We start from the raw sequence: 52,927 nt of genomic DNA, 5'->3' as shown, positions 1-52,927 counted from the left end.
CCTGGCGCCGGGATTACAACGAGAGCCGTCCTCACTCTGCTCTCAAAGAGTTGGCACCAGCTGAATTCGCCCGTCAGTTGGTGCCTTTGCCGGGTTCAACCAGACCCGAAACGCCGGAAAACTCGCTCTAGATCTGATCCGGAAATCCCAAGCGGATCACGCGCTGGCCTTCGCGTTCCGCACCTGTATGTCAGTGAGAGGCATTGTTGGTATTTTTGTTGGTATCTGCTGATACCAACAAAAATACCAACACTTTCTCCGGCTGTCACTGAGCAAACTTGGTTGACGGTAGGAGCTAGATGGCCGCCAGACGGGCCTGAGCGGGGAGTTTCTTGTGAATCTTGGGGGAGGTTTGGGGCTTGGCTGGTCCCCCCGACAGGAATCGAACCTGTATCTAGCGCTTAGGAGGCGCTTGTTCTATCCATTGAACTACGGGGAGGATAGCGCTGGCGATGCGTTGCGCACCGTTCGCGATGAGCCGGGTGTTGCCTGACGCGTCGGGACACGCCATTTTAACCAATACCCCGCCGCCACATGGTCGCGGGTCTCGGTTTCACCGTCCGGCTCGTGTGGACGGGCCGTTCAGGTACGCACATCCACGCGGGCACGAAGTATAGCAAACGCAATCGCCCCGCCAACCCCCGCCGCTACCGCGCCCCGCGCCCCGACGGACCGCATCGCGCCCTCCGTCCCTAGAAATCGACCACCACGAAGTCGCTCTTGCCCACATCGCACAACGGGCAGCGCCAGTCGTCCGGGATGTCCGCGAAGCGCGTGCCGGCGGCGAGTCCTTCATCCGGCAGACCTTCTTCCTCGTGGTAGATCCAGCCGCAAATCAGGCAGACCCAGCTCTTGTATTCGATGACTTCACTCATGTCGTGCTCTTGATCATTCGTTAATGCCGCGCGGCCGGAACGCGCGCGGCCGCCCGATCGGCGAAAGGCGCAATGGTACCGGAATTTGAAGAAATTCCCGCTTATACACGGACATGTACGTATCTCGAACAGACGGCGTTTTCCGCGCGCGCGGTGTATGCTTCGTGGGCCGTTTTTCATGTCCGAAGGAGAAAACGATGCTCAACAAGAAATGGATTGCCGGTGTGGTCTGCGCCGCCGCGCTGGTCGCGTCCGCCGCGGCGCGGGCTGAAGCCCGAGTGTTTTTCGTCGCCCCGCAGGACGGCGCGACCGTGTCGAACCCGGTTCACGTGAAGTTCGGTCTGGAAGGCATGGAGATCCGCCAGGCCGGCGACATGACGCCGGACACGGGCCACCACCACCTGCTGATCGACGGCAGACCGGTGCCCAAGGGCGACGTGATCCCCGCGTCCGAGCGCTCGCTGCACTTCGGCAAGGGCCAGACCGAGACCGACGTGAAACTGCCGCCCGGCCAGCACACGCTCACGCTGCAGTTCGGCGACGGCATGCATCGTTCCTATGGTCCCGAAATGAGCCAGACGATCACCGTCAACGTCCAGTAAGCGGCCCTGCGCGCACGGCCGCGGTAGCGGTCCGTGCGCAATCCGCCGGCGTACCGGCCCGCCCGGTCTTTTGCGTTCGGCCATCCGGCCAGCGCGGCGCGACGCTCCGCCCCCGGTACAATGAGCGCTTCCGATTCCTCTTCGCCGTCTCCCCCATGTCGCTTTATTCCATTACCGGCGCGCAGCTCGCGTTCGGTCACGTCGCGTTGCTCGATCACGCGGATTTCTCGCTCGAAGCCGGCGAGCGCGTCGGCCTGATCGGCCGCAACGGCGCCGGCAAGTCCTCGCTGCTCAAGATCGTCGCCGAACTGGCCAGGCCCGATGACGGCCTCGTCACGCGGCAGCAGGACCTGGTGAGCGTCTACGTGCCGCAGGAGCCGGAGTTCGATGCGGGGCAGTCGGTGTTCGACGCGGTCGCCTCCGGTCTCACGCATGCCCGCGAGCTGCACGACGAATACGATGCGATCGCGCATCGTCTCGCCGACACGCCCGAGGGCGGCGAGCACGATGCGCTGCTCGCGCGGATGAACGCGCTGCAGTCGTCGCTCGACGCGACGGACGCGTGGAACTGGCGCACCCGCGTCGCCACCACGCTCGCGCAGATCGGCCTCGACGGCGACGCGCAGGTCGACGCGCTGTCGGGCGGCATGCAGAAGCGCGTGGCGCTCGCCCGCGCGCTCGTCGTGCAGCCCGACGTGCTGCTGCTCGACGAACCGACCAACCATCTCGATTTCGACGGCATCCGCTGGCTCGAGGAGCTGCTGGTTTCCCAGCGCGCCGGCCTGCTGTTCATCACCCACGATCGCGCGTTCCTCGACCGCGTGGCGACGCGCATCGTCGAACTCGATCGCGGCCGCCTGCTGTCGTACCCCGGCAATTTCTCCGCCTATCAGATCCGCAAGGCGCAGCAGCTCGAAGTGGAACGGGTCGAGAACGACAAGTTCGACAAGCTGCTCGCGCAGGAAGAAGTGTGGATCCGCAAGGGCGTCGAGGCGCGCCGCACCCGCAGCGTCGGCCGGATCGCCCGCCTGGAGCAGATGCGCCACGATCGCGCCGAGCGCCGCAACGTGCAGGGCAACGTGAGGCTCGACGTCGCGCAGGGCGAGAAGTCGGGCAAGATCGTCGCCGAACTCACCGACGTGACGAAGCGCTACGGCGAACGCGCGGTGGTCGACGGGTTCTCGGCCACGGTGATGCGCGGCGACAAGATCGGCTTCGTCGGCGCGAACGGCGCCGGCAAGACCACGCTGCTCAAGCTGATCCTCGGCGAGATCAAGCCGGACGAAGGCACGGTACGCACCGGCACCAACCTGCAGGTCGCGTACTTCGACCAGATGCGCGCGCAGCTCGACCAGGAGCGCAGCCTCGCCGATACGATCAGTCCCGGCAGCGAATGGGTCGAGATCGGCGGCGTGAAGAAGCACGTGATGAGCTATCTCGGCGATTTCCTGTTCGCGCCCGAACGCGCCCGCTCGCCCGTCAAGTCGCTGTCGGGCGGCGAGCGCAACCGGCTGCTGCTCGCGCGGCTGTTCGCCCGGCCGGCCAACGTGCTGGTGCTCGACGAACCCACCAACGATCTCGATATCCCCACGCTCGAACTGCTCGAAGAGCTGCTGACCGACTATGACGGCACCGTGCTGCTCGTCAGCCACGATCGCGCGTTTCTCGACAACGTCGTCACGTCCGTGATCGCGTCGGAGGGCGGCGGCCGGTGGCGCGAGTACGTCGGCGGCTTCTCCGACTGGCAGATCCAGCGCGAGCGCTCGCAGCAGCTGCAGCAGGAGGCCGCGAGGCGCACCGCGCGGGACGCCGCGCCGGCGAAGGACGACGCGGCGAAGGCCGCGGCCGGCCGCAATGCGCAGCGCACCGTGAAGCTGTCGTTCAACGAGCAGCGCGAGCTGGATGCGCTGCCCGAGCGGATCGCGGCGCTCGAAGCCGAGCAGAAGACCATCGGCGCGCAGCTGGAGGACGGCGCGATCTTCGCGAAGGACGCGCAGGAAGGCACCCGCCTGACCGAGCGCTTCGCCGCGATCGACGACGAACTGCTCGAAGCGCTCGAACGCTGGGAGCAGCTCGAGGCGAAGCGCAAACCGTCGTAAAGCTCCCGTTCATGCGGGTGTCCCGGCGGAACCAGTAAAATACGCCCCGTTCGGGCGGCCCGCCCGGAGCGGCCGCTCCGGCGGTCTCCGGCGCGCGGTGCGCGGCGGGCGTCGCCCACTTTCGAAGCAATCTAAGCTCGCCATTGTTTCGATTCGCTTTTTTATCGAATTCAACGTTTTGTCCACGATGTTATCCACACGAGCTGTGGATAACCTCCCGAGGAATGACGAACCTAAGCGCCTATGTCCACGAAAAAGCCCAGCGCGGCCTATAGCGAAGCATCGATCAAGGTGCTGAAGGGCCTCGAGCCCGTGAAGCAGCGGCCCGGTATGTATACGCGTACCGAGAATCCGCTGCACATCATTCAGGAAGTGATCGACAACGCGTCCGACGAGGCGTTGGGCGGTTACGGCAAGCAGATCACGGTGACGCTGCATGCCGACCAGTCGGTGTCCGTCGAGGACGACGGGCGCGGCATTCCGTTCGGGATGCACCCGGAAGAGGGCGTGCCCGTCGTCGAGATCGTGTTCACGCGCCTGCACGCCGGCGGCAAGTTCGACAAGGCCGCGGGCGGCGCGTACACGTTCTCGGGCGGCCTGCACGGCGTCGGCGTGTCGGTCACCAACGCGCTCGCGACGCGCCTCGACGTGACGGTCTGGCGCGACGGCAAGGTCGCGCAGCTCGGCTTCTCCGGGGGCGACGTCGTGACGCCGCTCGCCACGCAGCCCGTGGCCCGCGGCGAGAAGAAATCCGGCACCCGCGTGACGGTCTGGCCGGATCCGAAGTATTTCGACTCGCCGAACCTGCCGCTCGGCGAGCTGCAGCGCCTGCTGCGCTCGAAGGCGGTGCTGCTGCCGGGCGTCGAGGTCGCGCTGATCAACGAGAAGACCGGCGAGCGGCAGACCTGGAAGTACGAGGACGGCCTGCGCGGCTACCTGCTCGAAGGGATGAACGGCGGCGAACTGCTGATCCCATTGTTCGAGGGCGAGCGCTTCGCCGATTCCCGCTCGGGCGACGACACGTTCGCCGAGGGCGAGGGCGCGTCGTGGGTGGTCGCGTGGAGCGAGGAAGGCTCGCTCACGCGCGAGTCCTACGTGAACCTGATCCCGACGCCGGCGGGCGGCACGCACGAGTCCGGTCTGCGCGACGGCCTGTTCCAGGCGGTCAAGAGCTTCGTCGAGCTGCACAACCTGCAGCCGAAGGGCGTGAAGCTGCTCGCGGAAGACGTGTTCGCGCGGGTGTCGTTCGTGCTGTCGGCGAAGGTGCTCGACCCGCAGTTCCAAGGTCAGATCAAGGAACGCCTGAACAGCCGCGACGCGGTGAAGCTGGTGTCGTCGTTCACGCGTCCGGCGCTCGAGCTGTGGCTCAACCAGCACGTCGAGCACGGCAAGAAGCTCGCGGAGCTGGTCATCAAGCAGGCGCAGGCGCGTACCCGCGCCGGCCAGAAGGTCGAGAAGCGCAAGAGCTCGGGCGTCGCGGTGCTGCCCGGCAAGCTCACCGATTGCGAAACCGAGGACATCGCGCGCAACGAGCTGTTCCTGGTCGAGGGCGACTCGGCGGGCGGTTCGGCGAAGATGGGCCGCGACAAGGAGTACCAGGCGATCCTGCCGCTGCGCGGCAAGGTGCTCAACACCTGGGAGACCGAGCGCGACCGGCTGTTCGCGAACAACGAGGTGCACGACATCTCGGTGGCGATCGGCGTCGATCCGCATAGTCCCGACGACAGCGTCGATCTGTCGAACCTGCGCTACGGCAAGATCTGCATCCTGTCGGACGCGGACGTCGACGGCTCGCACATCCAGGTGTTGCTGCTCACGCTGTTCTTCAAGCATTTCCCGCAGCTGATCGAGCGCGGCCACGTGTACGTCGCGCGGCCGCCGCTGTTCCGGGTCGACGCGCCCGCGCGCGGCAAGAAGCCCGCCCAGAAGCTTTACGCGCTCGACGAAGGCGAGCGGATCGCGATCTTCGACAAGCTGATGAAGGAAGGCGTGCGCGAGAGCCAACTGAGCGTGAGCCGCTTCAAGGGCCTCGGCGAAATGAGCGCCGAACAGCTGTGGGACACGACGATGAACCCCGACACCCGGCGCCTGATGCCCGTCAAGCTCGGCGATCTCGACTACGAGCGCACGGTCGAGCGCATGACGATGCTGATGGGCAAGGGCGAGGCCGCCGCGCGCCGCAGCTGGCTCGAGGAAAAGGGCAACGAAGTCGAAGCGGATATCTGAGCGCGGCCGGGCCGCGGCCCGGCGACGCCCTCATGCCACATACGGATACGAAATCTAGATGGACGACAACACTCCCGATCTTTTTACCGAGCCGGCGGCGCCCGAAGGCGATTTCCTGACGCTCGGCCACTATGCGGAACACGCATACCTCGAGTACGCGGTGAGCGTCGTGAAGGGCCGCGCGCTGCCGCACGTCTGCGACGGCCAGAAGCCCGTGCAGCGCCGGATCCTCTACGCGATGAACGAGATGGGTCTCGGCAACAACGCGAAGCCGGTGAAATCGGCGCGCGTGGTGGGCGACGTGCTCGGCAAGTACCACCCGCACGGCGACCAGTCCGCGTACGACGCGCTGGTGCGGCTCGCGCAGGATTTCTCGATGCGCTATCCGCTGATCGACGGGCAGGGCAACTTCGGTTCGCGCGACGGCGACGGCGCCGCCGCGATGCGATACACCGAAGCGCGCCTGACCCCGATCGCACAGCTGCTGCTCGACGAGATCGACCAGGGTACGGTCGACTTCATGCCGAACTACGACGGCTCGTTCGAGGAGCCGAAGCTGCTGCCGGGCCGGCTGCCGTTCGTGCTGCTGAACGGCGCGTCGGGGATCGCGGTGGGCCTCGCGACCGAAATCCCGTCGCACAACCTGCGTGAAGTGGCGGCCGCGGCGGTCGCGCTGATCCGCAATCCGAAGCTGTCGCCGGCCGAACTGATGCAGTTCGTGCCCGGTCCGGACTTCCCCGGCGGCGGCCAGATCATCTCGAGCGACGCGGAGATCGCCGCCGCGTACCAGGCCGGGCGCGGCAGCCTCAAGGTGCGCGCGCGCTGGAAGATCGAGGAGATGGCGCGCGGCCAGTGGCAGCTCGTCGTCACCGAATTGCCGCCGAACACGTCGGGACAGAAGGTGCTCGAGGAAATCGAGGAGCTGACCAACCCGAAGCTCAAGCTCGGCAAGAAGGCGCTGTCTCAGGAACAGCTCAACACCAAGAAGGCGATGCTCGACCTGCTCGATGCCGTGCGCGACGAATCCGGCAAGGACGCGCCGGTGCGGCTCGTGTTCGAACCGAAGTCGCGCGCGATCGACCAGACCGAGTTCATCCACTCGCTGCTCGCGCACACGAGCCTCGAATCGAACGCCACGCTGAACCTGGTGATGATCGGCGCCGACGGCCGGCCGGGCCAGAAGGGCCTGTTCAGCATCCTCGACGAATGGGTGAAGTTCCGCCAGCTCACCGTCACGCGCCGCTGCCGCCATCGGCTCGGCAAGGTGAACGACCGGATTCACATCCTCGAAGGCCGGATGATCGTCTTCCTGAACATCGACGAGGTGATCCGGATCATCCGAGAGTCGGACGAGCCGAAATCCGCGTTGATGGACGCATTCGGTCTCAGCGAGCGGCAGGCGGAGGACATTCTCGAAATCCGGCTGCGCCAGTTGGCACGGCTCGAGAAGATCAAGATCGAGAAGGAACTGGAAGAGCTGCGCGCCGAAAAGGCGAAGCTCGAGGAATTACTCGAGAACGACACCGCGATGAAGCGGTTGATGATCAAGGAGATCGAGACCGACGCGAAGCAGTTCGGCGACGAGCGCCGCACGCTGATCCAGCAGGAGAAGCGCGCGACTTTCGAAGCGCGCGTCGTGGACGAGCCGGTCACGGTGGTGGTGTCGCAAAAGGGCTGGGTGCGCGCGCTGAAGGGCCACGGGCTCGATCCGGCGAGCTTCTCGTTCAAGGCGGGCGACGGCCTGTACGCGGCGTTCCAGTGCCGCACCCCGGACACGCTGATCGCTTGGGGCAGCAGCGGCCGCGTGTATTCGGTCGCGGTGCAATTGCTGCCGGGCGGGCGCGGCGACGGCGTGCCGGTCACGTCGCTGATCGAGCTGGAGTCGGGCTCGCACCTGCTGCATTACTACGCGGCGCCGGCGGACCAGCCGCTGCTGCTGGCGTCGAGCAACGGCTTCGGCTTCATCGCGAAGGTGGGCGACATGGTGAGCCGCGTGAAGGCCGGCAAGGCGTTCATGACGATCGACGCGGGCGCGGCGCCGCTCGCGCCGATGCCGGTGCTGCCGGATGCGTCGCAGGTCGCTTGCCTGTCGAGCGGCGGCCGTCTGCTCGCGTTCGGCATGGACGAGATGAAGACGCTGTCGGGCGGCGGGCGCGGTGTGATCCTGATGGCGCTCGACGACAAGGAAACGCTCGTGCAGGCGCTGGCGATCGGCCGCCCGGGCGTCGTGCTGATGGGCACCGGGCGCGGCGGCAAGGCGCAGGAGGAGGTGTTCGCGGGCGCCGCCCTCGAGCCGCACGTCGGCAAGCGGGCGCGCAAGGGCCGTGCGCCGGATACCCGGCTGAAGATCGCCGGCCTGCGTCCGAATCTCGGCTGACGCGGCCGAGCCGCCCGCTATCGAAAAGCCGCGTGTGCGCAGTCGCGCACACGCGGCTTTTTGTTGTCTGGACTACTCAGCGTGCGCGCGCCGCGCGAAAATGCGGTGGCATGATGCCGATTGCCGCCGGGCGGGCTGAACCGCCGCGCGTCGCGGCTGTCGAACGCGCACCATGTCCGCGCGCGCCGTTGCGTGCGCATCGATGCTTTCAAAACAAACAGGATCTCCCCATCATGTCCCACGCTGTCGCCGTCGCCTTGTTCCTTCATCTGATCGGGGTCGCCGTGTGGGTGGGCGGCATGGTGTTCGCGCATTTCTGCCTGCGTCCCGCGCTGTCGGACCTGTCGCCGCAGTTGCGTCTGCCGCTGATCGAAGCGGTGTTCGGGCGGTTCTTCAACTGGGTCGCGGCGTCGGTGATCGCGATCCTGGTGACGGGCGGCTTCCTGCTGGTGAGCTTCGGCGGCGCGCATGCGACGTGGCCGCTGCATGCGATGGCGGGGCTTGGCGTCGTGATGATGCTGATCTTCGGCCACATCCGCTTCGCGCTGTTCCCGCGCATCCGCCGCGCGGTACAGGCGCAGAACTGGCCGGACGGCGCGCGCGCCGTCAACGCGATGCGTCTGCTGGTGATCGTGAATCTCGTGCTCGGCGTCGTGACCGTGGGCGCGGCCGTGCTGTCGCGCGGGTTCTGAGCGCGGGTCCGGCCCGGCGTCGTTTTCGTCTTCCCGGCCGCGTTCACGCGGCCAGCATCTGCTCCAGCAGCCATGAGCCGGCCGGCCCGAGCGGCCGGCTGCGCGACCACACCGCATCCACCGGCACGCGCCGCGGCCAGCCGCGCGCATTGAGCTCGACCAGCCGCTCGCGCGCGAAGTGGTCGACCATCCAGCGCGGCAGCTCCGCCCAGCCGAAGCCCGCGACCGCCATTTCCAGCAGCATCAGATAGCTCGGCGCCGACCAGAAGCGCCGCCCCGCGACGAGGCCTGTCTCGATGCGCGCGCCGCGCGGCGCGACATAGGTGTTGAGCCGCAACTCGCGCGCATCGTGCAGCGCGGCGAGCGGCACTTCGGCTTCGCCGTGCGCGGCGAACGGATGCTCGACGCCGACGAACAGCCCGATCTCCGACTGCTCCGCGACCGTCGCGGCGCCGATATCGGGCGGGTAGGTGCTGCGCGCGGCCATCAGCCCGAGCTGCGCGCGGCCTTGCTGGATCAGGTCGACCACGTCGTCGTGCTCGGCGATCTGGCATTCGAGCTCGAGTGTCGGGAAGCGCTTGTCGAGCGCGGCGAGCGTCTCCTCGTAACGGGTCGACTGGTAGGTGTCCGACACGACGAGCGTGAGGTGCGTTTCCTCGCCGCCCGCGAGCCGCGCGGCGAGCTGGTCGATCGCTTCGCCCGCCTCCAGTACGCGCAGCACTTCGGGCAGCAGCGCGCGGGCGGCGCCCGTCAAGGTCGGCTGACGGGTCGAGCGGTCGAACAGCGTGACGCCCAGATCGATTTCCAGATTGGCGATCGCCTCGCTGACGGTCGACTGTCGCTTGCCGAGCTTGCGTGCGGCGGCGGAGAACGAGCCGAGCGCGGCGGCCTCGGCAAACGCGAGCAGCGCTTCGGGAGAATGTCGCATGAGAGCGGGCTCCAGATGTATATCGGAAAAACCGATGATATCAAATTGGTTAAGACCGGTTAATCCGATGAAAATAGCGCCATTGCATTCATCAATGGAGCTGTTCATGACGATTCAACGGAAAACCTTCACGGAGCGGCTTGTTCATGCGCTGACGTTCGAACTGACGGCAATCGCGCTCTGCGCCCCGGTCCTGAGCTGGGTATTGGGCATGTCGCTGGTTCACGTCGGCGCGCTCACGGCCGTGGTCTCGCTGGTCGCGATGGCCTGGAACGTTGCGTTCAACGCGCTGTTCGACCGCTTCGAACGTCATTTTGGCCTCGTGCGCAACCTGATGCTCCGGATCGTTCACGCGATCGCGTTCGAGCTCGGTCTGATCGCGCTGGTGCTGCCGCTTGCCGCGTGGTGGCTGGAAATCAGCCTGCTTCAGGCCTTCGTGCTGGATCTCGGCATCCTGCTGTTCTTCCTGCCGTACACGTTTTTCTTCAACCTCGCTTACGACCGCCTGCGTGCGCGTCGGATCGCGCAAAGGGCGCTGGCCTGATGACCGCGCGCCTCGCGCGCCGCCAGTCCCATCCTCTCCCGAAGCCGGCGCCATGCCGGCTTCGTCACATTCGGCGCCGGCGTCATGCGGATGCCGCGAGCCGTTCGGCGAACGAATAGCGCCGCATGGTCCGCTGGAAGCCGTCGAGGAACGCGCGTTCGGCGGCTTCAGCCTGCGGTCGCGATGCCGCAGCAGAAAGATCTCGACATCCACCCGCCCGTCGTCGGGCGGCAGCCGTCGGAGCCGCTGCTGCAGCAGGTCGTCGCGCACGATGTGCTCGGGCAGGCAGCCGATCCCGTAGCCCGCGTAGATCAGCCGGCGCACTTCGTCGAGGCTCGGCGAGGATGCGACGACGCGCCCGGTGCAACCCTTCCGGCCGCGGAACACGGTGAGCGGCGACAGGCTGTCGCCGAGCTGGTCGCTCGTGAACGATACGCAATTCTTCGCGAGCAGGTCGGTCATCGTCAGAGGCGACCGGCCGAACAGCCGGTGATGCCGGCCGCAGACGATCGCGTAGCGCTGGCGCAGGAACGGCGTGCGTTCGAGCTTGTCGACCGGGCCGCGGCACAGGCTCAGGCCCGCTGTCGCGGTCTTCTGCAGCAGCGACGAGAGGATGTCCGACGAGCGCATCACGTCGATCTGCAGATCGACCCGCGGATATTGCCGGTGGAACTCGGCTTCGACCTCTACCGGGACGATCCGCAGTCGCAGGTGGCGCTGACGACCGAAGGTTTCGGCCGGCTGAGCGAACGGATCGGCGCGCTCGCGCTGCCGACCGTGATCGTGCAGGAGGGCGGCTATCACATCGACAGCCTCGACGCGAATGCGCAGGCGTTTTTCCGGGGATTCGGCGGCGCGCGCCGCTGAGTCCGGCGCGCGGGCGGGCGCGGCGAAAGGAACCGTTTCCCTTGCCTGTCGCGAGGCGCCGCGATGTCAGTGGGCGGCGAGCAGCAGCCAGCCGCCGCACGCGGCCGCTACCGTGCCGTACACCGCATAGACGGGGATCTTGAAACGCGCGAAGCACAGGCACGCGAACGCGCCGGTCACCCAGTACGCGGGTTCGGCGGGTACCTTCGCGACGATGCGCACCACCGCGATCAGCAGGAACGCGGTGGTGGCGGCGCGCAGCATCTTCATGCCGTGCTCGAAGCGCGGATTGCGCTTCAGGCGATGGACGTGGCGCTGCGCGAACACGACGAGGCAGCCCGACGGCAGGAACAGCGCGACGGTTGCGAGCAGCGCGCCGCGCCAGCCGTCCGTCAGGTAGCCGAGGAACGGCACGACATTCAGCAGCGGCCCCGGCGACACCGGCGACAGCGCGAACGCGAGCGTGAAATCGTGATCGGTGATGCCGCTGGTCGGGGTGACGAACAGCGTCTTGAGCACCGGTAGCGCGGAGAAACCGCCGCCGAACAGCGTCATGCCCGCGCCGGCGAGCCGGGGCCACAGCAGCCGCGCCTCGTATTCGCCGGGCAGCGGCAGCGCGAACAGCGCGATCAGCAGCGCGAGCGCGGCGAGCAACTGGCGATCGCGTACCGGCAGCGCGACGCGCAGCCGCTCGTTTCGATGCGTGCCGCTGAACCAGCCGGCCGCGAACGCGGCGGACAGGATGACCACGAACGCGGCCGGGCTATGCACGACGGCAAGCAGCACGGTCGCCAGCGCGGCGATGCCGCGTTCGAACGGCCCGCGCGCGAGCGAGCGGATCTGCTTGACCCAGGTCACGCCGATCAGTGCGGCCAGCACCATGCTGAAGTGATAGAGCACGACGGGGACGGCCAGCGCGCGGACGAACGGCGTTCGATAGAAGATCGCGAACAGCGTCATCAGCACGAAGAAGGGCAGCACGCTCGCGATGCCGGCGATCCAGGCGCCGGTGCGACCGCGCAGGATCTGGCCGACCTGCACGGCGACGTTGCAGCCGACCGGGCCGGGCACCATCCAGGCGAGCGCGATCAGGTCCGCGAAGGCGCGGGCGTCGATCCGCCGCTCGCGATCGACGTAATGGTGCTCGAGTTGCGCCATCATCGCGAGGCCGCCCCACGACAACGCGGAAACGGCGGCCACGACCTTGAACAGCGCCCACAGCGACTCTTGCTCGCCGCGCTCGGCGGCTTCCAGGCTCATCATGATGGCGTTTTGGCTCTCTCGGCGATGCGCGCACGGCCGGCCCGCATCGATCTTAATATTGTGCGACGCGCCAAGTGTGAGGTGTATGAGCAAAAACGCTATGAAAACCCTGTTCTCGACAGGTGAAAAGGGAGGAGTGCGATGTTTAGTCGCTGTTTGACGGATGTTTAGTCGAGTCGGCCACATGACGGCGCTCGGCGCGCGGGCCGTGCTCGACGCCGCAGATGCCGAAGCGCGCCAGCAGGGCCGGAATGCCGTCGGCGGGCACCGGGCGGGAGAACAGGAAGCCTTGCGCCTCGATCTGGCCGAGCGCGGCCAGCCACGCGATCTGCTCGTCGGTCTCGGTGCCTTCGACGACCACCGTCAGCCCGAGCGAGCGCGCGAGATGCACGATCGACGCGACCATCACGCAGACGCTGCGGTCGCCCGGAATCGCCTGCACGAACGAGCGGTCGACCTTCAGCGTGTCGACCGAGAAGCGGTGCAGGTACGACAGCGACGAGTAGCCGGTGCCGAAGTCGTCGAGCGCGATCCGGATGCCGAGCTTCTTGAGCGCGATGATCTTCTCCGACACCAATTCCGGATATTCCATCATCGCGGTTTCGGTGATCTCGATCTCGAGGCGGCGCGCTTCGATGCCGGTTTCCTGCAGCGTGCGCGAGATCGTGTCGATCAGGTCGCCGCGCCAGAACTGCACCGGGGAAATGTTGACGGCGAGCGTCAGCGTATCGTGGCCGTCGCGCTGCCAGCGCGCGAGTTGCTCGCACGCGGTGCGGATCACGAAATCGCCGATGGGAACAATCAGGCCGGTCGATTCGGCTATCGAAATAAACTCGTTCGCCGAGATCACGCCGTGCTCCGGGTGATCCCAGCGCGCGAGCGCCTCGAAGCCGGTGATGCAGCGGTGCGTGAGGTCGATCTTGGGCTGGTACGCGAGGAACAGCTGCCCGTCGGCGAGCGCGACGCGCAGCTGCTGCTCCCAGCGCATCAGGTGGTCCGCGCGGTGCGACAGGTGCGGCGCATAGAACTGGTAGCAGTTCTTGCCCGCGTCCTTCGCGCTGTACATGGCGAGATCGGCCTTCTTCAGCAGGTCGATCTCGCTCTCGTTGGCGACCGAGTGCAGCGCGATGCCGATGCTGGCGTGCAGAACGAACGAACTGCCGCGCACGTCGAACGGTTCGCCGAACATCTTGATGACGGCTTCGGCTAGGCGCACCGCGCGCCGCTCGACGTCGTCGCCCTTCACGACCACGACGAACTCGTCGCCGCCGATCCGCGCGAGCGTGCCTTCGTCCGCGACCGCGTCGGAGAGCCGCGCGGCGGTCATCTGCAGCACGATGTCGCCGGCGTTGTGGCCGAGCGTGTCGTTGACGGTCTTGAAGTTGTCGAGATCGATGAACAACAGCCCGAGCCGCGACAGGCTCGACGGCAGCGCGACGTCGTTGCGCAGTCCGCGCAGCGTCGCGTAGCGGTTCGCGAGGCCGGTCAGCAGGTCGTACTCGGCGAGCTGCGTCATTTCGCGCTCGCGGCCGAGCAGCTTGCCGATCAGCCCCGTCGCGACGCCGAAGAACGCCAGCATCGCGAGCGTGATGAAGCTCGTCATCAGCAGATAGACGTTGCGCGTGTGGTTGTAGTCGGCGAACTCCTCCGCCTGCGACAGGCCGACCAGTACGCCGAGCGGATAGCCTTCGAGGTGCCGGTACGACACGATGCGGGTGACGCCGTCGATCGGGTCGACGTAGGTGCCCGACACGCGTTCGGCGACCGGATACACGCCCGACGCGGAGAACGCGCCCGGTGCGTTCTCGAGAGAGCCGGTGCGGCGCGCGAGCACCGCGCCGGTGTCGGACACGACGCCGATCACGCCGTCCTTGCCGATCGCCGCGTTGTTGTAGAAGTCGCTCGTGAAATAGCTCGGGTCTTCCGAGACCACCACGATCCCGGCGAACGAGCCGTCGGGGTGGTTCAGGCGCCGCGTCATCTGCAGGGTCCAGTGGCCCGACACGCGGCCGAGCACCGGTTTGCTGATGTACAGCCGGTCGTCGTTATGCTGTTCGTGAACCCTGAAATGCTCGCGGTCCGACAGATCGATCCGGCGCGGGTTCAGTTCCGACGTGTTCGCCATCAGCTCGCCGCGCGCATCGACGAGCGACACCTGGATCAGCGTGTCGCTCGGCACGACGCCTTTTTCGACCGTGCTCGCCAGGTTGAAATGCTCGGGCGACTTCTCGAATTCGTATTTCACGAAACGCGTGATCTGGTCGACCTGATGGATCGCCTTGACGGTATGCTGCTCGAGCGCGGTCGACAGGATCGCGGCCGACGCGGTGGCCTCGCGGTACGCGCTTTCCTTCTCGACCGACAGGCGCGCAATGATCACCGCCCACAACAGGGCGAGCGCGAGCGTACCCAGCAGCGGGATGGCGAACAGTGCGCGCCGGCGTGATTTGCGCGACGCACGAGGCGAGCGCGCGGCATGCGAGGCGTGTGACCGAGACGAACTCATCGGACGGATGGGATCCTTGCACGCGGGACGTCCTGCCGGATGTCCGGGTAAATGGGCCGCGAAAGGCGACGGATAAGGCCCGATATTACTGAATGGTCCGAATTTAAGATAGCGCGGTCGAACGGCGCGGGACCGGATCGCCCGCGCCGGCGGAACCGGTGCGGCGGACCGGTTCCACACGGCGCAGCCATGCGGGGCGCGGGTCCGGCGGGGTCAGGCGAGCCGGAAACGGCCGTCGACGACCGTGACCGAGGCGCCGCCGATCCAGGTTTTCCCGATGGCGTCGTCGTAGTGCACGCGGATCCGGCCGTCGCGTCCGATCGCCGTGCCCTGGCGGGCCGTATACGCGGGACCGGGCCGGCGGCCCTGCTGCGTGAGAAGGCCGGCGATCGCGGCGTTCGCGCTGCCGGTGGCGGGGTCCTCGCCGTGTCCGAACCCGTCGCCCGTCATCAGGCAGCGGACTTCGAAGGTGGCGGGGCCGTCGGCCGGATGCGGACCGTACGCGGCGAGGCCGCTCGCGCCGACCGATCGCACGATAGACGCCAGCGCCGCCGGGTCCGGCGCGAGCGCCAGACAGTCGGCCGCCGATGCGAGCCGCACGACGAGCCACGGCGCACCGTTGTCGATGCCGTGCGGCGCCGCGCCGAAATCGATCGCGCCGGTGCGCAGCGCGGCGGCGAGCGCCGGGTAGTCGCGTTCGGGCAGCGGCGTGACTCGGGCGGGCGGGGCGGCGAACGCCCAGCCGCCGTCGCGTTCGACCAGTTCGACGAGCCCCGCGCCGCATTGCTGGATCAGCCGGCCCGGCGTGCGCGGCGCGGCGCCGCTGTCGAGGTACGCGTGCGCGCTGCCGAGCGTCGGGTGGCCGGCGAACGGCAACTCGCCGCCCGGCGTGAAGATCCGGACCCGATAGTCGGCGGCGGGATCGGTCGGCGTGCACAGGAAGGCGGTTTCCGACAGGTTGGTCCAGCGGGCGACGGCCCGCATGCCGGCGTCGCCGAGCGCATCGGCGTCGAACACGACGGCGAGCGGATTGCCCTTGAACGGCACCGACGTGAACACGTCGACCTGCTTGAAGCGAACGAAACGATCGGTCATGGCGGCGCGGGCGCGGCGTGGGCGCCGCTTACGCGACTTCGGCGATCAGCTCGATCTCGACGCACGCGCCGAGCGGGATCTGCGCGACGCCGAACGCCGAGCGCGCATGCTTGCCGGCGTCGCCGAACACTTCGGCGATCAGCTCCGACGCGCCGTTGGTGACGAGATGCTGTTCGGTGAATTCGAGCGTCGAGTTGACGAGGCTCATCACCTTGACGATGCGCTTGACCTGGTTGAGGTCGCCCGTGTGTGCGTGCAGCGTCGCGAGCAGATCGATCGCGACGAGGCGCGCGGCGGCCTTGCCTTCCTCCGTCGTGACGTTCGCGCCGAGCTTGCCGACCCACACCTTGCCGTCCTTCTTGGCGATGTGGCCCGACAGATAGACGGTGTTGCCGCTTTGCGCGCTCATCACGTAGGCGGCGGCCGGTGCGCCGGCGGTGGGGAGTTCGATGCCGAGTGCCTTGAGTTGGTCGTAGACGTTTGCCATCAGGGGGAGTCCTCGCGGGAAGCTGGAGTCAAAGGATGCCGGCAGCGGCGCTGCCGGGCAGGGGATGGGGCGCGCACCCGGGCGGGCGCGCGCCGGCAGGCCGAATCAGAGTCGTTCGCGGAGCAGCTTGCCGAGCCGGGCGACGCCTTCCTCGATCTTTTCGGGCGGCACTGTGACGAACGACAGCCGCAGCGTATTCGTCGGCGCCTCGTTCGCGAAGAACGGCGCGCCCGGCACGAAGGCGACGTTGTCGGCCACGGCCGCTTCGAGCAGCTGCATGGTGTCGATGCTGCCCGGCACCGTCACCCAGATGAACATGCCGCCTTCCGGGCGGTTCCAGCTCACGCCGTCGGGCATGTGGCGCTCGAGCGACGCGAGCATCGCGTCGCACTGTGCGCTGTAGAGCTCGCGGATCGTCGGGATATGGGTGTCGAGGAAGCCGTCGCGGATCACTTCGTATGCGATGCGCTGGGTGAGCGACGGGGTGTGCAGATCGGTGGCCTGCTTGGCCTGCACGAGCTTGAAGTGCAGTTCCTCGGGCGCGATGATGTAGCCGATCCGCAAGCCCGGCGCGAGCACCTTCGAGAACGTGCCGAGATGCACCACGTGGTCGGGCGCCATCGACAGCATCGTCGGCAGCGGCTCGCCCGCATAGTTGAGTGCGCCGTACGGATCGTCCTCCAGCACCGGGAACGGGCTCGTCTGCGCGAACGCGGCGAGCGCGCGGCGGCGCTCGACCGGCAGGCGCCGGCCGGTCGGGTTCTGGAAATTCGGCTGCGCGTAGAGCAGGCGCGCGCCCTTCGTCAGCTCGGGGACGAGCTGATCGGGCAGCAGGCCGTTTTCGTCGGTCTGCACCTGCACGTAGCGCGGCTCGTAGAGCGAGAACGACTGCAGCGCGCCCAGGTAGGTGGGGGTCTCGACCAGCACCGGGCTGTCCGGATCGATCAGCACCTTGCCGAGCAGGTCGAGCGCCTGCTGGGAGCCGGTCGTGACGAGCACCTGCGACACGCGTACCCGATAGCGTTCGGCGATCCATTCGCGCAGCGGGACGAACCCTTCCGTCGCGCTGTACTGGAGCGCGGCGCCGGGCGAATCGCGCAGCACGCGGTCGGAGGCTTCGCGCATCCGTTCGGCCGGGAACGTGGCCGGCGACGGCAGGCCGCCCGCGAACGAAATGACTTCGGGCCGTTCCGTCACTTTCAGGATTTCTCGGATCGCCGAGCTCGTGAGCTTGATGGCGCGTTGGGAAAGCTGCCACTGGGGCGGGTGCAGATCGCTCGGTTTCATAGTCTCCTCGGTCAGTAGTCGTGGGTTCGGTCAGGCAATATCAGCATTATCGCTCGGCAGCTCAGCTCGCGCGAGCGGGTTGAGGGGCGGTGCCGACGGCGGCCTTGCGGCCGGCCATCACGGTGGCGATCACGGCGGCGGCGAACAGCCAGGTCGACGGTGCGACGCTTTCGCCGAAGAAGAGCGCCGAAAACGCGATCGTGAAGAAGATCTGCAGCAGTTGCACCTGCCCGACCCGCGCGGTGCCGCCCATCGCGAGGCCCGCGTACCAGGCGAAGAAGCCGATGAACTGCGAGAACAGCGTCACGTAGCCGAACGCGAACCAGGTCCGCAGCGGCACCGGGCCGGGGTGGGCGAGATGGTGCGCCCACGCGAGCCAGCCGACCGGCACCGCGAGGAACGGCGCCGACACGACGAGCGCCCAGCAGATCACCTGCCAGCCGCCGATCTGGCGCGCGAGGCGGGCGCCTTCCGCGTAGCCGAGCGCGCCGATGCCGACCGCGACCAGCATCAGCAGGTCGCCCGCCTGCAGCGAACCGCCGCCGTCGCGCAGCGCGAACGCGATCACCAGCGCGCTGCCCGCCACGGCGCTCACCCAGAACGCCTTCGACGGGCGCTCGTGCGACAGCCACGCGGCGTACAGCGCGACGAACAGCGGCTGCAGGCCGTTGACGACCGCGCCATGCGCGGCCGGAACCGATTTCATCGCCCACGCGGAAAACACCGGATAGGCGATGATCACGCCCGCCGACACGATCGCGAGGCTTTTCATCTGCGCGCGACTGGGCAGCCGTTCGCGGCGCCACCAGAGCAGCGCGGCGGCCGGGATCGCGGCGAGCAGCGCGCGCCCGAGCCCGTTCAGCAGCGGATGAAAGGTTTCGACGACGATGCGCGTCATCGGCAGCGTCAGGCTGAAAATCATCACGCCGATCAGGCCGAGCAGCATGCCCCGAGTTTCGCGCGAATTCATGACCGTGGTGTCTCCTTGAGTATGGGGGCCGGGCTCAGCGCAGCGTGCGCGGACCGTTCGGCGTATCGAATTCGGCGACGAGCGCGGGCTCGCCCGCGCCGTCCGTCAAGGCGAGCAGCGGGTCGATGCCGAGCCAGCGCAGCTGCTCGAGCACCGTATCGGCCCGCGGGTGCTCGCCCCGCAGCGCGGTCAGCGCGATGCCGTCGTGCGGCAGCGTGTCGGCCGGGCGGCGTGTCGTGTCCCACTGGATCAGCGACGGCACGAGCCCGTCGCCCGCGTGCTGCCACTCGGGCCACCCCCCGTCGTCGGGAACGGTCAGGCCCCAGGAAAAATCGCCGCGCGTCATCGCGACCACGGGCGGGATCCGGTCCGGATACTGCCGGCGCCACAGCGCGAGTTGCCGGGGACGTTCGACCCGCGCGACCCAGTGGGCCAGCCACGGGCCGCGTTCGAGCCGGGCGCGGGTTGCCGGCGCGTCGAGCGCGAACAGGCGCGGGCGGGGCGTTTCGTCGCCGGCGGGCGGCGGCGCGTGCGGGTCGATCGCGATGACCTCGAGATACGCGCCGCCCCATAGGCCGAACAGCCGGTTATGGGTTCGCATCAGCGGATGCGCGCCGCCGCCGGACGGCTGCGCGCCAAGCGTATCGGCGACGTAGGCGACGCCTTCGTCGAGCGTGCGCGCGGCAATGACGAGGTGATCGAGCTGGAGCGGATGAGCGGCCATGGGCAAGCGACGGATTGGGGGCGGCGACGCCCGCGACGCGGACGGCCAGCGGTACGGCCCGAAACCGCTGCGCCCGGGCCGGCCGGTACGGCGCGGTTGCCGGGAGAGAATAAGGGGATCCGTGGAGCGGGCCGGTACGGCGGCCGGCGTCCAAAAACTGTAATCGTGCTCACCTGCACAGTAACGGTACAATCGGCGCGATACTCTTCGGTACAGTTGGAGGCCGCCATGTCTACCGTTCCGCTCGACCAGATCCCCGCCCCGCACGACACCGCCACGCTGACGCTGGTCGACCAGCTGGTCCAGTGGGCGCGCCGCCGGATCGACGAGCGGGTGTTCCGGCCGGGCATGCGGATGCCGTCGATCCGCAAGCTCGCGATCGACAAGAGCGTGTCGCGTTTCACCGTGGTCGAAGCCTATGAGCGCCTGGTCGCGCAGGGCTACCTCGATTCGCGGCGGGGCTCGGGTTTCTACGTGCGCGAGCGCTCGCTGGGCGCGCCGTCCGGCGATCCGGCCGCGCGCGGCCGCGCCGAGGCGGGCGCGGTTCACAACACGATCGACGTCGTCTGGCTGTTGCGCAACATGCTCCATACCGTCAGCCCGGAAAAGGGGCCGGGTCTAGGCTACCTGCCGGGCCGCTGGCTCGACGGCGAGCTGCTCACGAGCGCGCTGCGCGCGCTGGGCCGGCAGGCAGGCGCGCAGATGCTGGGCTTCGGTACCGCGCAAGGCTTTCTGCCGCTGCGCCAGCAGCTGCAGACGCGTCTCGCCGAGATGGAGATCGGCGCGTCCCCGGACCAGATCGTGCTGGTGTCCGGCATCACGCAGGCGATCGACCTGATCGCGCGGATCTACGTCCGGCCGGGCGATGCGGTGATCGTCGGCGATCCGGCCTGGTTCCAGATGTTCGGCCGCTTCGCGTCGCAGGGCGCGCAGCTGATCGGCATGCCCTACACGCCCGACGGCCCGGATCTCGACGCGCTCGAAACGCTGGTGCAGATGTGGCGGCCGAAGATGCTGGTCATCAATTCGGTGCTGCAGAACCCGACCGGCACCTCGCTGTCGGCCGCGCAGGCGTTCCGGATCCTGAAGCTCGCGGAGGCGTACGACTTCCTGGTCGTCGAGGATGACGTGTACGGCGACCTGTGCCCGCCGAGCTATCCGGCGACCCGCCTCGCGAGCCTCGACCAGCTGAAGCGGGTGATCTTCCTCGGCAGTTTCTCGAAGACGCTCGCGGCCAACCTGCGGGTCGGCTACGCCGCGTGCGCGCCGGAGATCGCGAAGGCGATCACCGACCAGAAGATGCTGGTCGGCATGACGACGCCGGAGCTGAACGAGCGCGTGCTGTACAAGGTGTTGACGGAGGGCCATTACCGGCGCCATGTCGAGCGGCTGCGCGCCCGGCTCGACGGCGTGCGCGACAAAACCGCGCGGATGCTCGAACGCTCGGGCATGCAGCTGTTCACGATGCCGGCGGCGGGGATGTTTCTGTGGGCCGACACCGGCGTCGATTCCGACGCGCTGGCCGCCGCCGCGCACGAGCAGGGCTTTCTGCTGACGCCGGGGAGCCTGTTCTCCCCGCAGCAGTCGCCGTCGAGCTGGACGCGCTTCAACGTCGCGAACTGCGGCGATCCGGCGCTGGCCCCGTTCCTCGCGCGCTATCTCGACGCGATGACGCGGCGCGCGGCGGAAGTCGATTGACCGACGCGGGCCGCCGCCGCGCGCGGCCTTGATCCGGATGCGGGACGGCGCCGGTACGGCACGCCGGCGCGCCGGCATCGGTGAGAAAATCGCCCGGACGTCCCCCCGGCCTCTTGAAGATCGCGCGGGTGGCCCTATTTAGGGCGCAGCCAAATGCCGCCGCAGGCGGGTTTTCAGCATTCATTGATCGTCATGAAGGGTAAATAGATGACTCAGCAAACCATGAGCTTTCAGGCCGAGGTCAAGCAGCTCCTCCACCTGATGATCCATTCGCTGTACAGCAACAAGGAAATCTTTCTGCGCGAACTCGTGTCGAACGCGTCCGACGCCGCTGACAAGCTCCGTTTCGAGGCCCTCGAAAACACCGCCCTCTACGAAGCCGATCCGAACCTGCGGATTCGCATCGGCTTCGACAAGGCCGCCCGCACGCTCACCATCGACGACAACGGCATCGGCATGAGCCGCGACGAAGCGATCGCGAACCTCGGCACGATCGCCCGCTCGGGCACCAAGGAATTCTTCTCGAAGCTCTCGGGCGACCAGCAGAAGGATGCGGCGCTGATCGGCCAGTTCGGCGTCGGCTTCTACTCGGGCTTCATCGTCGCCGACCGGATCACCGTCGAAACCCGCCGCGCGGGCCTGCCCGCGTCGGAAGGCGTGCGCTGGGAAAGCGCCGGCGAAGGCGATTTCGCGATCGACACGATCGAGCGCGCCGCGCGCGGCACCACGATCACGCTGCACCTGCGCGAAGGCGAGGACGAGCTGCTGTCGGCGCACCGCCTCAAGTCGATCGTGCAGAAGTACTCGGACCACGTCGCGCTGCCGATCCTGATGAAGCAGGAGGAGTGGGACGCCGAGAAGGGCGAGATGGTCGAGAAGGACGACGACGAGACCGTCAACCAGGCGAGCGCGCTGTGGACCCGTTCGAAGAGCGAGATCAGCGACGAACAGTACCAGCAGTTCTACCAGCACCTCGCGCACGATCACCAGAATCCGCTCGCGTGGACCCACAACCGCGTCGAGGGCCGCAGCGAATATACGCAGCTGCTGTACGTGCCGTCGCAGGCGCCGTTCGACATGTGGAACCGCGACCATCGCGGCGGCCTCAAGCTGTACGTGAAGCGCGTGTTCATCATGGACGACGCCGAGCAGCTGCTGCCGCAATACCTGCGTTTCGTGAAGGGGGTGGTCGATTCGGCCGACCTGCCGCTCAACGTGTCGCGCGAGATCCTGCAGGAAAGCCGCGACGTGAAGGCGATCCGCGAAGGCGTGACCAAGCGCGTGCTGTCGATGCTCGAAGAGCTGGCGAACGCGGAAGACGACGCGGGCAAGGAGAAGTACCGGACGTTCTGGAGCGCGTTCGGCCAGGTGCTGAAGGAAGGCATCGGCGAGGATCACGCGAACCGCGAGCGGATCGCGAAGCTGGTGCGCTTCGCGTCGACGCACGGCGAGACCGACGCGCAGGACGTGTCGCTCGCCGGCTACGTCGCGCGCATGAAACCGGAGCAGACCCGGATCTACTACGTGACGGCGGACGCGTGGCAGGCCGCGAAGCACAGCCCGCACCTGGAAGTGTTCCGCAAGAAGGGCGTCGAGGTGCTGCTGCTGACCGACCGGGTCGACGAATGGATGCTGTCGTTCCTGCAGGAGTTCGACGGCAAGCCGCTCGCGAGCGTTGCGCGCGGCGATCTCGATCTCGGCGCGCTCGACGATGCGGAGAAGAAAGCGCAGGAGGAAACCGGCGAGGCGCTCAAGCCGCTGGTCGACAGGATGAAGGCGGCGCTCGACGGCAAGGCGAAGGACGTGCGGGTCACGTTCCGTCTGACCGATTCGCCGTCGTGCCTGGTCGCCGACGACAACGACATGAGCGGCTACCTGCAGCGGATGCTGAAGGCCGCCGGCCAGAACGCGCCGTCGTTCCAGCCGATCCTCGAAGTCAATCCGGAGCATCCGCTCGTCAAGCAGCTGAACGCCGACGGCGCCGATTTCGCGGACTGGTGCCATCTGCTGTTCGATCAGGCGCTGCTCGCGGAAGGCGGCGTGCTGGAAGATCCGGCGAGCTTCGTCAAGCGGACCAATACGCTGCTGCTGTCGCGCGCGGCGTGAGCACGCGGATGCGCTTCGATGCGGCCGTCGGGGGGTGGCGCGACACGCCGCGCCCCGGCTGCTCCGTCGCGCAGAAGGACTGGCTCACGCGCGGCGGCTCTCTGACCGCGCATCTCGCGCGGCTCGGCGCGGTGGCGGTGCGCGTGACGCGCGAAATCGTCGCGGTGCCGTGGAGCGACGAGCATACGGCGCTCGCCCGCCATCCGCGCACGCCGGTATGGGTGCGCGAGGTGGTGCTCGCGGTCGACGGCACGCCGTTCGTCGCGGCGCACAGCATCGCGCCGCTCGCCGCCAGCAAGGGCGTGTGGCAGGCGATGCGGCGGCTGCGCACGCGGCCGCTCGCCGAACTGCTGTACCGCGATCCGCAGGTGACGCGCTCCGCGCTCGTCAGCCGCCGCGTGATCGCGGGCCATCCGCTGTTCGCGCTGGCCGCGCACGCGCTGACCGACGGCCGGCCCGCGCCGCATGCGTTCGTCGCGCGCCGCTCGGTGTTCGAGCGGCACGGCGAACCGCTGATGGTGACGGAGTGCATGCTGCCCGCGCTGTGGCGGCATCTCGACGCGCACGGCGACGCTTCCGCGTCGGCACCCGGCGAGCCTGGAGGCGCGTGATGCTGCGCGGTTTTCCCCCGGTCGCGGCGGCCGACACGCACACGCTGATACTCGGCAGTTTTCCCGGCGAAGCGTCGCTGGCCGCCGCGCAGTATTACGCGCATCCGCGCAACCAGTTCTGGCGGCTCGTCGGCACCGTGGTCGGCGAGCCGCTGCACGCGCTGCCCTACGACGCGCGGCTCGGCCGCGTTCTCGCCTACGGCATCGGCGTCTGGGACGTGCTGGCCGCATGCCGTCGCGAAGGCAGCCTCGATACGGCGATCCGCGCAGCGCAGCCGAACGATTTCGCGTCGCTGCGCGCGCATGCGCCGCAACTCAGGAAGGTGTGCTTCAACGGCAAGGCCGCCGGCCGCTTCGAGCCGGTGATTCGCGCGGCGGGCTACGACACGCTCGTGCTGCCGTCGTCGAGCCCCGCGAATGCTATGCTCTCGTTCGACCAAAAATTGCGCCTGTGGCGCGAGATTCTCCTATGACCCGATTGATCAAGCGCGCGTCCGCCGAGGCACGCGCGTTCAACCGCGAAAAACCGTCGTCGTTCAACGGTTCCGCGAAACTCAAATCCCCCCGCGTCAAGCGCCGTGCCGAACTGGCTGACGAAGCCGATCTGCCGGTCCTCGATGCGCCGCGAAAGCCGCGCTTCGCGCCCGTTACGTTCTCCGAAGAGCGGGGCGTGCGCTATCTGCATTTCGGCACCGAGTGGGTGCAGGGCGCGATGCGCCTGTCGAAGCCGCATCACATCGAACTCGAATACGCGCAGCAGATGATGGCGTGGCTCCTGTTCCTGGAAACGCCGCGGCGCGTCGTCCAGCTGGGGCTCGGCACCGGTGCGATCACGAAGTTCGCGCACCGCTTCCTGCCGCGCGCGCACGTCGAGGCGGTCGAGCTGAATCCGGCCGTGATCGTCGCGGCGCGCACGATGTTCGAACTGCCGCCCGACGACGCGCGCCTGACCGTGCACGAAGCCGACGCATGGGACTTCGTCAACGATCCGGTCAATCGCGGCACCATCGGCGCGCTGCAGATCGACCTGTACGACGCGACCGCGCGCGGCCCGGTGCTCGACAGCGTCGCGTTCTACCGCGCGGTGCGCGGCTGCCTCGCGGACGCGGGCATCGCGACCATCAACCTGTTCGGCGACCATCCGAGCTTCGTGCGCAACATGAAGCACTTGAACGCGGCGTTCGACCAGCGCGTGATCGCGCTGCCCGAAGTGCACGACGGCAACCGGATCGCGCTCGCGTTCTCCGGCCCCGCGCTCGACATCGCGTTCGCCCGCCTCGAAGCCCGCGCGAAGCTCATCGAGGCCGATCTGCGCCTGCCGGCCCGCAGCTGGGTGAAAGCATTGAAAGCTTCGGTCGCCGCGGGCGCCGACGTCTTCGCGATCTGAGCGCTTCGCGCCTGCCCTGTCCGGCCGCTTGCGCGGCCGGACAGGGCGTCCCGCTTCGGGTTCGCCCCTGTTTGACCGTGCTCCTCCGGCTTTTATACTGACCCAAGCCCTGGGGAGCCGCCGCCGGCCCGTCCCGCCTCTCCTCTCGTGCCGCCGTACCCGTGCAGAACATCAATAACCGGGAATGATGAGGAGACGTCATGGCTCACGACGCCGACGCCAACCGGGCCGCGAAACGCTGGCTCTGGCTGCTGGTCCTGCCGCTGATCGCGATGGTCTGGGTGCCGTCGTACAGCAAGATCGAACCGCAATGGTTCGGTTTTCCGTTTTTCTACTGGTATCAGCTGCTGTGGGTGTTCATTAGCGCGATCATCACGGCGCTCGTCTACTTCAAGACCAAGAACTGCTGGAAAGCCGGCGGCGCGAAGGGGGACGGGCAATGAATCTCACCGCCACCTTCGTCTTCGTGCTGTTTTTCGTCGGCGTGACGATCCTCGGCTTTCTCGCCGCGCACTGGCGGCGAGGCGATCTCGCCCATCTCGACGAATGGGGTCTCGGCGGCCGCCGTTTCGGCACGGTCGTGACCTGGTTCCTGCTCGGCGGCGATCTCTATACCGCCTATACGTTCGTCGCGGTGCCCGCGCTCGTGTTCGGCGCCGGTGCGATGGGCTTCTTCGCGCTGCCGTACACGATCCTCATCTATCCGTTCGCGTTCGTCGTCTTTCCGAAGCTGTGGAGCATCGCGAAGCGGCACGGCTACGTGACCTCGGCGGACTTCGTCAACGCCCGCTACGGCAGCCGCGCGCTCGCGCTGGCGATCGCCGTGACGGGCATCGTCGCGACGATGCCGTACATCGCGCTGCAGCTTGTCGGCATCGAGGTGGTGATCGGCGGGCTCGGCTTCGACACCCGGGGCTTCGCCGGCGACCTGCCGCTCATCATCGCGTTCGCGATCCTGGCCGCGTACACGTATACGTCGGGCCTGCGCGCGCCGGCGATGATCGCGATCGTCAAGGACATCCTGATCTACATCACCATCGCGGCGGCGATCATCGTGATTCCCGCGCAGCTCGGCGGCTTCGGCCACATCTTCAGCGCGGTGCCGCCCGCGAAGCTGCTGCTGAAGGCGCCCGACGTGTCGAGCATGAACGGCTACAGCGCGTATGCGACGCTCGCGGTGGGGTCCGCGCTCGCGCTGTTCCTGTATCCGCACTCGGTGACGGCGATCCTGTCGTCGTCGTCGGGCAACACCATCCGCCGCAACATGGCGATGCTGCCCGCGTACTCGTTCGTGCTCGGCCTGCTCGCGCTGCTCGGCTACATGGCGCTGGCGTCGGGGGTGAAGGACATGCCGGAATTCGCGCCGTACTTCAAGGCCTACGGCGCGAACTTCGCGGTGCCCGCGCTGTTCCTGCATTTCTTCCCGTCGTGGTTCGTCGGCGTCGCGTTCGCCGCGATCGGCATCGGCGCGCTGGTGCCGGCGGCGATCATGTCGATCGCGGCCGCGAACCTGTACACGCGCAACATCCACCGCGAGTTCATCAACCGCAACATGACCCCCGAGCAGGAGACCAACGTCGCGAAGCTCGTGTCGCTGATCGTGAAGGTGGGCGCGGTGGCGTTCATCCTCGGCCTGCCGCTGACCTACGCGATCCAGCTGCAGCTGCTGGGCGGGATCTGGATCATCCAGACGCTGCCCGCGATCGTGCTCGGCCTGTACACCCGGGTGCTGGACTATCGCGGCCTGCTCGCGGGATGGGCCGCGGGGATCGTCTGCGGCACCTGGATGGCGATTTCGCTGAAGCTCGCCGGCTCGATCTTCACGATCCATCTGTTCGGCTACGCGATTCCGGGCTATGCGGCGATCTGGTCGCTGATCGTGAATCTGGTGGTGTCGGTGCTCGTCAGCGTGCTGGTGCGTGTGATCGGGATGAAGCATGCGGAGGACCGCACGCGGCCGGAGGACTATCTGGACGTGGTCGAAGGCTGAGCCGCTCGGCCACCGTCACCGTCCGCAACGCCCGCAACGCCCGCAACCCAGGTTGCGGGCGTTTTCATTTGCGTGCCGCGCGGGCTCGGGGATCGTCGCGACGGCCCGAACGCCATCCTTCAAGTGATTCTAGGGGCCGCCGCCGACATCGAGAATCGGTGAAAGACCGGTTTGGTGCGCCGCCGCGAAACATCAATAATGCGCCCCGTCCAGCAGTGTCTGGCATTCATTTCAACCGATTCGAGCGACGGGAATACGACGATGAAGATGTGGATCGTGATGTTGGGTTTGGGTTGCATGCCGCTTGCCGGGTGCGTTGCGGCGTATTACCGGTGAGGGCGGCATGAGCAGGATCCTGATGTGTGTACCGGTACTGACGTTGCTGCCGCTGCTGTCCGGCTGCGTGAATCTCTACTATCGCTGATGCGGGGGCGATCGATGAGGCAGGCGGCGGGCGCGGCCGTGCTGTTGATGGGGCTGGCGGGATGCGTGTCGGTGTACGGCCCGGGCGGCGCCTCGCCCGGCCAACGCGGCGCCGCGCCGCCGCAGGCGGAAAGCGGCGCGGGGGGCGGGGCGGCCGGCCGCCTCGTGATCGGCAATCGGCAATACGACGAAGTGTGGCGGCAGGTCGGCCAGTTTTATGCGGATCGCCGCTTGGCCGCGCGCGTGACCGACCGGCCGACGGGGCTCGTCGCCGCGGCCTACGACGATGCGCCGAACGCGGGCAATTTCCTCGACTGTCCGGATCTCGCGCAGACCTCGAACGTGACGCGCACGCTCAAGGTGATCGCACGGCTCGACGACGCCGCGCAGGGTGTCGCGGTGTCGATCGACGTGACCGGGACAGCGGGGGTGTCAGCTGGCGGCAAGAACAAGGTCGCGCGCGTCGCATGCCGTTCGAACGGCACGCTGGAGCGTGCGCTGTCCGAAGCGTTGCGCAAATGAGGCGACGCCGGAACGCCCGCGCCGTCGCGGCGGCCATGGGCGTTCCGGCTTGGGCGAGTATCAGCCGCGCATGGCGGGATCGGCGACGTTGATCATCCAATGGATGCCCATTCGATCCTTCAGCATGCCGAAACCCAGGGCCCAGAAGGTTTTCTGGAACGGCATCGCGGCCGCGCCGCCGTCCGCGAGGAGCGCGTCGAACAGTCTCTGGCCCTCCTCGACGGTGCTCGGATCGAGCGACAGCGAATAGCCCTGGTGCGCGCTTTGCGACTCGTTGCAGTCGCCGTCGGAGCACATCAGGACCGAATCGCCGATCGTGAAGCTCGCATGCATGACCTTGTCCGCCAGTTCCGGACGGGACGGCTGGTCGGGATTGGGCGGCGCATCCTTGAAGCGCATCAGAAACTGGACCTTCGCGCCGAGCGCCTGCTCGTAGAACTTGAGCGCTTCGTCGCATCGCCCGTTGAAAATCAGATACGGTTGGACTTGCATCTTCGTCTCCTTGATTGGGGGCGAGCGCGCCGGGAAGCGGCCGGACGCGCCCGTGACGTNTCGTAGAACTTGAGCGCTTCGTCGCATCGCCCGTTGAAAATCAGATACGGTTGGACTTGCATCTTCGTCTCCTTGATTGGGGGCGAGCGCGCCGGGAAGCGGCCGGACGCGCCCGTGACGTGGATTGTAGTGCGGCGGCGCGTCGGAATGATGTCGAAACGGCGCGTTAACGCGAAACGGCCGCGGCATCTGCCGCGGCCGTTCGTCGAGCGCCGGCGCCGTGCGTATTAGCGCAGCGCTTCAATCATTTTTTCGAGCTTGAGCGCGTCGGCCGAGAACAGCCGGATGCCTTCCGCCAGCTTTTCCGTGGCCATCGGATCGTCGTTCAGCTGGAAGCGGAACGACGATTCGTCGATCGCGACGCGCGCGGCGGGCGCATCGGTCAGCGCATCCGGGGACAGCTTGCGCGTCACGGTGTCGTTGCTGTCCTGCAGCTTCTGCAGCAGATCGGGGCTGATCGTCAGCAGGTCGCAGCCGGCCAGTTCGGTGATCTGGCTCAGCGTACGGAAGCTCGCGCCCATCACTTCGGTCGAATAGCCGAAAGTCTTGTAGTAGGTGTAGATGCGGCGTACCGACTGCACGCCCGGATCGTTCGCGCCGCCGTTCTTCACGTCGTCCCACTCGGCGCCGGCGCTCTTCTTGTACCAGTCGTAGATGCGGCCGACGAACGGCGAGATGAGCTGCGCGCCCGCCTCCGCGCAGGCCGCCGCCTGCACGAGCGAGAACAGCAGCGTCATGTTGCACTTGATGCCTTCCTTCTGCAGCACTTCGGCGGCGCGGATGCCTTCCCAAGTCGACGCGAGCTTGATCAGGATGCGTTCGCGGCCGATGCCGGCCGCTTCGTACAGCTTGATGATTTCGCGGCCCTTCGCGATCGAGCGCTCGGCATCGAACGACAGGCGCGCGTCGACTTCGGTCGACACGCGGCCCGGGATCAGCTTGAGGATCTCGGTGCCGAACGCGATCAGCAGCCGGTCGATGATGAAATCGGTCGGTTTGCCCGCGTGGTCGCGCACGGTTTGCTCGAGGATCGGCTTGTACGCGTCCTTCTGGACGGCCTTCAGGATCAGCGACGGATTGGTGGTCGCATCCCGTGGCTGGTACTGCGCGAGCTGCTGGAAATCGCCCGTATCGGCGACGACGGTCGTGTACTGCTTCAGCTGGTCGAGTGCGGTAGTCATGGCGAATCGTGATGAAGGCGCTGCGCGCCGGGTTCGACGAAGGTGCCGCGCCGAACGTGCGCGGCGGCGAAGCGGGGCGGCCGCCGCGGGCGCGCGGCGGCCGGACCCTCTATTCTAGGCCGGATTCCGCCGGGCGGCTGCGCGGCGGCCTCAGGCCGTGCGGCGCGCGTTCAGGATCACCTGAGTGGCGATGCCCGCGACCAGGCCCCAGAACGCCGAGCCGATCGACAGCAAGGTCAGGCCCGACGCCGTCACCATGAAGGTCACGAGCGCCGCTTCGCGCTGCCTGAGGTCCTGCATCGCGTTCGCGAGTCCGCTCATGATCGAGCCGAACAGCGCGAGCGCCGCGACGGACACGACGAGCGCTTTCGGCAGCGCGGCGAACAGTGCGGCGATGGTCGCGCCGAACACGCCCGCGAGCAGATAGAACACGCCGCACCAGACGGCGGCCGTGTAGCGCTTCGCGTGCTGCTCGTGCGCCTCGGGGCCGGTGCAGATCGCGGCGGTGATCGCGGCGAGATTGACGCCGTGCGAGCCGAACGGCGCGAGCGCGAGCGATGCGAGGCCGGTCGTCGCGATGAGCGGCGCCGACGGCGTCCGGTAGCCGTCGGCGCGCAGCACGGCGATGCCCGGCACGTTCTGCGATGCCATCGCGACCACGAACAGCGGAATGCCGATGCTGACGATCGCCGCGAGCGAGAACGACGGCCGCGTGAACACCGGCTGCGCGAGCGCGACGTGAAAGCGGCTGAAATCGAGCAGGCCGAGCATCCCGGCCATCGCGGTGCCGGCGACGAGCGTCGTGACGATCGCATAGCGCGGCGCGCAGCGCTTCACGATCAGGTAGGTGAAGAACATCACGAGGACGAGCGCGGTCTGGAACTGCGCGGCCCGGAAGATTTCGATGCCGATCTCGAACAGGATGCCGGCGAGTAGCGCGGCGGCGATCCCGGCCGGGATCCGCTTCATCAGGCTGTCGAACATGCCGCTCAGGCCCACGGCGGTCAGCAGCAGCGCGCAGACGATGAATGCGCCGATCGCCTGCGGATACGGGACGCCCGGCAGCGAGGCGACGAGCAGCGCCGCGCCCGGCGTCGACCATGCGACCACGATCGGTGCGCGAAAGCGCAGCGACAGGCCGATCGTCGTCAGCGCCATGCCGATCGACAGCGCCCAGATCCACGACGAGATCTGCGCGTCCGTGAGGTGCGCGGCGCGGCCGGCCTGGAACATCAGCACGAGCGAGCTGGTGTAGCCCGTCATCATCGCGACGAAGCCCGCGACCAGCGCCGATACCGACGTGTCGGCGAGGAAGCGCGGCGGCGGCGCCGCGCGCGCCGCGGCTGCCTGCGACAGGTCGGGGGCAGGCGGTTGATTCATGAAGGTGTCTCCGGTGTAGCGTGTTTGTTGTTATTGCGGCGGGATCATTTGCTGAGGACGCGCATCGCGGTTTCGAGGCCCGCGAGCGTGAGGGGATACATGCGCTGGCCGAGCACTTCGCGGATCACCGCGATCGATTGCCGGTATTCCCACAGGCGCTCGGGTTCCGGGTTGAGCCAGGCGAAATGCGGGAACTGGTCGGCGAGCCGCCGCAGCCACACGGCGCCCGCTTCGGGATTGTTGTACTCGACGGAGCCGCCCGGCTGCAGCACCTCGTAGGGGCTCATGGTCGCGTCGCCGACGAAAATCAGCTTGTAGTCGGGCGTGAACTTGTGCAGCACGTCCCAGGTCGGCGTGCGCTCGGCGTGGCGCCGGCGGTTGTGCTTCCACAGATGGTCGTAGACGCAATTGTGGAAGTAGTAGAACTCGAGATGCTTGAATTCGGCCTTCGCGGCGGAGAACAGCTCCTCGGTGCGCTTGATGTGGTCGTCCATCGAGCCGCCGACGTCGAGCAGCATCAGCACTTTCACGTTGTTGTGCCGCTCGGGCACCATCCGCAGGTCGAGCCAGCCCGCGTTGGCCGCGGTGCTGCGGATCGTGCCGGGCAGATCCAGCTCTTCGGCCGCGCCTTCGCGCGCGAAGCGGCGCAGCCGGCGCAGCGCGACCTTGATGTTGCGGGTACCCAGCTCGACGGAATCGTCGTAGTCGCGGTACGCGCGCGCTTCCCATACTTTTACCGCCGTGCGGTTGCCGGCCGATGGCCCGCCGATGCGGATGCCCTCGGGGTTGTAGCCGCCGTGGCCGAACGGCGACGTGCCGCCGGTGCCGATCCATTTGTTGCCGCCTTCGTGGCGCTCCTTCTGCTCGTCGAACAGCGCCTTCAGACGGTCCATCAGCTTGTCGAGGCCGCCGAGCGCCTGGATCTGCGCTTTCTCTTCGGGCGTCAGCTCGCGCTGCAGGCGCTTCTCGAGCCAGTCGAGCGGGATCTCGAACGCTTCCGACGGCAGTGCCGATACGCCGTGAAAGTATGCGCCGAACGCCTTGTCGAACTTGTCGAAGTACTGCTCGTCCTTGACGAGCGTGAGGCGCGACAGATAGTAGAACTCGTCGAGCGACGGAGCGATCACGCGGGCCTTCAGCGCTTCGAGCAGCGTCAGGTACTCCTTGACCGACACCGGCAGCTTCGCCGCGCGCAGCGAATAGAAGAAATCGATCAGCATGGGCGGACCTCCGCACGGCCGGCCGACGGCGCGGCGCGGCCGGCCGGGTCAGGCTGCGGGGCGGGGGCGATCCGGCGGCTCATGGCGGCGTCTCCGGCGGCTAGCGGTTGTGCCGGTTCATGTAGACGAGCCGCTCGAACAGGCTCAGATCCTGTTCGTTCTTGAGCAGCGCGCCGGCGAGCGGCGGCACGATCTGCTTCTGGTCCTTCGAGCGCAGCGCGTCGGGCGGAATGTCCTCGGCGAGCAGCAGCTTCAGCCAGTCGAGCAACTCGGACGTCGACGGCTTCTTCTTCAGGCCGGCGACGCCGCGCAGTTCGTAGAAGCTCTCGAGCGCCGCGCGCAGCAATTCCTGCTTGATGCCGGGAAAGTGGACGTCGACGATCCGCTGCATCGTGGCCGGCTCGGGGAACTGGATGTAGTGGAAGAAGCAGCGGCGCAGGAATGCGTCGGGCAGTTCCTTCTCGTTGTTCGACGTGATGATCACGAGCGGCCGGTGCTTCGCGCGCACCAGCTCGCGGGTCTCGTAGACGTGGAACTCCATCCGGTCCAGCTCGCGCAGCAGGTCGTTCGGAAATTCGATGTCGGCCTTGTCGATCTCGTCGATCAGCAGCACGGCGGGTTCGTCGGCCGCGAATGCCTGCCACAGCACGCCCTTCACGATGTAGTTCGAGATGTCCTGCACGCGCGCGTCGCCGAGCTGCGAGTCGCGCAGCCGCGATACCGCATCGTACTCGTAGAGCCCTTGCTGGGCCTTCGTCGTCGACTTGATGTGCCATTGCAGCAGCGGCATGCCGAGCGCGGCGGCGACTTCCTCGGCCAGCATGGTCTTGCCGGTGCCGGGCTCGCCCTTGATGAGGAGCGGCCGCTGGAGCGTCAGCGCGGCGTTCACGGCGAGTTTCAGGTCGTCGGTGGCGACGTAGTGCGAGGAGCCTTCGAAGCGCATGGCGGCGTGCTTCCTGCAAAAAAATCTCAGTATAAGTCAGAAGGGCTGTTGGGTTTTCGAGGCGATTGGTATCGTTCAGGGCTGAGCGCGGAGCGCCCGGCGCGGGCTTGCCGGGGGCGGCCCGGGCGAGCCGGGTGGACGCGTTCCCCGCCGACGCGGTACAATCTGGCCGTTTTTTTTGGCCTGCGTGGCATCCTTATAAGCATAACGGCGCGGGCCGTTGCCTTTTTGGGCGCCAGTTTCCCCTCAAGCTAGGTTACAAGACAAGCTATGAACAAATTCGTCGGCAAACATGTCGTTGTCGCAGCGCTTGCGGCGCTCGCAGCCAGCGCGCAGGCGGCCGGTGTGGTCGGCAGCCCGAAGGACGGGGCAAGCAAGGCTGCGATGTGTATCGGCTGCCACGGCATCGCCGGTTACCGCGCGGCTTACCCGGAGGTCTACCGGGTGCCCGTCCTCGGCGGCCAGAACCAGCAGTACCTGGAAAACGCGCTGAAGGCCTACCGGAAGAAGGATCGCCATTTCCCCTCGATGAACGCGATTGCCGAATCGCTGACGGATCAGGACATCGCCGATCTCGCGGCCTACTATGCCGCGCAAAAGCCCGATTCGAAGAACAATCCCTACAAGTAAGCTCACGCTTGCTTATCTCATCAGCGGGATAGGAGCATTCATGAAGAAGCCTCAAACGGCATTCAAGACGGCGGCGGCGCTTGCGTTCGCGGCTGGCCTCGCGATCGGCACCGCGCATGCAGCCGACACGACGAAGGGCAAGGAGCTGGTCGAAGCGCACAATTGCGCGGCCTGTCACGGCGCGAAGCTCGACAATCCGATCAACGCGGAATATCCGCGTCTCGCGGGCCAACATGCCGACTACATGGTGTGGGCGATGCGCCAGTACCAGATGGGTCTCTCGAACCCGCTGCTCGGTCGCAACAACGCGATCATGCAGGCGCAGGTGCAGAGCCTGTCGGTCAGCGACATGAAGGACATCGCGGCCTACATCGAGTCGCTGCCGGGCAGCCTCGTATTCAAGAAGTAAGTGCGCGGCCGGGGTCCGGCCGCGTCGCGGCGCGCCCGATGCGGCGCGCGCCGGCTACCCCGCCTCGCGCGGGGATTTTTTTGCCCGCGACGAGGGTGGGGCGGGCTAGTCGCGCGACGCACGCTGCAGGATGCGCTGCAGGTACGCGTCGGAATCGGGCGGCGTGCCGGTGCGCTGCGCTTCCCAGATGGTCTCGCCCAGGCATTCCATGATCGCGTGCTGCGCGTCGTGGGTCGAGTTCAGGCGGGCGGCGAGCTTGTCGTGCGCGGCCCGGATGCCGGGTGGCTGGTCGATCGACAACTGCTCGCTGATCGCGAGGTGCATCGACAGGTGCAGGAACGGATTCGTGCCGCCCTGCTCCGGCGTGTAGTCGCGCGTCGCGGCGCCGTCCGGGTCGGCGAGATCGGCGTGATATTCCGGATGGTCGACGATCCAGTCGGCGGCGATGGTTTCGAGCGGCGTGAGGATGCCGCCGGTGCGCTGCTTGTGCCAGGTGTCGGTGAAGAAGCGACGGACTTCGTCGCGGCTGGGATTGAACATGGTGCGGGGCGTCATGCGGATGGCGGGCGGCGCGATGCCGTGCGAAGCGTGCATTTTACGCCGGCTCGGACCGGCCTGCCGAAGCGGGTTCCCCGGGCGGGTCGGCCGGTGGCGACCTACCGTTCGCGGGTCGCGCCGCACGGGCTTGGGGCTGGAATCGGCCGCGTCACCCGCTCCGTGTCGCTATGCCGCCGGCTGTTGCGGTGGCGTTGGCCGCCGCCCGGTTCGGCGCCGGGCCGATGCCGCCGCGGCAGGCGGGCGCCGCAGCGATGCCGGCGAGGGCGCCGCGACACGCCCGTACCGCGGGGCGCACGACGAAGCTGCCGGGGGGTGCGCCGAGGTTCCGGCAGGGGCGCGCGCGGCGCGGCAAGCGGGCTGCCCGGGCCCGCGTCATGCCGTCGGCGCGGGCGTCTTGGGACGGAATTCGCACAGCGGCTCGATCGCGCAGTGCCAGCATTCCGGCCGCCGCGCCTTGCACACATAGCGGCCGTGCAGGATCAGCCAGTGGTGCGCGTCCTGGCGGAACTCGGCGGGCGTGAATTTCTCGAGCGCGGCCTCGACCGCGCGGACGTCCTTGCCCGGCGCGAGCCCGGTGCGGTTGGAGACGCGGAAGATATGCGTGTCGACCGCGATGGTCGGATGTCCGAATGCCGTATTGAGCACGACGTTGGCGGTCTTGCGGCCGACCCCGGGCAGGCTCTCGAGCGCTTCGCGATCGGCGGGCACCTCGCCGCCGTACCGGTCGAGCAGGATCTTGCAGGTCGCGACGACGTTCTTCGCCTTGGTCCGGTACAGGCCGATCGTCTTGATGTAGTCGGCGACCGCCTCCTCGCCGAGCGCGGCGATTTGCCGCGGCGTGTTCGCGACCGGGAACATCTTGCGCATCGCCTTGTTGACCGACACGTCGGTCGCCTGCGCGGACAGCATCACCGCGATCAGCAGTTCGAAAGGCGTCGTGTATTCGAGTTCGGTCGTCGGGTGCGGGTCGAGGCTCTGCAGCGTTTCGTAGATCGCGCGTCGTTTCGTGGCGTTCATGCGGTCAGGGCTGTTTGGGCTGTTTGGGCGGTGGGGTGTCGGCGTCGCCTGCGTCGTCGGCCGGCTGCGGGTCGGCCAGGCGGCGACGGCGCGCGTCCGCCGCGTCGATCTGCGCCTGCACGGCGGCGCTCACGCCGCCGGTGTTTTTCGGCGCTTCGCCCTGGGCGGCAAGCTCTTCCTTCTTCTTGCGTGCCCGCTCGAGCGCGGCGGCGATGATCGCGCGCTTCTTCGCTTCCGGATCCTCGGCGGCGGGCGCGGCGGACGTTTCCACCGGCGCGGCGCTCGCGGCGGCGCTGGCGGCGCGGCGTGCTGCGGCACGAGCCTCGGCCGCGTCGCGTTCGCGCCGCTGCCGTGCGAGTCGGGCGTCGTGTTGCGCGCGGGCGTCGTCCGCCTGCTGCCGGGTCCAGGCATCCCAGCCGGTCCGCTCCCCGGTGACTGGAATCATCGCGATACAGTCGACCGGACAGGGCGGCACGCACAGATCGCAGCCCGTGCAGCGCTCGCTCAACACCGTATGCATCTGCTTGGGCGCGCCGACGATCGCGTCGACCGGGCAGGCCTGCATGCACAACGTGCAGCCGATGCACAGCTGTTCGTCGATGACGGCGAGCGGACGCGGACGTTGCGCGCCGTTGACCGGATTGAGCGGGATCACGGGCTTGCCGAGCAGCGCGGCGAGGCGGGCGACGCCCTCGGCGCCGCCCGGCGGGCACTGGTTGTAGCCGGCCTGGCCGGCGGCGATCGCTTCGGCGTACGGACGGCAGCCGTCGTAGCCGCACTTCGTGCATTGGGTCTGGGGCAGCAGATCTTCGATCCGATCCGCGAGTTTTTTAATGTCGGTCACGGTGACAGCGTGGGGCAGGGGCGCGCGACAGGCGCGGCGGCCGTGCGGTCGGACGCGCCGGATGGGTTCGTCAAGTGAGGATTATCGCCGATTTCCCGCATTGCGCTTGACAACGCATGTGCCATAATCGAAACGCTTTTTTGCATGACCGCAGCAGGGTGTTCCTTAACCATGGCGCGCCCGTCCTCGCTGTCGGTGGCTGATCAAGCGCCGGCAGCGCGATCCGGATTACGCGGCTCACACAGCAAAACGCCACCATGAATCAGCCAAAAATCAAAAGAGATCCTGAAGGAACCCGGCGCCGCATTCTGCTCGCGGCGGCCGACGAGTTCGCAAGTGGGGGGTTGTTTGGCGCGCGGGTCGACCAGATCGCGCGTCGCGCCGAAACCAACGAGCGCATGCTCTACTACTACTTCGGCAGCAAGGAGCAGTTGTTCACAGCGGTGCTGGAACACGCGTTTTCCGCGCTGACGGAAGCCGAGCGCGTGCTCGATTTCGACGGCGTCGCGCCGGTCGAGGCCGTCACGCGGCTCGCGCATTTCGTGTGGGACTACTATCGGGACCACCCGGAGCTGCTGCGCCTCATCAACAACGAGAACCTGCACGAAGCCCGCTACATGCAGAAGTCGTCGCGGATCCGCGAGATGATCTCGCCGATCGTGACGACGCTCGGCAACGTGCTCGCGCGCGGGCAGAAAGCCGGGTTGTTCCGCTCGGACGTCGATCCGCTGCGGTTCTACGTGACGCTGTCCGGGCTCGGCTACTACATCGTGTCGAATCGCTTCACGCTCGCCGCGACCCTCGGCCGCGATTTCAGCACGGCCGACGAGCGCGCCGAGATGGTCAAGATGAATACCGAACTGCTGCTTGCCTATCTGCTGAGACGCTGAGCGGCGAGGGGCGCGGCCGGACCCGATAAAGACGCGCGCCGCACCGTGCGATGGGCACGGTGCGGCGCGCGTTGTGCTATCCGGCACGCGGGCGGGGCCGCCCGCGGGTCCGTCCGGTCAGGCGGCCTTGCGGGCGCGCGGCGCTTTCGCGGCGACGGGCTTCGCGGCCGCGCGTTTGGCGGGCGGCAATTTCGTCGCGGCGGCCTTGGCGGCCGATTTCACGGGAGCGGGCTTCGTCGCGGCGGCTTTGACCGGCGCGGATTTCGCTGCCGCCGCGACCTTGACGGGGGCGGCTTTCGCCGTCGCGCCCTTCGCTTGCGGCACATGCTCTCGGATGAATTCGCGCAACTGCGGATAGATGATCGTGCGCCAGCGGCGACCCGAGAAAATCCCGTAGTGGCCGCACTTCTCGGCGGTCAGGCTGCGGCGGTGTACCTGCGGGATGCCGGTGCACAGCTCGTGCGCCACGTGGGTCTGGCCGCTGCCGGAGATGTCGTCCAGCTCGCCTTCGATCGTCATCAGCGCGGTGTCGCGGATGTCCTGCGGATTCACGCGCTCGCCGTCGACATCCCAGGTGCCTTCGGCGAGCCGGAATTCCTGGAACACCACGCGGATCGTGTCCAGATAGTATTCGGCCGCCATGTCGAGCACCGCGTTGTACTCGTCGTAGAAGCGGCGGTGCGCTTCGGCGTCGTCCTCGTCGCCGCGCAGCAGGCTCTGGTAGAAGTCCCAGTGCGATTGCGCGTGCCGCTCCGGATTCATCGCGACGAAGCCGGTGTGCTGCAGGAAGCCGGGATAGACCTTGCGGCCCTCGCCCGGATAGTTGGCCGGCACCGTGTGGATCACGTTGTTCTCGAACCACGCGTGCGAGCGCTGCGTCGCGAGCGAGTTCACCGACGTCGGGCTCTTGCGGGCGTCGATCGGGCCGCCCATCATCGTCATCGTGAGCGGCGTGTCCTCGCCGCGGCTCGCCATCAGCGAGATCGCCGCGAGCACGGGCACGGTCGGCTGGCATACCGAGATCACGTGCAGGTTGCGCGCGCCGATGTGGCGGATGAACGCCTGGATGTAGTCGACGTAGTCGTCGAGATGGAACGGGCCGGTCTCGACGGGCACCATCCGCGCGTCGACCCAGTCGGTGATGTAGACCTTGTGATCCTGCAGCAGCGTGCGCACGGTATCGCGCAGCAGCGTCGCATGGTGGCCGGAGAGCGGCGCGCAGACCAGCACCACGGGTTCGTCCTTCAACTGCTCGACGGCTTCGCTGTCGTCGGCGAAGCGTTTGAAACGCAGCAGCCGGCAGAACGGCTTCTCGAGAATCGTCTGCTCGACGATCGGGATGTTGTGGCCGTCCTTGACGATCTGATGGATCCCGAACTCGGGCTTTTCATAATCCTTGCCGAGCCGGTACAGCAGCTCGTAGCCGGCCGACAGGCGCGCCGCGCCCGGAACGAGCGATAGCGGGCTGGACGGATTGGCGAACGATTTGGACGCGGCCTGGGCCCAGGCCGTGAGCGGGCTCAGCATGGCCCGCTGGAATTCGTGCAGTTGGTAAAGCATGCAGGCTCCCGGTGGGAGACGGCGCGCGAGGGCGTCGCGTCGTGCCGTGTGGGTCAGCGATCGAACCGGTTCCGGATGCGAACGGTCGGTCAGTCGCCGACGATCATATCGGACTCTGTATCGTGCCGCAATGCAGCATTTCCCTCATTCCTGCATCATCCGTTGATATCTGAACTTGTCTTACATTTGTCTCGAAAATATGAACGCACGAGCGACTGCGCTGTGTAACCGTGTCGTGACTTGGCGCCGACGCGTAACGGGCGGGCCGGTTTACCCGCCGTCTGTCTCGGAAATACGCGTGTGCGGCGCGTCGAACGCGTGCTGCATCGCTCAACGGCCGGTAGCCTCGAACGGGGCGGGCTGGCCGGCCGCCTGCGCCATCTCTTCCTCGTGATGCATCAGGTTGAGCGCCGTGTGAACCAGCGCCACGTGCGAGAACGCCTGAGGGAAATTGCCGACCAGCCGCTGTGCGGCCGGATCGTATTCCTCGGCAAGCAGGCCGAGGTCGTTCGATAGCGACAGCAGGCGCCGGAACAGCCGGTGCGCGTCGTCGATGCGGCCGAGCAGCGCCAGATTGTCGACCAGCCAGAAACTGCACGCGAGGAAGGTGCCTTCGCCCGGCGGCAGCCCGTCGTCGTATTCCGTGGTGTGGTAGCGCAGCACGAGACCGTCATGCATCAGCCCCTGCTCGATCGCCGCGACCGTGCCCGCCACGCGCGGATCGGTCGGCGGCAGGAAGCCGACCAGCGGCAGCATCAGCACGCTCGCGTCGAGTTCCTCGCTGCCGTAGCTCTGCGTGAATGCCTGCAGGCGCGGGTGCCACGCGTTCGCGCAGACGTCCGCGTGGATCTCGTCGCGCAGCGACCGCCAGTGATCCAGCGGCCCGGGCAGGCGAAACATCTCGGCCGACTTGATCGCCCGGTCGAACGCGACCCACGCCATCACCTTCGAGAACGTGAAATGGCGCCGGCCGCCGCGCGTCTCCCAGATCCCTTCGTCCGGCTCGCGCCAGATCTTCTCCAGGTGCTTGAGCAGCGTGCATTGCACCGACCACACCGTGTCGTCGGCTTGCAATCCGCCTACGCGCGCCAGATGCAGCGCGGCCATCACTTCGCCGAACACGTCGAGCTGCAACTGGTTCGCCGCACCGTTGCCGACTCGCACCGGTTTCGAATCCTGGTAGCCGGGCAGCCAGTCGAGCTCCATCTCCGGCAGGCGCCGTTCGCCGGCAATGCCGTACATGATCTGGATCTGCTCGGGCGAGCCGGCCATCACGCGGCCCAGCCACGCGCGCCATGCGCGCGCTTCGTCGTAGTAGCCGCCGCGCATCAGCGCGAGCAGCGTGATGGTGGCGTCGCGCAGCCAGCAGTAGCGGTAGTCCCAATTGCGCGAGCCGCCCAGCTGTTCGGGCAGCGACGTGGTGGGCGCGGCCACGATCCCGCCCGTCGGCTCGTAGGCCAGCGCCTTCAGCGTGATCAGCGAGCGCCGCACGTCCGCCGCGTAGCGGCCCTGCACCTGGCAGCGGCCGGACCATTCGAGCCAGTAGTTCTCGGTGCGCGCGAGCATCGACAGCGGCTCGCGCGCGGGCGGCAGCCGCAGGTGCGACGGCGCGTAGGACAGCGAGAACGGGATCCGCTCGTCGGCGTACACGGTGAATTCGGCGACCGTGCGCAGATTCTCGCCGGATAGCGGCACGGGAGTGCGCAGCACGACGGTGTCCGGTCCCGCGATCGCTTTCATGCCGGCTTCGCGCGAGAGCTGCGTGACCCACGGAATCGAGAAGCCGTAGTCGAAGCGCAGCACCAGTTCGGTGTGCATCTTCATCGCGCCGCGCCGGCCGACGACGATCCGCACGAGTTCGGACCAACCGTTGCCGGGCGGCATGAAGTCGATCACGGTGACCGCGCCGTCCGCGCTTTCGTAATCGGTTTCGAGTATCAGCGTGTCGCCGCGATAGCGGCGCGAGGTGGCCGTGACCCGTGCGTCGGCGGCGGGCGCGAGGTGCCACCGGCCGTGCTCCGGCGTGCCGACGAGCGCGGCGAAGCAGGCGCCGGAGTCGAAACGGGGCCAGCAGAGCCAGTCGACGGAGCCGTCGCGGGAAATCAGCGCGGCGGTATGGCCGTCGCCGACCAGGGCGTAGTCTTCGATGAGGGCGGGCATGGGCAACGGTTCTCCGGTCGGATCGTTCACGATCTGGGCAATCGCGGGGGGCGCTATGCGACGCACGGCGGCGCCCCGTATACTCGGGCAGCGCGGCGTAAGCGGGCAGAGGGCGGCCCGCGCTTCGCCACATCACAACACTTGAGACAGTTCGACGCAAGGAGGTTCCGATGCCCGACCAATCCCGCGCGCCCGCATCGCGCGTTTCCCCGTTTAGTTTCGCTCACTGGATGAAAGGTTTCGCGATCGTGCTTTCCCTGTCCGCCGCGCACGCGTTTGCGCAAGATACCGGTGCCGCGCCTGCCGACGGCCTCTACAACCTGCTCGTCGGCACCTATACCGACGCCGGCAGCGACGGCCTCTACGTCTACCGCTTCGATACCCGCACGGGCAGCGTCACGCCGGTCTCGTCGGCGAAGACCGTGAACCCGTCCTACCTGATCGCGAGCCGCGACGGCCGCCACGTATACGCGGTCAACGAACTGCCCGGCGACAACGGGCCGGCCGACCAGCGCGGCGGCATCAGCGCGTTCGATTTCGATGCGAAGACCGGCACGCTCACCTTCGTCAACCGGGTGTCGTCGGAAGGCAACGATCCGTGCTATCTGAGCCTCTCGCCGGACGGCAAGTATCTGGTTACCGCGAATTACTCGGTGGCGTCGAACCCCGGCGGCAGCTTCTCGGTGTTTCCGCTCGAAGGCAACGGCGCGGTCGGCAGCGCGCTGCTGAACGTGCATCACGAAGGCACCGGGCCGGTGAAGGGCCGCCAGGACGGCGCGCATGTGCATTCGACGGTGTTCTCGCCGGACGGCAAATATCTGTTCGTGCAGGATCTCGGCGCGGACAAGATCTTCGAATACCGTTATAGCCCCGACGGCGGCCGCGGCCTGTTCGGCCCGACCGATCGCCGCTACACGCTCGCGCAACCCGGCTCCGGCCCGCGTCACATGGTGTTCAGCGCGAACGGCCGCTATGCGTACGTGACCAACGAGCTGGATGCATCCGTGGACGTGTACGGCTACGACGACGGCAAGCTCACCCGGCTCGAGGTCGTGCCGATGACGGCGCCGGGCTTCAAGGGCAAGGTGGGCGGCGCCGCGCTGCATCTGTCGCCGGACGGGCGGTTCCTGTACGCGAGCAATCGCGGCGACGCGAACGAGATCGTGATCTATGCGGTGAACGCGGCGGACGGGCGGCTCAAGCTGGTCGGACGCCAGTCGAGCCTCGGCAAGACGCCGCGCGAATTCGCGATCGATCCGACCGGCAAGTGGCTGATCGTCGGCAACCAGGACAGCGGCAGCGTGTTCGTGTTCCGGCGCGATGTCGCGAGCGGCAAGCTCGCTGCGGATCCGCAGCAGATCTCGATCAGCCGGCCGGTGGATTTCAAGCTGGTGCCCGTGCAGTAAGCCGGGCACCAAGGGCGAAACCGCTCGCGGGGCAGGCGAGGGGTTGCGTCGGTGACGCGAGGCGGCGCGCAGGCGCCGCTTTTTTTGTGTCGGGCGGCGCCGCCCGGGCGCTTACTCGGGCAGCGGCGGGGCGAGCACTTCGCGGCTGCCGTTGATGCCCATCGGCGAGACCAGGCCGGCCGCTTCCATCTGTTCGACGAGGCGGGCGGCGCGGTTGTAGCCGATACGCAGCTGCCGCTGCACCGACGAGATCGATGCGCGGCGGGTGCGCACCACGAACGCAACCGCTTCGTCGTACAGCGGGTCTGCTTCCGCGTCGGGCGCTTCGCCGAACAGGTCCTGCGCGGCGCCCTCCGAGGCCGGGCCGTCGAGGATGCCTTCCTCGTACTGCGGCTCGCCGAACTGCTTCAGGTACTCGACGATGCGATGCACCTCCTCGTCCGCGACGAACGCGCCGTGCACGCGTTGCGGATAGCCGGTGCCGGGCGGCAGGAACAGCATGTCGCCCTGGCCGAGCAGCGATTCCGCGCCCATCTGGTCGAGGATGGTGCGCGAATCGATCTTCGACGACACCTGGAACGCGACCCGGGTCGGGATGTTCGCCTTGATGAGCCCGGTGATCACGTCGACCGACGGACGCTGCGTCGCGAGGATCAGGTGGATGCCCGCGGCGCGCGCCTTCTGCGCGAGCCGTGCGATCAGCTCCTCGATCTTCTTGCCCGCGACCATCATCAGGTCGGCCAGCTCGTCGATCACGACCACGATGAGGGGCAGCGTCGACAGCGGCTCGGGCGCGTCGGGCGTGAGCGAGAACGGGTTGCCGATCTTCTTTTCCTTCGCTTCGGCGTCGCGGATCTTCTGGTTGAAGCCCGCGAGATTGCGCACGCCGACGGCGGACATCAGGCGGTAGCGCTTTTCCATCTCGCCGACGCACCAGTTGAGCGCGTTCGCCGCGAGCTTCATGTCGGTGACGACCGGCGCGAGCAGATGCGGAATGCCTTCGTAGACCGACAGTTCGAGCATCTTCGGGTCGATCATGATGAGGCGCACGTCTTCGGGCGTGGCCTTGTAGAGCAGCGACAGAATCATCGCGTTGACCGCGACCGATTTGCCCGACCCCGTTGTGCCCGCAACCAGCATGTGCGGCGCCTTCGCGAGATCGGTGACGACCGGATTGCCGGTGATGTCCTTGCCCATCGCCAGCGTGAGCTGCGATGCCGAGTGCTCGTACTGGCGCGACGCGAGGATTTCCGACAGGCGGATCATCTGGCGCTTCGCGTTCGGCAGCTCGAGGCCCATGCAGGTCTTGCCGGGGATCGTCTCGACCACGCGCAGCGACGTGAGGCCCAGGCCGCGCGACAGATCCTTCATCAGCCCGACGATCTGGCTGCCGCGCACGCCCAGCGCCGGTTCGATCTCGAAGCGCGTGATGACGGGGCCGGCCGACGCGCCGACGACGGTCACCGGCACCTTGAACTCCTGCAGCCGCTGTTCGATCACCTGGCCGGTCTGGGCGAGCGCCTCGTCGGAAATCGGTTCGGCGTCGTCGGACGCGGGTTCGAGCAGGTCGATCGACGGCAGTTCGACGAGCGACGCGGCGGGCGCGCGGAACTCGAACGCATTCGGGCCGGGCGGGCGCGCGGGCGGCGCGGCGGGGGTGCCGGCAGTCGTCGCGGTGGCCGCGGGGGGCGGGGCGGCGAAACCGGGCTCGGTGGCCGCGGCCGCCGTGGCGCCGGTCGGCGACCACGGGGCGGGCGGGGCGGCAATGAAGGGCGGCTCCGCGATGCGTGCCGGGGTGGCTGTTGTGCCGGAGAGGGCCGTGACGGCAGGTGCGCCGAATGGCGAAGCGGCTTGCGGTGCGAACGGGGTCGCGTGTGCCGGGGCCGACGTTGCGCCGGGAATGGTGGAAACGGCGGGCGCCGTGAACGTCGCGGCGGCGTGTTGCGTGAACGGAGCAGCGTGTGCCGGGGCGAGCGTGGTTCCCGGGATGGCGGAAGCGGCGGGCGCCGAGAACGGCGAGGCGGTTTGTTGCGTGAGCGTGGCCGCGTGTGCCGGAGTAGCCGTTGTGCCGGAGGCGGTGGCCACGGCTGGCGCCGCGAACGGCGTGGTGGCCTGCTGCGTCAGCGGGCCGGTTTGCGCCGGGTTGTTCGCGATACCCGGCGCGGTGACGGCGCCGGATGGCGAGAGCGGCGCGGCAGCCGCCGGGATCGAGGTGGCGGGCGCCGGTGCGGTCGTCGCGGCGGCGGCAAGGGGCGTCGGCGCGTCGGCGGCCTGCATGGGTGCGGCAGCGCGTGTCGGGGCTGCGGCTGCAACGAAGGTTGCCGAGACGCTCGGTTCGGCGACCGGCGCGGCGCTTTCGCCCGGCGAGGCGACGGTTGCTGCGACGCCCGAGCCGGATGGCGTGACGGCCGTGCCGGAACCCGGGACGGGTGTCGGCGACGGCGTGTCTGCCGCGGGTGTGCCGGCGGCCGGCAGGGTGGTGCCGAACGACGCGGTAGCGGCCGATGTTTCCTGCGAGCCATACATCGGCACACGAGGCGCCGCCCATTCCCGAGCGGCGACGGCTTCGGTCGCGCCGGAGGGTGGCGGCACGTAGCCTGCCGCCGTTCCGGACATGGCAGGGATCGTCGCACTGCTCGCGGGTACGGTTTCGCGGGTGCCCGGGAACGACGGCGCGGCCGCACGCGCGTTCATCGTTGCCGATGCACCGGCGTCCGGTTCGACGTCATCTTCCCAAGGCGCCGGAGGCGGAGATGCAACGGCCTCGTGCGACGGGCTGACCCCTGCATGGGCGGACGAGGGGGCTGGGGCCGTTCCGACGTTTGCGCCCTCCGCAACAACCGCGCCGGGTTGCACGGCCGCAGTGCCGGCGGGGGCTGACGTCGTTCCGTGTGCGGCGGCGACTGTTTCCGGCGGATGCGACTCGATGTGCGGGCTGTGACCCGCATCGACGGACCCCTGCTGTAGCGGAGCGACGGGGGCGACGCGATGGGCGACCGCGCTGTCCGTGGTCGGTCGGATGATCGAGGCGCCGCCCGAGTCTTGCGACGCGAGGCGCGGGGCATCGTTTTCCCGAGTCGCGTCACCGGCATCGGCGCCGATGAAGACGGATGCGCTTGCGGCGAGATGCGCCGGCTCGACACGCGGTGCGAGCGGAGCTTCAGGCGTGACAGGTTCTGCAAGCGCTGCGAGCGGCGCCGCCGGTTCGAGGTCGACGAGTGCGAAAGAGGCGGCTGCAGCATCCGGTTCGGCCGCATTTATGGCGGTCAGCGGGGCGTCGGGAAGAGGCGACGCCGTACGCGAAGCGCGATTCGTACCGGCTTCGACGGAAAGATGCGTGGCCACCGCCACAGGTGCGGCTTCGGCGGCGCGCGGTGCGCTGCTTGCGTCGGGGCTATCCGGTGCCCAGGCGGCGGGCGTCCCGGCGGATTCGGACGCGGCCGGCGGCGGCGCCGTGAAAGCACCCGTCGCGGTCGCCACCGTCGCCGTCGCGCCGCTTGCCGCAGCGGCGGAACCGACAGCCGTGGCACCGGCGGCTGCGCCGGCCAACGTCGCCCATTGGGCGGTGCTGGCTTCGATCGAACGCAGGGTTTCGTGCACGCTCGGCGCCGGCGCGATCGGCTGCGCGGGTTTTTCGGCCCACGCGTAGAGCGGCGCGCGTGGCGGCGTGACGGGGCGCTTGCGCGGCGCAGCGGGCGCGGGCGCTGCGCCGGCGGCCGTCGCCGGTCCGCGCGCGGCGGGCCGCACCGGCAGCGCGGTGGCGATTTTCCGTGGCGTGATCGGCGTCATCGGTGTGATGGGCGTGACCGGCGCGGTGCGCGGTGCGGCCGTTGGGGCCGGGCGCTGCATCGGCTGACCCGCGATGGGCGCCGGTCCGCGCGGAGCCGGTGTCGTGCGTGTCGTCGACGCGGGCTGGAACGGTGCCGCGCGGACCCGTTCGCCGGGAGCGGGCGGCACGGGATTCGCTGCGGCGAATTTGGCGGCCGGCTGGCCCGCATGAACCGACGCGGCCGCGGCAGGCGGCAGCCCGCTCCCGAGGGGCGCGGCGGCGGGCCTGGCGCTGGCCGCCTTCGACAGGCCGCTCGCGACGGCCGCGGTCGAACCCGTCGCGGTGCGCCCGGGTGCGCCGGGCTTCAGCCATCCGGCCGGCGCCACGGGTTCGCTGAGCGGTGCGGCGCGGCCGTGCCTGGCGTCGCGCTTGGGCAGCGTCGGCTTCCAAAGTGTCGGCCGCGCATACCGGCCGTTCTGTTTGGGCGCCATCGAGTTGACCGTATGCGCGCTCGTCGGCTGCACGTCGCCCGCGCGGCGGACCCGCCGGTCGTCGTCGCGATGCAGCGACGCGCGCGGCAGATCGGCGATACCGCGCGGTTCGTCGTCGCTGCCATCACGCGCCAGACTGAAGCCGAACGATGCGTCGAGCCACGTATTCACCTGGCGCCAGCGAATCCCGAGTAGCCACGGCAGCCCGAGGAAGAACAGCACGACCATCGCGAGCGGCGTGCCGATGTGGCCGAGCAGGCGCTCGAAGCCGCCCGACAGCGCATGACCGAGCGCGTTGTTCGCTTCGCCGCCCGGCAGTGCGGTGCCGAGCGTGCAGCTCGCGACGAGCACGCAAAAGAAGCCGAGCCAGAGACGGATCGAGCCGGGGCCCGCGAGCCCGCCGCCGCCCGGCAGCATCGACTTGGCGAGGCGCCAGAAAAGAGGGATGAACCAGACGGCCGAGAAGCCGAACCAGCCGAGAACTACCGTTTGCATGCTCAGAAACAGGAAGAAGACGAGAGGCGCGGTGCGCGACCCGTCGAGTTTAACCGGCCGACGACGATGCTTTTAAGAACGACGCCCGGCCGGTTGCGGGCGGGCGTGGCGATATCGGGGGAGGGGCGGCGCGCCATGCCGTCCGTCCGGGAGGCCGCGGCGCGCGGGATTTACTTGCCCCGGCGCGCGAACGTCAGCGTCGCGCCGTCGTCGGTGACGAGCAGCAGCTGCTGCGGCTCGCGCATCTGCACGCCGGCTTTCGCGAGATGCGCGAGCGCATCGAGATACGTGCTTTCGAGCTGGCCGCCCAACGATGCCGGGCAGGCCATCCGGGTTCCCGCGAGCGGGCCGAAGCTCAGGACGCCGTTCTTCACGTCGTAGCTCCCCATATAGCGGTTGCAGCCCGAGAAGCCCGATACGCGCCGCATGCCGGTCTCGGTCGACAGCGCAAGCTTGATCGGTTCACCGTTGTCGCCATGCGGGATCTCGCGCAGCGAACCGTCGGCGTTTTTCCAACTGGTCAGCTCCCAGCTCGTATCGTCGATCAGCTGGATCGTCGCCGGGTTGAACGGATCGGGCGCGGCGGCGGTCGAGTCGGGATGGGTGGGCATGGCGCAGGCGGCGAGAAGCGTGGCGACGGTCAGCGCGCCGAGCGGCGCGCGCAGCGGGCGGGCAAGACGGAAGCAGGCGCGCGCGGCCGCGGATGAATCGAACATGACCTCGTTCCTCTTTCTAGGGTACTGGCGAAGCCGTAAGGGTAACGCACTAGGCTCGCCTGAGGCGAGCGGACTCTCGGCGCGCGCATTCGTTCTCTTATCCCGAAATAAAGCCCGCGCGTGCCGGGCCGGCGCGGCGTTGCGTCGCGCGCGGGGAAAACCGCCCGGCGGCGCGCGGGGTGCGCGTGTTAACATCGGCGCTGATTATCGCCATCCATCATCCAGCGGGAAATTTCATGCAGATCGGTCAGCGGCTCGGTACGCCGCTTTCGCCGTCCGCCACGCGCGTCATGCTGCTCGGCGCGGGCGAGTTGGGCAAGGAAGTCATCATTGCATTGCAGCGCCTCGGCGTCGAAGTGATCGCCGTCGATCGCTATCCGAATGCGCCGGGCCACCAGGTCGCGCATCGCTCGCACGTCATCGACATGACGGATGCGAACGCGCTGCGCGCGCTGGTCGAGGCGGAGCGTCCGCACCTGATCGTGCCGGAAATCGAGGCGATCGCGACCGACGCGCTGGCCGCGATCGAAGCCGCCGGCGTCGCCGAGGTGATCCCGACCGCGCGCGCCACGCAATTGACGATGAATCGCGAGGGCATCCGTCGCCTCGCCGCCGAGGAGCTCGGGTTGCCGACGTCGCCGTACGCGTTCGCGCAGTCGTTCGACGAATTCAAGGCGGCGGTCGGCCGGATCGGTTTCCCGTGCGTCGTGAAGCCGGTGATGTCGTCGTCGGGCAAGGGCCAGTCGGTCGTGAAGGGCGATGCCGATCTCGATGCCGCATGGCGGTACGCGCTCGATGGCGGCCGCGTGAACCACGGCCGCGTGATCGTCGAGGGCTTCGTGAACTTCGACTACGAGATCACCCAGCTCACGGTGCGCGCGATCGATCCGGCGAGCGGAGACACCCGTACCTATTTCTGCGACCCGGTCGGGCACGTGCAGGTCGCGGGCGACTACGTCGAGTCGTGGCAGCCGCAGCCGATGAACGCACTCGCGCTGGAACGTTCGCGCGACATCGCGCACCGGGTCACGACGGCGCTGGGCGGCCGCGGCCTGTTCGGCGTCGAGCTGTTCGTGCGCGGCGACGAGGTCTGGTTCTCGGAAGTGAGCCCGCGTCCGCACGATACGGGGCTCGTCACGCTCGCGTCGCAGCGTCAGTCGGAGTTCGAGCTGCATGCGCGCGCGATCCTCGGCCTGCCGGTCGATCCGTCGCTGTCGGCGCCGGCCGCGTCGGCGGTGATCTACGGCGGCCTCGACGAAGCCGGCATCGCGTTCGAAGGGGTGCGCGACGCGCTGGCCGTGCCGGGCGCGGATCTGCGGCTGTTCGGCAAGCCCGAGAGCTTCGTCAAGCGCCGGATGGGCGTCGCGCTCGCCACCGGCGCCGATATCGACGAGGCCCGCACGCGCGCGAAGCGGGCCGCCGCCGCGGTGCGGCCGGTTTCGGCGCATTGAGCGCGGTAGCGCACTGCATCCGGCGTGTCGCCGGGGCACGCTTTGGGAGCAGGTCATGAAATGGTTGCTGATTGCCGCGCTGAGTCTGTCGGCGTCGGGCTGCGGCCTCGCCGCGGCGCCGTGCCGGATCGCATCGGCGGGGCTCAAGGTGGTCCCGGTCGTCGGCCACGTCGCGGCCGCGCCGACCGACGCGTGCGCCACCGTCATCGATCCCTGAATTCTCCGCGCCGGTCGTGCGCGCCGTCCATTCACTGTCTCATCAGGAACCGCCAACGCATGAAGAAACACGTCATTGCCGCATTGGGCACGGCCGGGCTGCTGGCCGGATTCGCCGCATACGCGGCGCAGCTGACCGTCGAGGAAATCGACGCGGATGCCCGCCAGAACGTCGCCTACCAATGCGCGAACCAGAAGCCGCCGGTGCGGGTGTCGTACTGGCTCGCCGGCAACGGCCAGAGCTTCGCGCTCGTGCCGGTGAACGGCCAGCGGCTGCTGTTCGTCGATACCGTGTCCGCATCGGGCGCGAAGTACCAGGCGGGCCGCTACACGTGGTGGACCAAGGGGCGCGACGCCAATCTGTACGACGAGATCGCCGACGAGAAGGCCCCGCCGCTGCTTGCCGACTGCGTCGAGATCCAGAAGAAAAAGAAGCCGGGCTGATCGCCCGCCGGCGCGGCGGTCCGGCCCGTCCGACGGAGCCGGACCGCATGTTCATCCTGCTGTCATGGGTGCCGCGCCGGGCAGTGTTACAATGCTGCCCTTTCTGCCGGCACACCCGCCGGACGGAGCCTCGTGCTCGGCCCCAGGGCCGCGAGTGCCCGGCGGCGCCGCGCGGCGCGCCGCGGCTCCGCCTTCATTCCGATGTTGTGTTTGCGCAGCCGGCCTCGCGATCGAGTCCGCTACGCGCCTGATGTCCCGCCGCGCCTTTTGAGCGAAACGCCACCATGTCCGATTCTGCTGCCACGCCTGTCGACGCAACTTTCGACCAATTCGGTCTTGCCGCCGATATTCTGAAAGCCATTGTGGAGCAGGGCTATACCACGCCGACGCCGATCCAGGCGAAGGCGATTCCGGTCGTGCTGTCCGGCCGCGACGTGATGGGCGCCGCGCAGACCGGGACCGGCAAGACCGCGAGCTTCTCGCTGCCGATCATCCAGCGGCTGCTGCCGCAGGCGAGTACCAGCGCGTCGCCCGCCCGTCACCCGGTGCGGGCGCTGATCCTCACGCCGACCCGCGAACTCGCCGACCAGGTCGCCGCGAACGTGCACGCGTATGCGAAGCACACGCCGCTGCGCAGCGCGGTGGTGTTCGGCGGCGTCGACATGAACCCGCAGATGGCCGAACTGCGCCGCGGCGTCGAGATCCTGATCGCGACGCCGGGCCGCCTGCTCGACCACGTGCAGCAGAAAACCGCCCATCTCGGCCAGGTGCAGATGCTGGTGCTCGACGAGGCGGACCGGATGCTCGACATGGGCTTTCTGCCGGACCTGCAGCGCATCCTGAACCTGCTGCCGAAGGAGCGCCAGACGCTGCTGTTCTCGGCCACCTTCTCGCCGGAAATCAAGAAGCTCGCGTCCACCTATCTGCGCAATCCGCAGACCATCGAAGTCGCGCGCAGCAACGCGACCGCGACCAACGTCACGCAGGTCGTCTACGACGTTGCCGAGGGCGACAAGCAGGCGGCCGTCGTCAAGCTGATCCGCAGCCGCGCGCTCAAGCAGGTGATCGTGTTCTGCAACAGCAAGATCGGCGCGAGCCGCCTCGCGCGCCAGCTCGAGCGGGACGGCGTGGTCGCCACCGCGATTCACGGCGACCGCACGCAGAACGAGCGGATGCAGGCGCTCGACGCGTTCAAGCGCGGCGAGATCGAGGCGCTGGTCGCGACCGACGTGGCCGCGCGCGGCCTCGACATCGCCGAGCTGCCGGCCGTCATCAACTTCGACCTGCCGTTCAGCGCGGAAGACTATGTGCACCGGATCGGCCGTACCGGCCGCGCGGGCGCGTCGGGCGACGCTCTGTCGCTCTGCAGCCCGAACGAACGCAAGCAGCTGGCCGACATCGAGAAGCTGATCAAGCGGCCGCTGGCGCTGGAGCCGCTCGCGCTCGATGCGCCGGTACGCCCGCGTCACGAGGAGCGAGGCGAGCGGGGCGACCATCGTGGCCGGCGCGAGCGCGACGAGCATCGAGGCGGCGCGAATCGGCGGGGCCCGGGCAGCGAGCGTTCGCACCACCACCGCCGGGAAGCGCCGGTCGACGAGTTCTTCATGAAGCCGTACGAGCCGTCGCCGTCCGCGCGCCAGCCGGAAGAGCCGGTGGCCGCTCAGCCGGAGAAGAAGGGGTCGAAGCAGCCGCTCGCCGCGCTGCTGGGCGGTTTCGGGATGCCGCGCAAGACGTCGTCCTGACGGGCGGCGAACCCGAACGATAGACGCGTCCCGCTGCTGGCGGGACGATGGGCACGGCGATGGCGAGTGCTTGTACCCGCTCCGCTGCATGCCCGATAACGAAACGGCCGGACCGGCTTGCGCTGGTCCGGCCGTTTCGTTATCGGGTGCCGGATCGACGGCGTGTCGCCGTGGCGTCGCGCGTTGCGTTTCGCGCGGCTCGAATGCCAAATCGGTGCGCTGGACGCTGAACGGCCTCGCATCGATGCAGTTGGCCGCCTGAGACGTCGCGCTGGGCGGGCGACGATGGTCGAGTGGGCGGGGTGTTCCGCCGGGCAAGAGCCCACCCCATTTGAGGCAGGGGAACGGACGTTGCCGCGGGGTTGCGATACCCGGTCGTCGTTTGTCCTCGAGAAGGGGCCAGTACCCATTCGCAGGCGCATACCGTCCCTGGCGGGATGTCGAGAAACATGCCGGGAGCCCGGTGTCCAAAACGATCGAACGATCGGCCTCCCGAACGCGCGGTATGCCGCCGCATGATGCGAGTCACGGGTAAAAAGTCCCTCGGATAGGGTGGCCCTTCAAGGCAGCTTGT

Annotated in this window: 44 protein-coding genes, 1 tRNA gene and 3 pseudogenes; 24 read left to right on the top strand and 24 right to left on the bottom strand. The window is 68.1% G+C overall.

What is annotated here, in order from left to right:
- Positions 1-131, top strand: a pseudogene (locus RZR99_RS21105) (integrase core domain-containing protein); the annotation flags it as partial.
- A 233-nt stretch (positions 132-364) separates the two neighbouring features.
- Here the strand turns inward: RZR99_RS21105 and RZR99_RS21100 are convergent.
- A tRNA-Arg gene (locus tag RZR99_RS21100) sits at positions 365-439 on the bottom strand.
- Positions 440-692: 253 nt separating this feature from the next.
- The gene (locus tag RZR99_RS21095; protein WP_323121711.1) at positions 693-875 is read right to left on the bottom strand and encodes a rubredoxin; all 183 of its coding nucleotides are present in this window, start codon (positions 873-875) and stop codon (positions 693-695) included.
- Between the two features lie 197 nt (positions 876-1,072).
- Here RZR99_RS21095 and RZR99_RS21090 point away from each other — a divergent pair, with 197 nt between their 5' ends.
- The 5 genes from RZR99_RS21090 (at position 1,073) to RZR99_RS21070 (ending at position 8,871) form a co-directional block, all read left to right on the top strand.
- Entirely contained in the window at positions 1,073-1,477 is a 405-nt protein-coding gene (locus RZR99_RS21090) for a DUF4399 domain-containing protein (RefSeq protein ID WP_323121710.1), read from the top strand.
- A gap of 155 nt (positions 1,478-1,632) precedes the next feature.
- Positions 1,633-3,576: an ATP-binding cassette domain-containing protein gene (locus RZR99_RS21085; RefSeq protein WP_323121709.1), complete on the top strand. Its 1,944-nt coding sequence runs from the start codon at positions 1,633-1,635 to the stop codon at positions 3,574-3,576.
- A 243-nt stretch (positions 3,577-3,819) separates the two neighbouring features.
- Positions 3,820-5,802 carry a DNA topoisomerase IV subunit B gene (gene parE / locus RZR99_RS21080; protein ID WP_323121708.1) on the top strand — a complete coding sequence of 661 codons (1,983 nt, stop codon included), beginning with the start codon at positions 3,820-3,822 and terminating at the stop codon, positions 5,800-5,802.
- Positions 5,803-5,860: 58 nt separating this feature from the next.
- A complete protein-coding gene (gene parC / locus RZR99_RS21075) occupies positions 5,861-8,179 on the top strand; it encodes a DNA topoisomerase IV subunit A (protein WP_323121707.1) in 2,319 nt (772 codons plus the stop codon).
- Positions 8,180-8,412: 233 nt separating this feature from the next.
- On the top strand, positions 8,413-8,871 hold the full coding sequence (locus RZR99_RS21070) for a CopD family protein (protein WP_323121706.1): 459 nt from the start codon (positions 8,413-8,415) through the stop codon (positions 8,869-8,871).
- Positions 8,872-8,914: 43 nt separating this feature from the next.
- Here the strand turns inward: RZR99_RS21070 and RZR99_RS21065 are convergent, their stop codons facing one another.
- A complete protein-coding gene (locus tag RZR99_RS21065; protein ID WP_323121705.1) occupies positions 8,915-9,799 on the bottom strand; it encodes a LysR family transcriptional regulator in 885 nt (294 codons plus the stop codon).
- A gap of 94 nt (positions 9,800-9,893) precedes the next feature.
- Here RZR99_RS21065 and RZR99_RS21060 point away from each other — a divergent pair, with 94 nt between their 5' ends.
- Positions 9,894-10,343: a multidrug/biocide efflux PACE transporter gene (locus RZR99_RS21060; RefSeq protein ID WP_323121720.1), complete on the top strand. Its 450-nt coding sequence runs from the start codon at positions 9,894-9,896 to the stop codon at positions 10,341-10,343.
- Between the two features lie 82 nt (positions 10,344-10,425).
- On the opposite strand, the pseudogene RZR99_RS21055 reads toward RZR99_RS21060, so the two are convergent.
- Positions 10,426-11,030, bottom strand: a pseudogene (locus RZR99_RS21055) (substrate-binding domain-containing protein); the annotation flags it as partial.
- Here RZR99_RS21055 and RZR99_RS21050 point away from each other — a divergent pair.
- Positions 11,010-11,210: pseudogene (locus RZR99_RS21050) on the top strand (histone deacetylase family protein); the annotation flags it as partial. The pseudogenes RZR99_RS21055 and RZR99_RS21050 sit on opposite strands and share 21 nt — an antisense overlap.
- A 66-nt stretch (positions 11,211-11,276) precedes the next feature.
- Here the strand turns inward: RZR99_RS21050 and RZR99_RS21045 are convergent.
- The 7 genes from RZR99_RS21045 to RZR99_RS21015 form a co-directional block, all read right to left on the bottom strand.
- Positions 11,277-12,473: a chromate transporter gene (locus RZR99_RS21045; protein ID WP_323121704.1), complete on the bottom strand. Its 1,197-nt coding sequence runs from the start codon at positions 12,471-12,473 to the stop codon at positions 11,277-11,279.
- Between the two features lie 145 nt (positions 12,474-12,618).
- Complete coding sequence (locus RZR99_RS21040; RefSeq protein ID WP_407655482.1) at positions 12,619-14,979, bottom strand: bifunctional diguanylate cyclase/phosphodiesterase; 2,361 nt, start codon at positions 14,977-14,979, stop codon at positions 12,619-12,621.
- 213 nt (positions 14,980-15,192) lie between these two features.
- Entirely contained in the window at positions 15,193-16,074 is an 882-nt protein-coding gene (locus RZR99_RS21035) for a PhzF family phenazine biosynthesis protein (RefSeq protein ID WP_323121703.1), read from the bottom strand.
- Positions 16,075-16,102: 28 nt separating this feature from the next.
- Positions 16,103-16,561 (bottom strand): RidA family protein, encoded by a 459-nt coding sequence (locus RZR99_RS21030; RefSeq protein ID WP_323121702.1) that lies wholly within the window; start codon positions 16,559-16,561, stop codon positions 16,103-16,105.
- Positions 16,562-16,666: 105 nt separating this feature from the next.
- The gene (locus RZR99_RS21025; protein ID WP_323121701.1) at positions 16,667-17,848 is read right to left on the bottom strand and encodes an aminotransferase-like domain-containing protein; all 1,182 of its coding nucleotides are present in this window, start codon (positions 17,846-17,848) and stop codon (positions 16,667-16,669) included.
- Positions 17,849-17,909: 61 nt separating this feature from the next.
- Positions 17,910-18,818, bottom strand: a complete 909-nt coding sequence (locus RZR99_RS21020) for a DMT family transporter (protein ID WP_323121700.1) — start codon at positions 18,816-18,818, stop codon at positions 17,910-17,912.
- 34 nt (positions 18,819-18,852) lie between these two features.
- Positions 18,853-19,542, bottom strand: a complete 690-nt coding sequence (locus RZR99_RS21015) for a VOC family protein (protein WP_323121699.1) — start codon at positions 19,540-19,542, stop codon at positions 18,853-18,855.
- Positions 19,543-19,770: 228 nt separating this feature from the next.
- Between RZR99_RS21015 and RZR99_RS21010 the strand changes: the two genes are divergently transcribed.
- The 7 genes from RZR99_RS21010 (at position 19,771) to mctP (ending at position 27,334) form a co-directional block, all read left to right on the top strand.
- Positions 19,771-21,240, top strand: coding sequence for an aminotransferase-like domain-containing protein (locus RZR99_RS21010; RefSeq protein WP_323121698.1), 1,470 nt, complete (start codon positions 19,771-19,773; stop codon positions 21,238-21,240).
- A 207-nt stretch (positions 21,241-21,447) separates the two neighbouring features.
- Entirely contained in the window at positions 21,448-23,346 is a 1,899-nt protein-coding gene (htpG, locus tag RZR99_RS21005; protein ID WP_323121697.1) for a molecular chaperone HtpG, read from the top strand.
- Between the two features lie 8 nt (positions 23,347-23,354).
- Positions 23,355-23,957 (top strand): chorismate--pyruvate lyase family protein, encoded by a 603-nt coding sequence (locus tag RZR99_RS21000; protein WP_323121719.1) that lies wholly within the window; start codon positions 23,355-23,357, stop codon positions 23,955-23,957.
- Positions 23,957-24,430 carry a DNA-deoxyinosine glycosylase gene (locus tag RZR99_RS20995; protein WP_323121696.1) on the top strand — a complete coding sequence of 158 codons (474 nt, stop codon included), beginning with the start codon at positions 23,957-23,959 and terminating at the stop codon, positions 24,428-24,430. The genes RZR99_RS21000 and RZR99_RS20995 overlap by 1 nt, the downstream gene beginning before the upstream one ends.
- Positions 24,427-25,344 (top strand): class I SAM-dependent methyltransferase, encoded by a 918-nt coding sequence (locus RZR99_RS20990; RefSeq protein ID WP_323121695.1) that lies wholly within the window; start codon positions 24,427-24,429, stop codon positions 25,342-25,344. Before RZR99_RS20995 ends, RZR99_RS20990 begins: the two co-directional genes overlap by 4 nt.
- Positions 25,345-25,544: 200 nt before the next feature.
- The gene (locus tag RZR99_RS20985) at positions 25,545-25,787 is read left to right on the top strand and encodes a DUF3311 domain-containing protein (RefSeq protein WP_323121694.1); all 243 of its coding nucleotides are present in this window, start codon (positions 25,545-25,547) and stop codon (positions 25,785-25,787) included.
- A complete protein-coding gene (mctP, locus tag RZR99_RS20980; protein ID WP_323121693.1) occupies positions 25,784-27,334 on the top strand; it encodes a monocarboxylate uptake permease MctP in 1,551 nt (516 codons plus the stop codon). The genes RZR99_RS20985 and mctP overlap by 4 nt, the downstream gene beginning before the upstream one ends.
- A 119-nt stretch (positions 27,335-27,453) precedes the next feature.
- On the opposite strand, the gene RZR99_RS20975 is transcribed toward mctP, so the two are convergent.
- Complete coding sequence (locus RZR99_RS20975; RefSeq protein WP_323121692.1) at positions 27,454-27,633, bottom strand: hypothetical protein; 180 nt, start codon at positions 27,631-27,633, stop codon at positions 27,454-27,456.
- A gap of 139 nt (positions 27,634-27,772) precedes the next feature.
- On the opposite strand from RZR99_RS20975, the gene RZR99_RS20970 reads away from it, so the two are divergent.
- Complete coding sequence (locus RZR99_RS20970) at positions 27,773-28,279, top strand: hypothetical protein (RefSeq protein ID WP_323121691.1); 507 nt, start codon at positions 27,773-27,775, stop codon at positions 28,277-28,279.
- Between the two features lie 60 nt (positions 28,280-28,339).
- Here RZR99_RS20970 and RZR99_RS20965 read toward each other — a convergent pair whose 3' ends face one another.
- The 5 genes from RZR99_RS20965 to RZR99_RS20945 all read right to left on the bottom strand — a co-directional run bounded on the left by RZR99_RS20965 (position 28,340) and on the right by RZR99_RS20945 (position 33,555).
- The gene (locus tag RZR99_RS20965; protein WP_323121690.1) at positions 28,340-28,771 is read right to left on the bottom strand and encodes a VOC family protein; all 432 of its coding nucleotides are present in this window, start codon (positions 28,769-28,771) and stop codon (positions 28,340-28,342) included.
- Between the two features lie 287 nt (positions 28,772-29,058).
- Positions 29,059-30,012, bottom strand: a complete 954-nt coding sequence (gene tal, locus RZR99_RS20960; RefSeq protein ID WP_323121689.1) for a transaldolase — start codon at positions 30,010-30,012, stop codon at positions 29,059-29,061.
- 150 nt (positions 30,013-30,162) lie between these two features.
- Entirely contained in the window at positions 30,163-31,392 is a 1,230-nt protein-coding gene (locus tag RZR99_RS20955; protein ID WP_323121688.1) for a benzoate/H(+) symporter BenE family transporter, read from the bottom strand.
- Between the two features lie 44 nt (positions 31,393-31,436).
- Positions 31,437-32,612 (bottom strand): vWA domain-containing protein, encoded by a 1,176-nt coding sequence (locus tag RZR99_RS20950; RefSeq protein WP_323121687.1) that lies wholly within the window; start codon positions 32,610-32,612, stop codon positions 31,437-31,439.
- Between the two features lie 100 nt (positions 32,613-32,712).
- The gene (locus RZR99_RS20945; RefSeq protein ID WP_323121686.1) at positions 32,713-33,555 is read right to left on the bottom strand and encodes an AAA family ATPase; all 843 of its coding nucleotides are present in this window, start codon (positions 33,553-33,555) and stop codon (positions 32,713-32,715) included.
- A gap of 270 nt (positions 33,556-33,825) precedes the next feature.
- Between RZR99_RS20945 and RZR99_RS20940 the strand changes: the two genes are divergently transcribed.
- Both RZR99_RS20940 and RZR99_RS20935 read left to right on the top strand, forming a co-directional pair.
- Positions 33,826-34,185: a c-type cytochrome gene (locus tag RZR99_RS20940; RefSeq protein WP_323121685.1), complete on the top strand. Its 360-nt coding sequence runs from the start codon at positions 33,826-33,828 to the stop codon at positions 34,183-34,185.
- A gap of 40 nt (positions 34,186-34,225) precedes the next feature.
- Entirely contained in the window at positions 34,226-34,594 is a 369-nt protein-coding gene (locus RZR99_RS20935; RefSeq protein WP_323121684.1) for a c-type cytochrome, read from the top strand.
- Positions 34,595-34,699: 105 nt separating this feature from the next.
- Here RZR99_RS20935 and RZR99_RS20930 read toward each other — a convergent pair whose 3' ends face one another.
- From RZR99_RS20930 to rsxB, 3 genes are all read right to left on the bottom strand, one after another.
- Positions 34,700-35,134, bottom strand: a complete 435-nt coding sequence (locus tag RZR99_RS20930) for a DUF1841 family protein (protein ID WP_323121718.1) — start codon at positions 35,132-35,134, stop codon at positions 34,700-34,702.
- 390 nt (positions 35,135-35,524) lie between these two features.
- The gene (gene nth / locus RZR99_RS20925) at positions 35,525-36,169 is read right to left on the bottom strand and encodes an endonuclease III (RefSeq protein WP_323121683.1); all 645 of its coding nucleotides are present in this window, start codon (positions 36,167-36,169) and stop codon (positions 35,525-35,527) included.
- 4 nt (positions 36,170-36,173) lie between these two features.
- On the bottom strand, positions 36,174-37,013 hold the full coding sequence (gene rsxB, locus RZR99_RS20920; RefSeq protein WP_323121682.1) for an electron transport complex subunit RsxB: 840 nt from the start codon (positions 37,011-37,013) through the stop codon (positions 36,174-36,176).
- A 257-nt stretch (positions 37,014-37,270) separates the two neighbouring features.
- On the opposite strand from rsxB, the gene RZR99_RS20915 reads away from it, so the two are divergent.
- Entirely contained in the window at positions 37,271-37,903 is a 633-nt protein-coding gene (locus RZR99_RS20915) for a TetR family transcriptional regulator (protein WP_323121681.1), read from the top strand.
- Between the two features lie 117 nt (positions 37,904-38,020).
- Here the strand turns inward: RZR99_RS20915 and RZR99_RS20910 are convergent, their stop codons facing one another.
- Positions 38,021-39,463: a polyhydroxyalkanoate depolymerase gene (locus RZR99_RS20910; protein ID WP_323121680.1), complete on the bottom strand. Its 1,443-nt coding sequence runs from the start codon at positions 39,461-39,463 to the stop codon at positions 38,021-38,023.
- Between the two features lie 330 nt (positions 39,464-39,793).
- Positions 39,794-41,623, bottom strand: a complete 1,830-nt coding sequence (locus tag RZR99_RS20905; RefSeq protein ID WP_323121679.1) for a glycoside hydrolase family 15 protein — start codon at positions 41,621-41,623, stop codon at positions 39,794-39,796.
- Positions 41,624-41,853: 230 nt separating this feature from the next.
- Here RZR99_RS20905 and RZR99_RS20900 point away from each other — a divergent pair, with 230 nt between their 5' ends.
- On the top strand, positions 41,854-43,029 hold the full coding sequence (locus RZR99_RS20900) for a lactonase family protein (RefSeq protein WP_323121717.1): 1,176 nt from the start codon (positions 41,854-41,856) through the stop codon (positions 43,027-43,029).
- 111 nt (positions 43,030-43,140) lie between these two features.
- Here the strand turns inward: RZR99_RS20900 and RZR99_RS20895 are convergent, their stop codons facing one another.
- Together RZR99_RS20895 and RZR99_RS20890 are read right to left on the bottom strand one after the other, a co-directional pair.
- Positions 43,141-47,784 (bottom strand): FtsK/SpoIIIE family DNA translocase, encoded by a 4,644-nt coding sequence (locus RZR99_RS20895; protein ID WP_323121678.1) that lies wholly within the window; start codon positions 47,782-47,784, stop codon positions 43,141-43,143.
- 170 nt (positions 47,785-47,954) lie between these two features.
- A complete protein-coding gene (locus RZR99_RS20890; protein WP_323121677.1) occupies positions 47,955-48,500 on the bottom strand; it encodes an META domain-containing protein in 546 nt (181 codons plus the stop codon).
- Positions 48,501-48,736: 236 nt separating this feature from the next.
- On the opposite strand from RZR99_RS20890, the gene purT reads away from it, so the two are divergent.
- From purT to RZR99_RS20870, 4 genes are all read left to right on the top strand, one after another.
- Positions 48,737-49,951 carry a formate-dependent phosphoribosylglycinamide formyltransferase gene (gene purT / locus RZR99_RS20885; RefSeq protein WP_323121676.1) on the top strand — a complete coding sequence of 405 codons (1,215 nt, stop codon included), beginning with the start codon at positions 48,737-48,739 and terminating at the stop codon, positions 49,949-49,951.
- 55 nt (positions 49,952-50,006) lie between these two features.
- Positions 50,007-50,168 carry a DUF6726 family protein gene (locus tag RZR99_RS20880; protein ID WP_323121675.1) on the top strand — a complete coding sequence of 54 codons (162 nt, stop codon included), beginning with the start codon at positions 50,007-50,009 and terminating at the stop codon, positions 50,166-50,168.
- Between the two features lie 59 nt (positions 50,169-50,227).
- A complete protein-coding gene (locus tag RZR99_RS20875; protein WP_323121674.1) occupies positions 50,228-50,611 on the top strand; it encodes an MliC family protein in 384 nt (127 codons plus the stop codon).
- A gap of 284 nt (positions 50,612-50,895) precedes the next feature.
- Positions 50,896-52,353, top strand: a complete 1,458-nt coding sequence (locus RZR99_RS20870) for a DEAD/DEAH box helicase (protein ID WP_323121673.1) — start codon at positions 50,896-50,898, stop codon at positions 52,351-52,353.
- Positions 52,354-52,927 lie beyond the last annotated feature (574 nt).

Source organism: Burkholderia alba, from assembly GCF_034721475.1.
GTDB classification, from domain to species: domain Bacteria; phylum Pseudomonadota; class Gammaproteobacteria; order Burkholderiales; family Burkholderiaceae; genus Burkholderia; species Burkholderia alba.
The sequence above is the reverse complement of the archived record's forward strand: the minus strand, read 5'-3'. Positions and strand labels throughout refer to the sequence as shown.

Bases quoted from the DNA above. Each gene is read 5' to 3' on its own strand.
- RZR99_RS21070 (WP_323121706.1), top strand. From the start codon at position 8,413: ATGTCCCACGCTGTCGCCGTCGCCTTGTTCCTTCATCTGATCGGGGTC.
- RZR99_RS21090 (WP_323121710.1), top strand. From the start codon at position 1,073: ATGCTCAACAAGAAATGGATTGCCGGTGTGGTCTGCGCCGCCGCGCTG.
- RZR99_RS20895 (WP_323121678.1), bottom strand. From the start codon at position 47,784: ATGCAAACGGTAGTTCTCGGCTGGTTCGGCTTCTCGGCCGTCTGGTTC.
- mctP (WP_323121693.1), top strand. From the start codon at position 25,784: ATGAATCTCACCGCCACCTTCGTCTTCGTGCTGTTTTTCGTCGGCGTG.
- RZR99_RS21025 (WP_323121701.1), bottom strand. From the start codon at position 17,848: ATGAAACCGAGCGATCTGCACCCGCCCCAGTGGCAGCTTTCCCAACGC.
- RZR99_RS20985 (WP_323121694.1), top strand. From the start codon at position 25,545: ATGGCTCACGACGCCGACGCCAACCGGGCCGCGAAACGCTGGCTCTGG.
- RZR99_RS20875 (WP_323121674.1), top strand. From the start codon at position 50,228: ATGAAGAAACACGTCATTGCCGCATTGGGCACGGCCGGGCTGCTGGCC.
- RZR99_RS20995 (WP_323121696.1), top strand. From the start codon at position 23,957: ATGCTGCGCGGTTTTCCCCCGGTCGCGGCGGCCGACACGCACACGCTG.
- nth (WP_323121683.1), bottom strand. From the start codon at position 36,169: ATGAACGCCACGAAACGACGCGCGATCTACGAAACGCTGCAGAGCCTC.
- RZR99_RS20930 (WP_323121718.1), bottom strand. From the start codon at position 35,134: ATGTTCAATCCCAGCCGCGACGAAGTCCGTCGCTTCTTCACCGACACC.
- RZR99_RS20915 (WP_323121681.1), top strand. From the start codon at position 37,271: ATGAATCAGCCAAAAATCAAAAGAGATCCTGAAGGAACCCGGCGCCGC.
- RZR99_RS20870 (WP_323121673.1), top strand. From the start codon at position 50,896: ATGTCCGATTCTGCTGCCACGCCTGTCGACGCAACTTTCGACCAATTC.
- RZR99_RS21010 (WP_323121698.1), top strand. From the start codon at position 19,771: ATGTCTACCGTTCCGCTCGACCAGATCCCCGCCCCGCACGACACCGCC.
- RZR99_RS20900 (WP_323121717.1), top strand. From the start codon at position 41,854: ATGAAAGGTTTCGCGATCGTGCTTTCCCTGTCCGCCGCGCACGCGTTT.
- RZR99_RS21030 (WP_323121702.1), bottom strand. From the start codon at position 16,561: ATGGCAAACGTCTACGACCAACTCAAGGCACTCGGCATCGAACTCCCC.
- RZR99_RS20905 (WP_323121679.1), bottom strand. From the start codon at position 41,623: ATGCCCGCCCTCATCGAAGACTACGCCCTGGTCGGCGACGGCCATACC.
- RZR99_RS20935 (WP_323121684.1), top strand. From the start codon at position 34,226: ATGAAGAAGCCTCAAACGGCATTCAAGACGGCGGCGGCGCTTGCGTTC.
- RZR99_RS20940 (WP_323121685.1), top strand. From the start codon at position 33,826: ATGAACAAATTCGTCGGCAAACATGTCGTTGTCGCAGCGCTTGCGGCG.
- RZR99_RS20945 (WP_323121686.1), bottom strand. From the start codon at position 33,555: ATGCGCTTCGAAGGCTCCTCGCACTACGTCGCCACCGACGACCTGAAA.
- RZR99_RS21040 (WP_407655482.1), bottom strand. From the start codon at position 14,979: ATGAGTTCGTCTCGGTCACACGCCTCGCATGCCGCGCGCTCGCCTCGT.
- RZR99_RS21015 (WP_323121699.1), bottom strand. From the start codon at position 19,542: ATGGCCGCTCATCCGCTCCAGCTCGATCACCTCGTCATTGCCGCGCGC.
- RZR99_RS21085 (WP_323121709.1), top strand. From the start codon at position 1,633: ATGTCGCTTTATTCCATTACCGGCGCGCAGCTCGCGTTCGGTCACGTC.
- tal (WP_323121689.1), bottom strand. From the start codon at position 30,012: ATGACTACCGCACTCGACCAGCTGAAGCAGTACACGACCGTCGTCGCC.
- RZR99_RS20990 (WP_323121695.1), top strand. From the start codon at position 24,427: ATGACCCGATTGATCAAGCGCGCGTCCGCCGAGGCACGCGCGTTCAAC.
- RZR99_RS20910 (WP_323121680.1), bottom strand. From the start codon at position 39,463: ATGCTTTACCAACTGCACGAATTCCAGCGGGCCATGCTGAGCCCGCTC.
- RZR99_RS20880 (WP_323121675.1), top strand. From the start codon at position 50,007: ATGAAATGGTTGCTGATTGCCGCGCTGAGTCTGTCGGCGTCGGGCTGC.
- RZR99_RS21095 (WP_323121711.1), bottom strand. From the start codon at position 875: ATGAGTGAAGTCATCGAATACAAGAGCTGGGTCTGCCTGATTTGCGGC.
- RZR99_RS20975 (WP_323121692.1), bottom strand. From the start codon at position 27,633: ATGCAACCCAAACCCAACATCACGATCCACATCTTCATCGTCGTATTC.
- RZR99_RS21000 (WP_323121719.1), top strand. From the start codon at position 23,355: ATGCGCTTCGATGCGGCCGTCGGGGGGTGGCGCGACACGCCGCGCCCC.
- RZR99_RS21065 (WP_323121705.1), bottom strand. From the start codon at position 9,799: ATGCGACATTCTCCCGAAGCGCTGCTCGCGTTTGCCGAGGCCGCCGCG.
- RZR99_RS21060 (WP_323121720.1), top strand. From the start codon at position 9,894: ATGGAGCTGTTCATGACGATTCAACGGAAAACCTTCACGGAGCGGCTT.
- RZR99_RS20970 (WP_323121691.1), top strand. From the start codon at position 27,773: ATGAGGCAGGCGGCGGGCGCGGCCGTGCTGTTGATGGGGCTGGCGGGA.
- RZR99_RS20890 (WP_323121677.1), bottom strand. From the start codon at position 48,500: ATGTTCGATTCATCCGCGGCCGCGCGCGCCTGCTTCCGTCTTGCCCGC.
- RZR99_RS20955 (WP_323121688.1), bottom strand. From the start codon at position 31,392: ATGAATCAACCGCCTGCCCCCGACCTGTCGCAGGCAGCCGCGGCGCGC.
- RZR99_RS21035 (WP_323121703.1), bottom strand. From the start codon at position 16,074: ATGACCGATCGTTTCGTTCGCTTCAAGCAGGTCGACGTGTTCACGTCG.
- RZR99_RS20950 (WP_323121687.1), bottom strand. From the start codon at position 32,612: ATGCTGATCGATTTCTTCTATTCGCTGCGCGCGGCGAAGCTGCCGGTG.
- RZR99_RS21020 (WP_323121700.1), bottom strand. From the start codon at position 18,818: ATGAATTCGCGCGAAACTCGGGGCATGCTGCTCGGCCTGATCGGCGTG.
- RZR99_RS21045 (WP_323121704.1), bottom strand. From the start codon at position 12,473: ATGATGAGCCTGGAAGCCGCCGAGCGCGGCGAGCAAGAGTCGCTGTGG.
- purT (WP_323121676.1), top strand. From the start codon at position 48,737: ATGCAGATCGGTCAGCGGCTCGGTACGCCGCTTTCGCCGTCCGCCACG.
- RZR99_RS20965 (WP_323121690.1), bottom strand. From the start codon at position 28,771: ATGCAAGTCCAACCGTATCTGATTTTCAACGGGCGATGCGACGAAGCG.
- parE (WP_323121708.1), top strand. From the start codon at position 3,820: ATGTCCACGAAAAAGCCCAGCGCGGCCTATAGCGAAGCATCGATCAAG.
- htpG (WP_323121697.1), top strand. From the start codon at position 21,448: ATGACTCAGCAAACCATGAGCTTTCAGGCCGAGGTCAAGCAGCTCCTC.
- parC (WP_323121707.1), top strand. From the start codon at position 5,861: ATGGACGACAACACTCCCGATCTTTTTACCGAGCCGGCGGCGCCCGAA.